The sequence below is a fragment of the Gillisia sp. JM1 genome, from assembly GCF_000424645.1.
GTDB lineage: Bacteria > Bacteroidota > Bacteroidia > Flavobacteriales > Flavobacteriaceae > Gillisia.
In genome coordinates this window covers 1,582,123-1,639,793 of the sequence record NZ_KE384218.1, presented here as the reverse complement: position 1 = coordinate 1,639,793, position 57,671 = coordinate 1,582,123, and the positions used below count along the sequence as shown (strand labels likewise).

Genomic DNA, 57,671 nt, shown 5'->3' with positions numbered 1-57,671 from the left:
CAGTCCATCTGATCGAGCTGGCGATAAACCGGAAAATCATTGGCTCCAAACATATTATATAATTGAAAGTCAGAACACTAAATTAATTTAGAAAAATGATAACTGTAGACGAACTAACTATCCATTTATAAATGACGGTAAATTCAACTAAAAATTATATACCTATCTATTGGGGAAAATAGATGTTATTATGGGGGAGAAAGGAAATAAACTTAAAGTATGGAGCTTTGTAAAAACTTAATAATTATAAATTTAAGATTTTATCAGAAATGAATTGCAAATTCTAAACATTATTTTAATATCATCTTAATTGATGAAATTTGCTAGACAGAACTGACCACTACTCAATTATCGAGATAGACATTTTTCATTAAATTTCAAAAATTTATTACACTGTCTAATGCCTCATCGGCATCTCTATGTATAAAATTGGCCTGGTAATTTAAAGTAGTTTTTAAATCACTGTGACGATAAAGTTTCTGTAACATTAGAGGATGTATCCTATCTCCTGCAATATTTCCAAAACTATGTCGAGCAATATGATTGGATAAATTTTTATCTATGCCACTTTGCTGAGCAATCTTCTTAAGATATTTATTCAAAAGCTTAGTAGCATTTTTGGTTTTAATATAGATTTTTTCTGAATCCTTAGAATCAATATCTTTTAAAAAAGGAAATAAATATCCATTATTAATTTTTTGGTCTTCTCTATAGTAATTAATTATGCACTCAGCCTTATCGGGAATTTTAAGACTTAATGCTTTTTCATTTTTATTCATTACATAACTCAAGTTTCGCACCAGAGTAGTTTTATGCAACAGCTTGATATTTAAATTCATGAGTATTTGTTATTAATCCAAAATCTTCAATATTTGATATTATTTGGCAGGTAATATATTCAATATCAATTGATTCTACTAGTTTTTCCAAAACGGTCAGTATTAAGTCGACAACTGCTAATATCCTGATATTTAACTTGTTTTCGATATAATCTTGTTTCAAATCTCTGAACAATCCGCCTATGGTTTCATAAGCCTCCATCCTGTATCGGATGCTTGTGAGTAAATACTGGGTCATTGTAATTGTTATTTGCGCAATTTGAACATCAAAATTGGTGGACTGGCATTTCCCTAGCCCAAAGAGCTGTTTGGCTTCTTTAAAGAAGACTTCAATTGACCATCGAATACTATATACTTCAATTGCTTTTACGAATTTTAATGCTGTATCAGTCGTTATCAACGTGTGCCATTTGCCGTTTTTTCCACGTCTTGAAATAAACACGGCAACCTTAAGTCCATCAATTTCAGTTATGTAGTGGTGGTAGTGGTAATTAAATCTACGGCACCGCTTTGGTTTTGTTTTCTGTTTTTTGAGCTGTGACAATGTTCTAACCTTTGATTTAACTTCAATTTTACTATTGTATTTATACATCCCAATAATATGGGCCGTCTCACAAATACTTCGCAACTTTTTAAGCAACCCTACACTTGTAAACCAGGTATCCATTAAAATGTAGTCTACTGGGATTTTACGCTTTACAACCCTTGAGAACATTTGCACTACTAGGTCTGTCTTCTTTTTATTGAGTTCCTTATACCTCTTTGCCGCAACTGTCTTGCTACATCTTGGTGTCTTCTTTTGGGCCTTGCGCTGCTTTGCCGTTAGGCCATATTTTAATTTGGATGTCTTGCTCTCACGGTGCAAACTAAAATCGATGGGGATAAAAACACTTCCGTTCCAATACCCTGCCACAAATAGTTTGAAGCCCAAGTAGTAGGTTTTTGATACATGGTTGTAGATCTTTGAGACCCCCTCAATGGTCTTTCCTGTTTTTGGAAGATCCGTGTCATCAAAGATCAAGCATCTTGTAGCGGCTGCCGAAGGTGTGAAAAGTTCATCTTTCAATAAATACTGCTTTACGAACTGAGCCAAAAAAGCTCTCCAGTTGATTTTTTGATTAGCTAGAATCCGATAGTACGAATCTTTTCCACATTTACTCAATTCCGTGCCCTTATTGGCTGTAAGTCCATAAATGGAATTGACTCCAAGAAGTGGTAAAATTAAAAGCGTAGAGATCAAGCTCTCGAATGAAAAACCTGCCTTCTTGCACCAACTGAACCGGCTTTTTATTTTATCAAAACCTAAAATATTCAGATGTGACTGTAAATATTCTGAACTCACCCAAACCTTAGTAAACTTTCCTTTTAATTCTTGGGTTTTTGCAATATCTTCGTGTTGTAGCATGTTTTGTACTTTATGTGTGGTAACCTAAAGATACAGTAAAACCAAGGGTTTCCCTTGGTTTTCATGCTATTTATTATCGCTCAAAGCCTGTAAACAATGGGTGCGAAACTTGAGTTACATAATAGAGCCGATTATTTTTGAAATCTGTCCATCTTAATTTAACAACATCAGATATACGAATTCCGGCAAAATAAAAGGAAAATAACCAAATATTACGAGTATGCCAGATAAAAGAAAATTTCTCAAAATTTAAATTTTCAATTTTCTCAACTTCATCTATAGTCAATCCTATTTTATTACCAGAACCAATTCGGATTTTTTCTTTTTCTCCGGCGAAAGGATAATATTTTTGAGCAATTATTCCTTCCTTAATGGCGATGTTGAACATTGTCCTAATGAAAATAAGCTGATTGGTAACAGTTCTTTTGCTTTGACCAAGATAAGAAACACAAAAGATTTTATATTTATTCAGAAATGCCTGATCTATGTCATAAAACTTCAAATTTTTATTTTTTCTGAAATCATTTACCCCATCATTCCAAGAGTATCCCGGTTTTTTCGAATTACTTATCCGTTTCTTGCGGCGGTCCATGATTCCCTTAACGACTGTAGTTTTATTTGAAGAAGATTTAACTTTCAAAAACTCTTCTAAATTATAGAGACCAGATAGCTCTGATTTCGCTACCGAAAATATGCCAGTGTCATATTTATTTTGAACTCTCTCAGCAGCTACTGCAAAAAAAGATCTGGATCCTCCTGGACCTCTTAATTTTTGTTTAACTTGTATTGGGGTAATGCTTACTTTAGAATCATAATAAATATCATTTGCTTCAGTTAATTTTTTCATCAAAAAATTATTCAGCTTTCTAAAATTTGGATGGCTCGCTTTAACTTTTCCTGCTACTTTATCCCAATCTTTTTCAAGTACATATTGGCTCAACCAATGATAATTAGTCTTGTAATTTTCACTAATTCTCAATGCAAGTGGAATTGTACCATCCTTTTTAATCATATTCTTCCTTAATACAATTTTGATGCTCGCCATAATTTAAATTTACTCAGAATTTTTTCAATTTTATTAGTACAGAATAAGTACATAATAGGAACTTTCCATTCAAGTAAAATTGAATACAAATATAATATAAAGATCTGTAAATGATATAGGTTATATGCTTTTAGTTCGATTTACATAATCTAACCTTCAAGTTCATAACCCAGAGGTCACGAGTTCAAATCTCGTTCTCGCTACTTAAACCGATCAGAAATCATATTCTGATCGGTTTTTTTATTCTCATAATTTTCTTTTCTGTTTTTAAGTTATATCTTAATACTTAATTTCTTGATATTTCAGGTTTTAATCTATTTTTTGATGCAGCATATTGTTATTCTTACCGGTGCCGGAATTAGTGCAGAAAGTGGGCTTAAGACCTTTCGTGACTCTGATGGACTTTGGGAAGGACATGATATCATGGAAGTTGCTTCTCCCGAAGGCTGGGATAGAAATACCGAGAAAGTACTAGATTTTTACAATCAGCGCAGAAAACAATTACTAAAAGTGGCTCCAAATAAGGCTCACAAAGCCTTAGTGAAACTGGAAGCCAAATATAAGGTGAGCATTGTCACTCAAAACATAGACGATCTGCACGAGCGAGCAGGAAGCTCCAGAGTTATTCATCTTCATGGCGAATTATTAAAAGTGCGGAGCACTTTTGATCATGATTTGGTAATGGATTGGAAAAATGATGTGAAAATTGGTGATTTTTGTGAACACAACTTTCAATTACGTCCACATGTGGTTTGGTTTGGAGAACCAGTACCCATGTTTCCTATGGCAGCAGATCTCGTCCAAAATGCAGATATATTAATAATCGTAGGCACCTCTATGCAAGTATATCCGGCAGCAGCTTTGTTGGATTTTGTTGAAGAAAATGTACCTATATATTTTGTAGACCCCAAACCGGCAATACGCCCTCGGGATTCTACGATTATAATTAATGAGCAGGCAACTATTGGTGTTCCTAAATTGGTGCTGGACCTATTACAAAATAGCTAAACCCCACTATCAATAAAATTCTCCTTAGCAGTATAAATACACTTAAAAATATCTTTAGATCTGGCTTTCTAAAATTGTTAAAGGCTTACCTTTGAGCCTTAATTTATAAAAGCTGTATTGAATGACACCTCTTAGTGCAATTTCTCCAATTGATGGAAGATATCATCAAAAAACAAAAAATTTATCGGCGTATTTTAGTGAGGAAGCTCTAATAAAATATAGGGTTCGAGTTGAAATTGAATATTTTATCTCCTTATGCGAGTTGCCTCTTCCTCAGTTAAAAAATATAGACACTTCTGTTTTTCCAAAGTTGCGCGACATCTATAACAATTTCACATCTTTGGATGCTTCAGCTATCAAAGAAATTGAAAAGACAACTAATCATGATGTAAAGGCAGTAGAATATTTTATAAAAGAAAAATTTGAGGATCTTTCTTTAAGTCAATTTAAAGAGTTTATCCATTTTGGACTTACCTCTCAAGATATAAACAATACTGCGGTTCCTTTAAGTTTAAAGGAAGCAGTTTCTAACGAATATATTCCAGCACTTACCGAAATAATTGAAAAATTAGAAAGCCTAAGTGAAGACTGGGCAAATATTCCATTATTAGCAAGGACGCATGGGCAACCCGCTTCCCCTACTCGCTTAGGGAAGGAAATGAAAGTTTTTACTACCAGATTGAATGAACAATTAAAGTATTTGAAAAACATTCCAAATGCTGCTAAATTTGGAGGTGCAACAGGAAACTTTAATGCTCACAAGGTAGCTTATGGAACAATAGATTGGAAAAAATTTGGATCTAGTTTTGTTCAAGACACTTTAGGTTTGCATCATTCTTTTCCAACTACTCAAATTGAACATTATGACCATATGGCAGCATTGTTTGATGCCCTAAAACGGATTAACACGATCCTAATAGATCTTGACAGGGATTTCTGGACCTATGTATCTATGGATTATTTTAAGCAGAGTATAAAAAAAGGAGAAGTAGGTTCTTCTGCAATGCCACATAAAGTGAATCCTATAGATTTTGAAAACAGTGAAGGAAACCTGGGAATAGCAAATGCTATTTTCGAACATTTATCTTCTAAATTACCTGTTAGTAGATTACAACGTGATCTAACAGATAGTACTGTTTTAAGGAATATTGGTGTGCCTATTGGGCATACTCTTATTGCATTTCAGTCTACGCTGAAAGGTTTAAACAAGCTTCTTTTAAATGAAGAAAAAATAAAGATAGATCTTGAAAATAACTGGGCTGTGGTAGCAGAAGCAATTCAGACGATTTTAAGAAGAGAAGGATATCCAAACCCTTATGAAGCACTTAAAGGTTTAACAAGAACCAATGCAGCTATAACCAAACAAAGTATGGGAGACTTTATTGAAACTCTTGAAGTATCTCAGGAGATCAAAAATGAATTAAAAGTAATTACTCCACAAAACTATACGGGTATTTAATACCTGTATTATACGCAACAAAAAAGCCCTTGAAAAGAAATTTTCAAGGGCTTTTTTGTTGTTGTGCAATGCACTGTTTGATTTACAACTGGTCACTAGAAAGCATCTTGGAAATACCTTCCAGACCACTCATATCTATATCTCCTTTTTGAAGAGATCTCACCAATTGTAAAATATCTGATGGATTCATATTATCTCCTAAGATTCTAGCGATTCCCATCCCCTTCGATTCATCTTCACCATAAACTATAATTTCATCTACAGCCTCCTCACTACCAGTATAATACAAAGTCATTTTAGAGTTTCCACCACCATATTTCATTAAAAGCTGATATTTTTCATCCTTTAGTATATTAGATATCTTAGCTTTTTCAGCCTCTATTTTTGTTTGATTTTCCTCCTTCTTAGGTATCGCTAAAATATTGATCTTCTTAACGGTTTCCAATGTCTTTTTCTGGTCCTCAGTCAATTTTTCTGTATTAGCAAATAGACTAGTTGGAACATCTACAGCTACAAACTCCTTGTCACCTTGATTATCCACATAATATTCTTGTAAACTTTGATTATTATCACAAGACATCAGAAGAATAACTGTGCATAAAAGAGTTATTTGTTTAAAAATCTTCATGATTTATATTTTAGATTTTTTATTTACTTTTTTTAACTCTTCAGCACCTGGAACTTTTAAGTCAGTTGCCAATTTAGAAAGTTGTGTAAGATCTATATCCCCTGTTATACTTAAGATCATAGAAATTGGCTTTCCGTCTTTTTCTCCATCCATGAACATAAAAAGTTCACTTACAAAATTATCGTTTCTACCAGGTTTAGAATAAAATTTAATATTCTTCCCATCTTCATTTACTCTCATTAACTGCTCTAATGATCCTTTACTTAAATAAGAAGCTACATCAGATTGCATTTGCGAGCGTACTCCCGGTGCCGAGCTAGTGAACATTCTTATTTCCTTTAGATTCTCAATAAGCTTAATATATTGTTGTGCTTCTGGATCTGTGGAGCTTAAGTCTACTTTAGCCAATAACTTGAACATTTTACTGGTCATGATCATGGCATCTACTTCTTTCATATTTTCATATTTCTCAAAACTCTGAGAATATCCTAGAAGTGAAACTAAACTTAAAGCAATAACTAAAATTGATTTTTTCATGGTATTTGATTTATTATTGTTCTTTGATAAATTTGTTTTTGGTTTTATTGAATTCATTTAAATATTTTAGATCTTCTCTTCCATCACTAAAAACATCTGCTACCATCTTTAGTGTTTCTTTGGTTTTTAAATAAGCTTGTTCAGGGTCTTCTATAGTTCCTAAATTTTGATCTTCTAATTTCTTATTAGTTAAATCGTTAAAAAATAAAAAACTCATTATTATTAAAATACTTGCAGCAACTCCTGCATAGGCCCATTTTCTTTTAGGAGTAGATTTTAATTGGGAATCTTTTGGATACTTGATCTTTCTTGATTCAGTATTAAAATTGAAAATACTTTTATAAGCGATAAATTCTTCAGGAACTTCATTAGTGCTGAAATACTTCTTTAAATCCCTTTCTTCTTGAAGAGACGTCTCTCCCTCTTCATATTTCTGCAATAAATTTCGCAAATTATTTAATTCCATATCCATGCATTTTAAGTAGTTCTTCTTTTATTTTTTTTCTAGCTCTAGAAAGCGTAACCCTAATTGCCGGTTCATTCATCTTAGTGATTTCAGCTATTTCGCTATAATCATACTCTTCAATATCCCGCAACTGAAAAATCACTTTTTGCTGTTCCGGTAGCATTTCTAAGATTCTTTCTATGTGCTTAATCTCATCATTTAACTCTGCCTGAGAATGCACCGATAATTCATTACTATCATAGTTACTGTGAATTATGCTTAAATTATTATTAGACCTAGCTTTTAATTGATCCAAACAGTAGTTTTTAGTAACCGATATCATAAAGGCTTCTATATTGGCATAGTCCTTGACCTTATCCTTTCGATTCCAGATCTTTAAGATCACTTCCTGAGTTGCATCTTCTGCTGCTTCTTTCGATACAAGCAAACGAAGTGCCAAACGGAACATTTTATCTTTGACGGGATCTATTAACCTTAAAAAGGTATGATGTTTCATTAAGTTGGTTGGTTTATTTATAACCCTCTTATACTTTAGACGATTTGAATCAAACTTTGTAACAACAATTTTGTATTTATTGCAAATTTGTCTTTATTTTTAGAATCTTAATTAAAACTACTATGAAAATTTTTAAAACCGTACTACTTACCCTGCTTTTTGGCACAGTTTTTACCTCCTGTTCTAGCGACCAAGATGACGAAAAACCAGCTGTAGCCATTGGGCCAACACCTGAGACTGTCGATCTAACGGTAGAAAATTTTGTTTACCGTGGTATGAATGAAATATACTTATATAAAGCTGATGTTCCTGTTTTAGCAGATGACTTTTTTGCAAACGAAGTAGAAAAAAATGATTTTTTAGATAATTTTGCTTCGCCTGAAGATTTGTTTTATGATGGTTTAACGGCTTCTCAAGACAGGTTTAGCTTTATTGTTGATGACTATGTTGAACTTGAAAACACTTTTAGTGGAATTAGCAAAACTACTGGTTTATCTTATGGGTTAGTAAGGTATTGCCAGGGATGTAGTGAGGTATTTGCATTTGTTAGATATATATTACCAAATACTCCAGCAGCAGACTCTGGTCTTAAACGAGGAGATATTATAACTAGAGTTAATGGGCAACAAATTAATGACACTAATTTTGGAAGTTTATTTGCTCCAGACTCATTCACTGTAGGTCTTGGTACCTTAGAAGGAGATACCATTACAGATACCGATGAAACATTTGATCTTACTAAAATAGAATACAATACGAATCCCGTATTTATTGCCAAGACATTGGATATAGAAGGGCAGAAAGTTGGTTATTTAATGTATAATAGTTTTACTGCAGATTATGATCCACAATTAAACGATGCCTTTGGAAAATTTAAGGCAGATGGAGTAACAGATCTTATCTTAGATTTAAGATATAATGGCGGTGGATCTGTACGTACAGCAACAGATCTAGCTTCTATGATAACCGGTGGTTTTGCTGGTGAATTATTTATGAGAGAACAATGGAATGCGGAGTATCAAGCATTTTTTGAAAGCGATGCACCAGAAAGGTTATTAAATAACTTCAATACTACTTTAAAAACTGGAGAAAATATAAACAGCCTTAATTTGAGTCAAGTGTATGTGATAACTACAAATCGCTCTGCCTCTGCAAGTGAGTTGGTAATAAATGGATTAAATCCTTATATTAATGTAGTACAGGTAGGAGAAACTACTACTGGAAAATTCCAAGCTTCTGTTACACTTTACGATTCACCCAATTTTGGGAGAAATAATGCAAATCCTACCCATACGTATGCTATTCAACCATTAGTTTTGAAATCTGTAAATTCTGCAGGAGTTTCAGATTATGTAAATGGATTAGATCCAGATGTAGAAATCTCGGAGAACTTTAGAGAACTTGGTGTACTTGGTGATGTGAGTGAGCCATTATTAAATGCCGCTGTAAATACTATTTTAGGTAATAGAATAAGTATTGATAACAACTTTAAAAAGTATGAGTTTGTTGGTGAAAGCACTATGAAAGATCTTGACTACCAAAAAATGTACATAGATAATGTACCTGCTTTGATGGAAAAATAATTTCAACACATATCTCAATACAAAAGGGTTTCAACTAAGTTGAAACCCTTTTTGTTTTATTTTAAGCTAGCAATCAAGAACTCCAGGGTTGGACCACGAGGTATAGATTTCAGAAAATAGTTTTATGATCTCAATACAAGCTTCGAGAAATTAAACCCTCAATGAGCTCAATGAGGATTTAAAAATTTAATGCCAATCCAAATCTTGCATTTCTACCACGTGTGTTAAATCTATATATTTCTTCATAATCTTCGTTGGTTAGATTACTTATACCTCCAAAGATCTTTATATTTTCATTTACTCTGTGGCTTATATAAAAATCTAGCACATTATAACTTTTTAATGTCACCTCTTTACTTTCAAAAGTTTCATTATCGAAAAATGAATCGGTTCTATCATCATTAAATTGATAGGTCAAGGATGCAAAAGAATTAGTTGAAATATTATAATTAAGAGAAGCATTTAACTTGTGCTTTGGAATTCTCAAAGCAAATCTTTCTTCAGCTTCAGTAAAGGTGTAATTGGTTTTAAACCTCAGTTTATCAGAAAATGCATAATCCAGCTCTAACTCTACTCCACTTGCATTGAACTTTTCATCTATATTTCTATATTCAGAAATAAAGTTAACAGGATCTACCGTTACAAAATCTATATAATTGGTTGTTTCTCTATTAAAATAAACCGCACTAAACCTAAGCGCCTCTGAACTGAATTCTAATCCTGCTTCAACTGTAGCACTTTCTTCTGGATCTAAACCTATATTCCCAAAAGTACTGTCATACAATTGAAATAATGAAGGAGTGATATACGCGGTGCTATAAGAAGCCAAGGCCTTTAAATTGCCATTTTTTAGTTTAAGGTTATAAGATGGATTAATATTATATACCAAATTTGAACCATATTCACTATGAATATTTAGCCTAGCTCCGGTGTTTATATTAATTCCATTTCCAGATATATAAACCATATTTACATAAGGATCTATAATATCAAAATCTGCAACATCCTCACTTACCGTTTGCGCAAATTCGGTTTCTCCAAAAGGGATGCTATAACTATTAAAACTGCTGAAGACTCCGTTTAAACCAATAATAGTATGGAATTTATTATTGAATATATATTTATTATGAGCATCAAAAGCATAGACTTTGCTGTCATATTTACTTGGAAAATCAGAAATGATCTCACGTTTTAGTTCAGAATAACTATCGCTAAATATGAAGCTTCCATTTTTATAAGTGGCAACCCAGTGACTCCCCGTTCTAAACTGCTGACTATCCAAAATGTTATCTGCATCTGCATACATAAAGGCATCATCAAAAGAAGACTCAAAATCGTCGTAATTTCCGTAGAAGTAGAATTTTAACTTTTTACTTATCTTATATCCAACTCTTGCATACACATTGTATTTAGAAAATGGATTATCTTCAAAGTTTTCCTCCTCATTTTCTGAAGCTACCGCAGACATGTTTTCTGAATGTCTATTGCTAAAATTAACCTGATAATCGAATTTCGAAAGCTTTCCACTTAGCCCAACAGAATTATCAAATTGAGCAATGTTATAGTTTGCATTATTTTGAGTTTGATTAGTTCCCAATACAGATTGCAGTTGCAAACCTATCTTTTTATCAACTGGAGATTTTGTAGTGATATTAATAACCGCTGTAGCAGCACCAGAACCGTAAAGTGTGCTAGATGCACCTTTAATAATTTCTATGGAAGCTACCTGATCTAGAGGCAAAAGACGTAAATCGAAATCGTTCGATATTGCCGAAGGATCACTTAATTGTACACCATCTACTAATATAACCACCTGACGGTTTCTCCCTCCCCGAACATAATATCCTAAATTCTGTCCATCATTACTTCGGGCTCCATTAATCTCAATACCACTTACCCTGTTTATTACTTCAGGCAAACTTTGTCCGCTGCTTCTTTCCAGTTCTTTAGTGGTTATTTTCGTAATAACCTTCCCGCTGTTCTCGCGTTTCAATTCAAATTTAGAATCGATCAGGACTACTTCATCTAAAGTGTCCACTGCTGTTTCTTTTTGTTGTCCATAGAACAATCCGGTGCACAACAAGGCACCACAAATCCATAATTTTTTTAGCATAATTAAATTTTTGCCAGGAAAAAAGATGTAGAATGACCTACACCAAACTTTTATCCCGAAAGTTTGACATTAGCGAATGTTGGCAGGTCTCCTGGCTTGTGTCCTATTGTTTACCTTCCCATGCATTCGCACAGTGGTTTTAAGAAGTAGTAACAATAGACATCCCAATTATCCCGATACTATCGGGAAGGGACTAAACTTACAGTTGCGGGAACAGCTTTGGATTTTTTGTTTTCTGAATAATTACTTCGGAAAACAAGTCACCAAATTCCCTTTTAATTGATGCAAAATCGAATTATCGAAATGGCATCAAACCAAAAATTCAGCGCGAAATTAAACATTTTTTCATCTTCGGCTTTATAAAATTTAAATAATATTACTTTTGAGCCTTAAACCGCTAAACTTTGAAAAAACTATATTTTCTTTTATTTCTTGTACTTCTCTCTTCTTGTAAAAACGAAGAATCTAAGATTGGCAAATCAAATCCAACGGGAAAAACCATTTTTGTTGAATATGCCAAGGGTTTTGAAATAGAGCAATTTGATGGTTATAAATTGCTTACTGTAAAAGATCCTTGGCCAAAAGCAGATAAAAACTTTACCTATTTGTTAGCTGAAAAAGAATCAAGCATCCCATCTGAGGTTAGATATGATCTCAAAGTAACTATTCCTGTTCAAAAAATTGTTGTCACCTCTACCACCCACATTCCTTCTATAGAAATTCTAAATGAAGAACAAAGCTTGGTAGGTTTTCCTGGACTTGATTATATCTCTTCAGAAAAAACTAGAGCTCGCATCTCTAAAGGTCTTGTTGCCGAATTGGGCCAAAATGAATCTATGAATACTGAAATACTTATTTCGTTAGACCCAGACTTAGTTATAGGTTTTGCTATTGACGGAAACAATAAAACGTTTAGTACCATCCAGAAAAGCGGAATTCCTGTGATCTATAATGGAGATTGGACAGAAGAATCCCCATTAGGCAAAGCAGAATGGATCAAATTTTTTGGAGCATTTTATAACAAAGATGAACAGGCTGCAGCAGAATTTATTGAAATTAGAAACTCCTATCTTGAGTCAAAAGAATTGGCAAAAAACGCAAAATCTAGTCCTACAGTTTTAAGTGGTTCTATGTATAAAGATCAATGGTATGTCCCTTATGGAAACTCTTGGCAAGCCAAATTTATTGAAGATGCCAACGCCAATTATATTTACAAAGACACCAAAGGTTCTGGTAGTATTGCATTATCTTTTGAAAGTGTTTTAGATAAAAGTAAAGATGCAGAGTATTGGGTAGCTCCGGGGCAATTTCAATCTTTTCAGCAATTATTGGAAACTTCTTCCCATTATGAACAATTTAAGGCCGTACAAGACAAAAAGGTCTTTACCTACAGTAATTCTTTAGGCACAACTGGAGGAGTAATTTATTATGAGCTAGCTCCCACAAGGCCAGATCTGGTTCTAAAAGATCTAATTTCCATATTTCATCCAGAGTTATTACCAGATTATAAGCCAACTTTTTTTAAAGCCCTGCAATAAATGCCGTATACAGCAAGATACAAAGGACTTTTATTATTGCTTTTTGTTTTAGTGGTATTAATGGCGCTTGTAAATGTTAGCCTTGGATCTGTAGAGATTCCTTTAAAAGATATTTTCAGCATCTTATTCACAAAGGGAACAAGCCAAGAAAGTTGGCAATATATAATTTTAGAGTACAGGCTACCAAAAGTATTTACAGCAATCTTTACAGGCTCTGGACTTGCGGTAAGTGGATTATTAATGCAAACACTTTTTAGAAATCCACTGGCGGGACCTTATGTTTTAGGATTAAGTAGTGGCGCCAGTTTGGGAGTGGCAATAGTAATTATGGGAGCATCGGTTTTTGGAGTAGGAACCGCAGCTTTATTACTTTCAAAATGGAGCTTAGTGATCGCTTCAAGTTTAGGAAGTTTACTAGTACTTATAGCCGTTTTATTGGCTTCAGCAAAACTAAGGGACACTATGGCAATTCTTATTATAGGCCTGATGTTCGCCAGTCTAACCGCTGCGGTGGTAAGTGTTTTAGCCTATTTTAGTCCGGCAGCACAATTACAGCAATACATCTTCTGGTCTTTTGGAAGCCTTGGGAATTTATCCTGGCAGGAAGTTTCAATTTTGGCGATTTTCTGGTTCCTAGGAATAGTTTTGGCAGTATTTTGTGTCAAGAATTTAAATACGTTACTGTTGGGTGAAAACTACGCAAGAAGTCTAGGAGTTAAAATAAGTACCAATAGGTTTATAATAATTATTGCTACCAGTTTACTAGCAGGTAGTATCACAGCTTTCGCAGGACCAATTGCTTTTGTAGGTCTTGCAGTGCCTCATTTAATACGGCAAGTAATTCCAACAAATGATCATAAAATTTTGCTGCCTGCTGTAATTTTTGGGGGAGCAATACTTATGTTAGTTTGCGACATTGCCGCTCAATTACCCGGAACTGAATATACCTTACCAATAAATGCAATTACTTCAATAATTGGAGCTCCTGTTGTAATTTGGTTATTGATTAGAAAACGAAAATTTATATTTTAATATCAAAACATCTACTTCAAATAAAGTGATTACCGCCAATGATCTAAGCATTGGTTACCGAAATAAATCGGGTGATACCTGTATTGCTAGTTCTATTAACCTTGAAATAGAAGAAGGCGAATTGGTAGGGCTAATAGGCGTAAATGGTGTTGGGAAATCTACGCTATTAAGAAGTCTAAGCGGTGTGCAACCCTATCTAAATGGAGAAGTCTCTATTTTAAATAAGAACCTACAAAAACTTTCGTCCGAAGAGTTAGCAAAAACCATTAGTGTGGTGCTTACAGAACAACCGATATCCAAAAATTTAAGTGTTTCTGAATTGATTGCTTTAGGAAGACAGCCTTATACTAATTGGATAGGCTCTCTTTCTAAAGAAGACAGAAAAAAAATTCAAACCTCAATAGAACTGGTAAATATTGAAGCACTTAAAGATAAAAGATGTTTCGAGTTAAGCGATGGTCAACTTCAAAAAGTGCTTATCGCAAGAGCTTTAGCACAGGATACCCCTTTTATTATTCTGGATGAGCCTACCACTCATTTAGATATGTATCATCAAGCTTACGTGCTTAAACTTTTGAAGAAGCTAACGCAAGAGACAAACAAAAGTATTTTATTTGCAACTCATGAAATTAACTTAGCCCTTCAGCTCTGTGACAAAATAATAATCATGGAAAATGACAAAGTAATTGCTGGTTCTCCAAAGGAGCTTATCGAAAAAAATGCATTTTCAAACATTTTTCCTAGCGATCTTATTTACTTTGATAATGAATCGGTTTCCTTCAAAATAAGAACTTAGTAGATAAAGCGCTACTATCCAGAAGTTTGTTTTTTAAATCCTTTTTTTCCTTTGCTTCGTTTCTTTTGGATGAGCAAAAGAAATGAAGTGCAGAATAAAAAACAATTGGTTTAAGATTTTTGAAACAAAAACGATGGCCTTATTTTATTGATATTAAGCCCTTATTAATGCTTCTTATAAACTACTTTTTTAAAGTCATAGAAAAACTTTCTGATGTTACAGCAGATAAATTTAGAATTCAATATTATTCTCTTCAAAAGAAATTCAATTAAGTATATTTGAAGAAAGCGAATCTCTCTATGACTGATACTATTCTCACACCTCTCCTTTTCAGCATAGCTCTTGTCATGGGTATAGTGGTTGGGTATCTTCTTACCAAGCTTAAAATGAAAGCTAGTGTTGAAATAATTACTGCTGAAAATATTCAATTAAAACATCATTTAGAAGAAGTTAAAAATCAACATACCAGTATTTTAGAGGATATTAAAAAATCTAATTCTGAAGGCAAAGAACTTTTTGGAAAACAATTGAACAAAATTGAATCTGAGCGGGAATTTATAAGAAAAGAAAAGGATTTCTTGAGTACAGAACTAGCCATTAGAAACTCGGAATTTGAAAGCTTAGCACAAAAAAATTCTGAACAAAAAAAGGAAGTGGAACAATTACAGGAGAGATTCAGCAAAGAATTTGAAAATCTCGCAAACAAGATCTTCGATCAAAAATCGGAGAAATTCACTTTGATGAATAAAGAGAATATTCAGAATATATTAGATCCACTTGGAGAGAAAATTAAAAGCTTCGAGCAAAAAGTAGATAAAAATAACACAGATTTCATCCAAAGACATGCTCAACTAGGCGAACAACTAGTACATTTAAACAAACAAAATCTTAAGATAAGCGAAGAAGCCATCAATCTTACCAAAGCATTAAAAGGTGATAATAAAATGCAGGGAAATTGGGGAGAAATGGTACTAGAAAGGGTTTTGGAAAGAAGCGGGCTTCAGAAGGACAGTGAATATTTTGTTCAACAAAATTTTCAAAATGAAAACGGGAAAAGGGCGATGCCCGATGTAGTGATCCATCTGCCAGGAGATAAAAAAATGATAATCGACTCCAAGGTTTCTCTGAATGCTTATGAGCGCTATATGAATGAGGACGATGAATCTCAGAAATCATCGCATCTTAAGAACCATGTGATATCAGTTAAAAAACGGGTTGATGAGTTAGGTGCAAAGAATTACCATGCACTGTATCAAATGGAAAGTCCAGATTTTGTCTTGCTTTTTATTCCAATAGAAGCGGCCTTTGCAGTGGCTTCTAATAGCTATCCTCATCTATATAATGATGCTTTTGATAAAAATATAATTATTGTAACTCCTACTACCCTATTGGCCGTTCTCAAAACTATAGATAGTATGTGGCAAAATGAGAAGCAAAAACAAAATGCCATAGATATTGCCACTCAGGCCGGTGCTTTATACGATTCATTTGCTAATTTAACTGAAGACCTTTTAAAGGTTGGTAAGCAAATAGGAACCGTACAGAATACCTATGACAGCGCGATGAAAAAGCTGACTGGAAAAGGTAATCTTATTAGAAAAGTAGAACGTTTAAAAAAGCTAGGCGCGAAAGCCAGTAAACAATTGGACACTAAATTGTTAGCTCAATCTCAGGAAGATTTAGATGAAAATATAAAAACAAAGAGCACCACTGTAACTCAATAATTATATGAAACTATTAATAAAGCTATTTTTCCTTTCTTTCTTTTTTACTGGCTCGTTATTTTCGCAAACTACTTACTTCCCAAAAGAAAGTTCGTGGGAGGTTAAAGAACCTAAGGATTTTAAAATAGATGCAGCAAAGTTAAATGAAGCTATAAAATTTGCTAATGAAAATGAATATTCTGGTTCCAAAGACCTAAGAATTGCAATTCTAGATGGCTTTAGAAAAGAACCTTTCCACGAGATCACTGGCCCAACAAAGAAACGTGGTGGTCCTACAGGTATTATTTTAAAAGACGGATATATTATAGCTAAATGGGGAGATCCAGAAAGAGTTGATATGACTTTTAGCGTAACTAAAAGTTTTCTGTCTACCACCGCCCTACTCGCTTTGAAAAAAGGATTAATTGATAATTTTGATGATCCAGTTAACAAATATGTCTGGGATGGGACTTTTGAAGGGAAACACAATGCTGAAATTACATGGGAACACTTATTACAACAAAATTCAGATTGGAGTGGCGAACTCTGGGGTGGCTTAGATTGGGCTGATAGACCTCCATCTGAAGGTGATTTAGACAATTGGAAAAATAGAAAATTAAATATTCCGGGAACTGTATTCGAATATAATGATGTTCGTGTAAATTTATTGGCATATTCCCTTTTACAAGTTTGGCGCAAACCGCTTCCACAGGTTTTAAAAGAAAAAATAATGGATCCTATTGGCGCTTCTTCAACTTGGCGTTGGTTTGGATCTGATAATGCTTGGGTAGATCTTGACGGGTTAAAAATGCAATCCGTTACCGGAGGTGGACATTCTGGTGGTGGAATGTTTATTAATACCCTAGATTTGGCTAAATTTGGATTGCTTTTCGAGAATAATGGAAAGTGGAACAACACTCAATTACTTTCCACTGAAACTATAAAAGAAGCAGTTCAGCCTTCTATTCCTAATTCGAACTATGGATATATGTGGTGGCTAAATAAACCGGGAGATAGAAATTGGAAAGGTCTTTCAGAAGAGATCTTTTATGCTGCTGGTTTTGGAGGAAATTTTATAGTGATAGATCAAGCCAAGAATTTAGTAATAGTTACAAGATGGCTAGAGCCGTCTCAAATAGAAACATTTATGAACAAAGTATATAACGCCTTATAATATGAAAAGATTTTTATTTTATTTCCTTGGAGCACTCTTTGTATTTTATATTCTTTATTTCGTATTCGTAAGTCTAGTGCCTTATAGTGAAGGAACCAGAGCCGGCGAGCTAATAAAATTCAGCCATAAAGGAGTGATCGTAAAAACGTGGGAAGGTGAGATTAGCCAAGGAATTAGTGGAGCACAGATCTTTCAATTTTCAGTTTTAGATAGTAAGGATGAAGTTATAAAGCAGCTTCAAAAGAATGAAGGGAATTACGTAAAACTAACTTACGTGGAACGTTATACTACATTCTTCTTCTGGGGTGATACTTCCTATTTTATTACCGAAGTTGTAGAATCACAATCCCCACATTTTAGAGATCGATAATGGAAAGAAAACACAAAAGAATATCTGAATCTCAAGTAGAGATTTCCGAATTAATGCTTCCCTCCCATTCTAATTTCAACGGAAAGATCCATGGGGGTCACCTCCTATCCTTATTAGACCAGATTGCCTTTGCATGTGGTTCTAAACACTCCAGAGCCTATTGTGTAACTGCGAGTGTAGATACGGTAGATTTCTTAAAACCTATAGAAATTGGCGAATTGGTTACGCTAAAAGCGTCTGTGAATTATGTGGGCACAAGTTCTATGGTAATTGGGATAAGAGTAGAGTCTGAAAACATCCTATCTGGAAAAGTAAATCATTGTAATTCCTCCTATTTTACTATGGTAGCTAAAGATAAAGCAGGAAAATCATTACCAGTTCCTGGGCTTATCTTAGAGAATGATCATGATATTAGAAGGTTTGTAAAATGTATTAAGCGAAATAAAATGAAATTTAAGCGCCAAAAGGAATTTCATGAAACAGATTTCTCTTCTAAGGAATACATTCATTTATTAGATGACTATAATGTTAAAATTGAGCTATAATTGAAATTTAACGGGTTTATTCTAAGTTTATTTTTAGCAATTTTATTGGCGTTTTTCTTTCCAAAAGCACTCTCCAATCTTCCAATTGATATAATTACCGATGTTGGAATTGCTTTTATTTTTTTTTTCTATGGTTTAAAACTGGCGCCAGAAGAATTGAAGTTGGGCTTTCTAAATTATAAGGCACATATCCTTATTCAAATTTCAACATTTTTACTTTTTCCATTACTTACTTTTTTATTTATTCCGCTTTTTGAAGGTGGAACACAATCGGAATTATGGCTCTCTGTTTTCTTTTTAGGAGTATTGCCTTCTACCGTTTCATCTTCCGTGGTAATGGTGGCCATAGCCAAAGGAAATCTTCCAACAGCTATATTCAATGCGAGTATTTCTGGACTCATTGGAATTTTGATAACTCCATTATGGTTAAGTTTTTTTATGGCAAAATCTGGGGGATTCGATTTTTTAGTGATCCTTTATAAACTATGCTTACAAATTTTATTACCTTTAGTACTCGGATTACTATTACAAGGCTATTTTGGGAAATTTGCTCGTAGGCATAACAGCAAATTAGGCTACTTCGATAAAGCAGTTATTGTGCTTATAGTTTACAGCAGTTTCAGCAATTCTTTTAATTCAGGTTTGTTCGAAAGTATAAAGATGTATGATCTTTTAAAGATCACGGGTATTGTAGTTTTGTTGTTTTTCGCAATGTATTTCTTGATTGGCTTATTCTGCAAATGGCTTGGCTTCAATTTAAAAGATACGATAACCACAAAATTTTGTGGAACAAAAAAATCACTCGTTCATGGCTCTGTAATGGTAAAGATCATTTTTGGGACAAGTGCAAGTGTGGGAGTATTTTTGCTTCCTATCATGCTATATCATATCCTACAGCTTCTTGTAGTTACCATATTTGCTGAAAAATATAGAAAAAGAGTAGACCTAGTTTCAGAATAAAAACAAACTAAATTTACAGATTGATAGCAATTTCTGAGGCATTAATCGTAAACAAGATCCAACCAATTAATAATAACAAACCTCCTAGTGGAGTAATTGGTCCTAAGAATTTCCATTTATTATTGTTGGCAGAACTTAAGCATAGTCCGTAAATACTGAAGGAAAATAAAATAACTCCGAGTATAAAACACCAACCCATAATTTGCTGAGAAGTTTTTATAAAAGGAAAGATTACTCCTGAAATTATTATAATTAAAGCGTGATACATTTGATATCTCACACCGGTCTCAAAACTTTTTTGAAGCTCTTCAGAAAATTTATTTTTCAAGGCATGAGCCCCAAAGGCACCAAACAATACAGACAAGCCGCCTAAAATTCCACCAAATATTAACAATATATCTTTCATATGCTAAAATTACGTGAAATTCCCTATGTATAAAAGCAATAATTTTTAATAAAGTGCTAGAAGCCTTATCTTGTAAAAAAAAAGTTATTTTATGAAAAAGTCATTATTTATTATTGCTATCACTGCATTACTATTTACAAGCTGTAGCCCAAAACTCGTAGGAACCTGGAATGTAGACAGGTATGAAGTTGACAATCAAAAAGGACAAAACATAACCACTCAAAACGCAGGTGAAATTATAATTAATAAAAATGGAACAGGTGAAAAGAACATAAATTATAGTATGTTTCAAAATGAATTTAGTGATTTACAGAAATTTCGCTGGAACATGCAGGGAGAAGATCTTATTACCATCACTAGCACCAACTCTATTGAAAAATCAGATTTTGACAAAACATGGATAATGGTTACCAATTCTAAGAAAAAACAGGTTTGGAAATCTACAGATGGAAGAAACTCTGTTCAAATACTGGAATTGAGCAAAAAAGATTAAACAAAAACTACAAAACAAAAAAAATGCTGCCCTTTGGCAGCATTTTTTTCATATTCTTTTTTTTACTTGCTTAAGTACATTTTTCTTCTCGCATATAAATCGTAAAAGATATCATCCTTTAAATCATCTATAAAAAGAATACTTTCTCCTGTACTCTTCATTTCCGGACCAAGTTCCTTGTTTACATTATGGAACTTATCAAACGAAAATACCGGTTGTTTAATTGCATACCCAGTTAACTGAGGATTAAAATCAAAATCTGTCACCTTCTTCTCCCCTAGCATCACCTTAGTTGCATAATTCACATAAGGTTCTCCATATGCCTTCGCAATAAAAGGAACGGTACGAGAAGCTCTAGGATTGGCTTCTATGATATACACCACATCATCCTTAATAGCAAATTGGATATTGATCAATCCAACCGTTTTTAAAGCCAATGCAATTTTATTAGTATGATCTTTTATCTGTTGCATTACCAGATCTCCTAAATTAAATGGAGGCAGTAAGGCATTGGAATCTCCGGAGTGAACCCCACAAGGCTCTATATGCTCCATGATCCCAATTATATATACATTCTCGCCATCGCAAATAGCATCTGCTTCGGCCTCTATGGCTCCATCTAAATAATGATCTAAAAGCAACTTGTTATTAGGCATCTTTCCAAGAAGATCTACAACATGCTCCTCTAGCTCCTTTTTATTGATCACGATCTTCATTCCTTGTCCACCTAAAACGTAAGATGGTCTCACCAAAATTGGAAAATCAAGTTCGTCTGCTATTGCCAAAGCTTCGTCTGCAGTTTCAGCAACTCCAAATTCCGGAAATGGAATATAATTTTCTTTCAATAACTCGGAAAAACTACCTCTGTCTTCTGCAAGATCCAAAGATTGATAACTTGTCCCAATAACCTTGATCCCGTATCTATCTAATTTTTCAGCAAGTTTAAGTGCAGTTTGCCCTCCAAGTTGAACAATTACGCCTTCTGGTTTTTCATGTCTAATAATATCGTAGATATGCTCCCAGAAAACGGGTTCGAAATATAATTTATCTGCAACATCAAAATCTGTAGAAACAGTTTCTGGGTTACAATTGATCATTATGGTCTCATATCCACATTCTGAAGCTGCAAGTACCCCGTGCACACAACTATAATCGAATTCTATTCCTTGACCAATTCTGTTAGGCCCAGATCCTAGAACTACAATTTTCTTTTTATCGCTAACCTTACTCTCATTATCTACATATCTCGTTCCATCTGCCCTTTCAATTTCTGCTTCAAAAGTTGAGTAATAATAAGGAGTTTCTGCTTTAAATTCGGCAGCGCAAGTATCTACCAATTTAAAAATTCTATTAATATTTAGTTCATCTCTTTTCTTATAAACCTGACTTTCTAAACATTTCAACATATGTGCGATCTGTCTATCTGCAAAACCTTTTTGTTTAGCTTCTAACAACAAATCTTTAGGCAAGGTATCTATGTTGAATTTAGAAATCTCTACGTCCAAGGCATATAACTCCTCGTATTGTTTAAGGAACCACATGTCTATTTTAGTGATTTCATGAATTCTGCTTAACGGAATTCCAATCTGGATAGCATCATAAATAACAAATACTCTATCCCAGCTTGCATGCGTTAACTTATCTATTATCTGTTCGTAGTTGGTATAACTTTTCCCATCTGCACCAAGTCCGTTCCTCTTTATTTCTAAAGATTGAGTTGCTTTATGCAAGGCTTCCTGGAAGGATCTTCCAATTCCCATCACTTCTCCAACAGATTTCATTTGAAGACCCAACGTACGATCGCTACCCTCAAATTTATCGAAATTCCATCGTGGAATTTTTACGATAACATAATCTAGAGTAGGTTCGAATAATGCCGATGTAGATTTAGTAATCTGGTTCTGTAATTCATCTAATGTAAATCCGATGGCTAATTTAGTAGCGATCTTTGCAATGGGATAACCAGTTGCCTTCGATGCTAAAGCTGAAGATCTTGAAACTCTTGGATTTATTTCAATCGCAATAATGTCTTCATTTTCATCTGGACTAACCGCAAACTGCACGTTACAACCTCCGGAAAACTCACCAATGTTTCGCATCATTTTGATAGCAAGGTCTCTCATTTTCTGATAAGTGACATCGCTCAAGGTCATTGCAGGTGCTACAGTAATAGAATCTCCTGTATGGATTCCCATAGGGTCCATATTTTCTATAGAACAAATAATAACCACATTATCATTCTTATCTCTTAAAAGCTCTAATTCATATTCTTTCCAACCCACTAAGGCCTTATCTATTAAAACCTCATGAATAGGCGAAGCTTCAAGTCCTCGAGTAAGCAATTCACCAAAATCTTCGGCCTTGTGAACAAAAGCCGCACCACTACCTCCAAGGGTGAACGAAGCTCTAATAACCAATGGAAATCCAAATTCCTGCGCTACTTCCTTTCCTTGTAAATAAGAAGTAACCGTTTTAGCAGGAGCAACCGGAACTCCGATTTTACCCATTAACTGCTTGAACTTCTCTCTATCTTCTGTAATATTAATCGCATCTATATCTACCCCAATAAGTTTTACACCAAAATCCTTCCAAATTCCTTTTTCATCTGCTTCAATACAAAGGTTCAAGGCTGTTTGACCACCCATTGTAGGGAGAACGGCATCTATGTTTGGATGTTTCTTAAGGATCTCTACTATAGATTTAGTAGTAAGTGGTAATAAATATACATGATCGGCCATTGAAGGATCGGTCATGATAGTTGCAGGATTGGAATTGATTAGCACTGTTTCAATCCCCTCTTCACTAAGTGATTTAAGAGATTGAGCACCTGCATAATCAAACTCACAAGCTTGACCAATCACAATTGGGCCGGAACCGATTAATAAAACACATTTAAGTTGGCTGTTTTTAGGCATTTTAAAGAGGAATTTAATAGTTATATAATGACAAGGAAACGATTAGATATAAAAAAAGGCGTTACTTATAAAAGTAACACCTTATTATTTCAATACTAATTTTCATTAGTGTTTGTGTCTAGTTTCTGAAGAAACAGATAATTTTTTTCTACCCTTTGCACGTCTTCTAGCTAACACCTTTCTTCCGTTCACACTCGCCATGCGCTCTCTGAATCCGTGTTTGTTTTTTCTTTTTCTCTTGGATGGTTGAAATGTTCTTTTCATTTTAATTATCTTTAATCTTCTGTGGAATTCTTGGGTTAACTAGTTTAGACCTATCTCTAAAACTGCGGGCAAATATACAAAGACTTATATATCTTCCAAAAACAAATTTAAAATAATTTGTAATTGTTTTTATTAACTTTGCGCTCTTAAAAAAAAGTAGCTTTATGTTCAATAAAAATTTCAAATTAGTAATAGCCGGATTAATTGTAATCGCATCTGTGTGGCAATTCATAGAAGGTCACATAGGAAATGGTATTATGCTAATTCTTCTCTCTTTGATCTTCATATTTTTATATTTTAAAAATGAAATGATCCTTATGGCATTTTTAAGACTTAGAAAACAAGATTTTCCGGGAGCTAAAAAATGGTTGGACAAGATAAAAGAACCCGAAACTGCACTTACACAAAAACAACAAGGATACTATTGGTACCTAAATGGTTTAATGCTTTCTCAAACCAATATTACTAAGGCTGAAAAATACTTCAAAAAAGCTATTAAATTAGGTTTAGCAATGGATCAAGATCTTGCAATGGCAAAATTAAATCTTGCCGGAATTGCAATGACAAAAAGAAGAAAAAGGGAAGCACAAATGCTTCTTACCGAAGCTAAAAAACTGGATAAACATGGAATGCTGAAAGAGCAAATTACCATGATGAAACAGCAAATGAAAAAAATATAACACTATTAGTGTTAATAACTTAGGGTATAACTTTTTAAACGCGCACTTTAACTATTTTAAAGGGGTTTGAACGATTAATTTTCGCTGCCATTAACATCTAACATATCTTTGATATTGTAAGTATGTAAATGCAACGAATGATTAAACTATTACTAGGCTTTATTTTAATTTTATTGGTTTCACCAATTTTCGCTCAACAGAAAGAAAATAAAATTTTCTTTTCTGAAGCACTTGCCTTGCATCTTCCAAAATACAAATCTAACGCAGAAAAGGCTTATAGCCGACGAGATTATAAAGAAGCGACCATGCTTTTTGATTCTTTGGTAGAATATGGTTTAAACGGGAGCTATATGAACAACTTCCAGTTTAGTCAACTTAATAGCAAAGAGGTTTCTTTATACGATTTTAAAAAACCAACCTACTTAATAAAATACGCTTCGTGGTGTGTAACTACCGAAGGAGAAATTCCTGCAATCAATGAACTTGCTAATAAATATAGTGAAGAAATAGATTTTGTGATCCTCTTTTGGGATGATCAAAAAACCACAAAGAAAATGGCAAAATCATATAACGAGAATATTAAGGTGTTATATGTAAATGAATTAAACAATAGAGGAGCATATGTTGTTAGTCAATTAAAGCATTCTCTAGGCCTTCCAACAACATTTCTATTAAACAAGGACAAAATGATCCTTGACATTAGAAGAGGCGTTACACATTCTTTAAATAAGAGTTTTGAAGAATCTTTCGATCTAAATTATAATTTGATTTATGATGGTATTGCTAATCACTTATTAAGTGATAAAAAATACAATACAAATCAAGAAACTGTTGCAATCAATTAACGTATAGGTTATTCGCAGTTTACAAAAAAGGTGGCCAATTAATTGGCCACCTTTTTTTTTTGTTTTTTAATTCCGAAATGTTATTTATAATATCCTTTTTCAGGAATATCCAAATAGTAGGTTTTCCCCGATTTATTATTTAAATAGGAATCTCTTAACCAAGGGTTGTGGATCTTCAATATTTTATAATTAATATTCAAATTCTTAGCAAAAGCAGCAAAATCTGTCACAGCAGTATCCACTTTTACCTGATACGTTGGAATATCTTTATATAATTGATCTTCATCATAATTGAATCCGTATTTTTTTGGATTGCTCATAATCTCCTTAAGAGCAAGGATCCTGAATACATATCGTCCTGTTTCTTCTCCTAACAACAAATCATAATATTTACTCACATCTTGTCTCTCCAACTGTCTTAACACTCCCGTATTTCCAGCATTATATGCCGCAGCAGCCATAGTCCATGTGCCAAAGCGTTCCTTAGACTTCTTTAAATACTCACAAGCCACTCTTGTAGATTTCTCAATATGATAACGCTCATCTACATTGTCATTGATCTCAAGTTTAAAATCTTTTCCTGTTCCTTCTAAAATTTGCCAAAAACCAACAGCTTGAGCAGGAGAAACAGCTTGAGTAAGCCCACTTTCTATAACGGCTAAATATTTGAAATCATTGGGTACACCATATTCTGCAAGAATTGGCTCAATAACAGGAAAATATTTATTTGCTCGTTTTATCAGTAATAAGGCATTAGATTGCCAATACGTATTAACCAACAATTCCCTATCCATCCTTTCATAAATATCAGGATTATCTATTGGTACAGGCTCCCCTGCAAAATTTAAATTTTCAGGCATTGGCAATGCATTAATCGCATAATGCTCTGATACCACCTTAGTTTTTGGGTCTGGGGTAATTTCAGCTTCCGGAACTTCTTGAACTGCTTGTATACTAATAGCACAAATAATAATGAATCCAACGCTCATCAATAATATTTTCAAAATCTTCATATATAATAATTTTAATTTTCAGTCTTCTTTTTTACCTGTCAAAATTATGGAGGGAAGGTGTTTATTGAACCACCTAAATCTATTCACAACCATGATATGAGTTCCTCCTTTCACGGTTATACACCCATTTATATACCTATAAGGAAAGACAAGATCTAGATCCCCATGAATATGTACAATTCCTGGAATTGGCTTTTCACAATCCCAATTAATCATATTCTCAATTGCCCAATCTACATAACTCACATCGATTATAGATAAGTACTTTTTATAAAGTTTTGCTCTTTTCTTTAAAAAATCCCCGAATGCCAACTTTTCAAATTGATCTATATGATTCAATAAACTGGTAGGTAAAAATTTCACTAAGCCTTTATTAGATGCATACCTCATTCTTCTAGGCAGTTCTCTCCTACACTTAACGCTGGAAATAATAATTAGTCTTTTTAACTCTAAATATTTACTCATCTCTTGTACAACAATCCCTCCAAAAGAGACCCCAATCAAAACAATATTATCATGTTTAATAAAAGAGCTCATTCTTAAGGCATATTCTTTTAAAGTTTCATAAGGTTCTGGTATCAGCCATTCCAACAAATGAATCTGGAATTGATCTTCAGGTAATTTTATATGCTCAAAAACCGAAGGGTTAGCCGCTAAGCCTGGCATAAAATACACATGCACAATTTCATTGTTAATCAGCATTTTAACAGGTATGTGATATTAATAAGGGAAGTATTATCATGAATTTACTGTTCAAATTACTGCTATTTTCCTGGCTTTTACAAATAAGAACTATTAAATTATAATGGAGAATACAAATAATCTATCCCATTCCAAAGGAAAAATAAGATCAAGAACCTCGGGGCAAGCCCACAAGGTATGAATTGGAAAATACTTTTGAAAATTCGAGGCAAGCCCGCCTGAATGTTTCGGGCAGGCCTTGGGGAATTAAACCATCAATGAGGGATTAAAGTTATTTTTCATCTTATCATTCTTATTATTTTACTAATTACTGAAATCAATAAAAATTAAAACAATTTTCTTTTCAAATATTCAATATCTCCTATGAATTTAAAAATAAGCCCAATTCTAATGCTCAACGCCTGAAAATTCTATTATATAGCTAAAGAACAGTGTTAAAAACGGTTGAAATGCACACATAATTGAAATGATAGTTAAACAAGCCTTAAAAATACCTCGTATTGAAGTATCTTTGAATAAAAATCTTACGATGATGATTGATGTAGAAATAAAAATTACAGACAATGAGTTTTTAAGACAATTTGAATCTGTGATCAACGAAGAGTTAGTAATTGTAGAATATTCTCAGCAAGAACGAAAAGTGTTCTTAACAAAACTTAAAATGCCCGAAGTACTTAAAGATGGAGGATATTTAGAACCATTTTTAGAAGCATTATTAGGTTATATTCAGGAAGGAACACATAAAGTGGTACCTACAAATCCTGAAATTGCTAAATATATGCGCAAGAATAGAAGAAAATATAAAGATCTTTTGCCAGTTGGAATGAATATTTAATTCGCGATTTCTAGCTCATTATAAGTAAATCTTACAATTCCATCCTCATCAATTTTATCTAAATTAATTTGATGAAGGGTATTTATTAACTCCGGATTCCACGGAGTTTTTACTTTTACATAATTTTCTGTAAATCCGTGAATATAGCCCTGTTTATTTTCACCTTCGAATAATACAGTGTGAGTAGTTCCCAACTGACTTTCATAAAATGCTCTTCGCTTTTTAGCTGAAAGTCCCCTTAGCATTTTACTCCTCTTTTTTCTGATACTTAATGGAACAACATCTTCCATTTCTGCCGCCAGTGTATTTTCTCTTTCAGAATAAGCGAAAACATGCAGATAAGAAATATCCAATTCATTTAAGAAATTATAAGTTTCTAAAAAGTGCTCATTTGTTTCTCCAGGAAACCCAACGATCACATCTACTCCTATACAAGCATTTGGCATCACCCTTTTAATCTGACTTACCTTTTCTACATACAATTCTCGTAAGTATCTGCGGCGCATTGCCTTCAAAATTTCGTTACTTCCACTCTGCAAAGGAATATGAAAATGCGGAACAAAACTATTACTTTGGGCCACAAAGTCTATAGTTTCATTTTCAAGTAAATTAGGCTCTATAGATGATATCCTCAACCTATTGATGCCTTCTACTTCATCTAATGCTTTAACTAAGTCTAAAAAGGTATGTTCATGCTTCTTGTCTCCAAACTCACCTTTCCCATAGTCTCCAATATTTACTCCGGTAAGTACAATTTCTTGAATTCCTTTAGCAGCGATTTCTGACGCATTATTTAAAACATTCTGTAAATTATCACTTCTGGAAATTCCTCTTGCTAATGGAATTGTACAATAAGTACATTTATAATCGCATCCATCTTGCACTTTTAAAAAGGCTCTGGTTCTATCTCCAAAAGAATAAGCACTTTCGTAAAAATCGGCATCTGCAATCTCACAAGAATGAATTTCAGCAAATTCTTGTTTTGTTAGATCATTTAGATAATCTGTAATTTTGAATTTTTCGGTTGCTCCAAGAACTAGATCTACTCCATTAACATCTGCAAGCTCTTCTGGTTTTAATTGCGCATAGCACCCAATAGCAATTACAAAAGCATCTTCGTTGACTTTCTGAGCTTGTTTAACGATAGACTTAAATCTTTTGTCGGCATTCTCTGTTACAGAACAGGTATTTATTACATAAATATCTGCTTTTTCAGAAAATTCTACCTTTTGAAAGCCTTCATTTTTAAAAGAACGAGCAATAGTGCTTGTTTCAGAAAAATTGAGTTTACAGCCCAACGTATAAAAAGCTACTTTTTGAAGATTTGCCATTGATTAAATCTTTAATCCCTCATTGAGGTTTATATCCACGAGATTTATCTCGATTTTGAAATTAGACCTAGAACTCTAGGTGTCGATATTACATCCCAAGGTGTTCAACTAATTACCATTAAATTTTGGGATGCAAATATACCAACAAATCTTGGGTTCATAAAATGTATACGGAATGAGAATTAGGCATTTACTCTCTTCTCCACTTTTTAGAATCTTCAAACACCTGCTCTAAAATCTCCTTATCATCCTCAGTAAACTCGATGCCTCGTCGTTTCATAACAATTTCTGCTACCTCAAAAGCTTTAGATGTTTTATAAGTGGTCATGCCTGCGCTTCCGCCCCAACTAAAACTTGGGATAAAATTCCGAGGAAATCCGCTACCAAAAATATTTGAGCTCACCCCTACAACTGTTCCGGTATTAAACATGGTATTAATTCCGCATTTACTATGATCCCCCATCATTAATCCGCAGAATTGAAGACCTGTTCTAGCAAACCCTTCTGTTTCATAATCCCAAAGTCTTACTTCAGTATAATTATTTTTAAGATTAGAGTTATTGGTATCGGCACCAAGATTACACCATTCTCCAATTACTGAATTTCCTAGAAATCCATCATGACCTTTATTGGAAAAACCAAAGATCACCACATTATTAACTTCCCCTCCAACCTTGGTGTGAGGACCAATTGTTGTTGGACCATATACTTTAGCGCCTAATTTTAAAGTTGCATGCTCACAAAGTGCCAGAGGCCCTCGAACCAAACTTCCTTCCATTATTTCTGAATTTGCTCCTATATAAATAGGGCCCTCAGAAGCATTCAAAGTTGCAAATTCTACCTTTGCTCCTTCTTCTATGAAAATATTTTCCGGCTTTACCACATTATTAGAAGCAGGGATAGGCTGAGAATCCCTGTCTTGTTTAAGCAGCTCAAAATCTGCAGCAATAGCAGCTCCATTTTTCGCGAAAATGTCCCAAGTGTGTGCTATCTGAAAAGGATCACCAGCAAGTTCCAAAGCGGTATAGGTAGAAAAATCTACTTCTTGATCTTCTAAAGTATAAAATGCGACGATATCCTCTTCATAAAAGATAGCCTCATTTTCTTCTAGATTTTCAATTTGAATTAATAATTCTGGAGTGGGTAGAAAAGAAGCATTTATCATAATATTTCGCTCCATTTCTACCATTGGCCATTTGTTAGACAAGTAGTCCTCGGTTACTGTAGAAGTGGTTGTACTTAACAAATTCTCCCATTTTTCCCGGATAGTAAGAATTCCAATTCTAATATCTGCAACCGGTCTAGTAAAGGTAAATGGTAAGAGTTGGTCTCTAGAAGAACCATCAAAAAGTATATAATTCATGTCCTATAATTTGAATGCTAAAATACTAATGAAATTCCATTATTTAAATTGCTTACTTGAGTATATTTTCTCCTTAAGATTTAAAGAAAATTATTCCATAAAAAAAGCCTTCATTTCTGAAGGCTTTAAAGGATCACTAAAACAAGAATTATTTCTTGAATTTAGCGTATTTGTTCTTGAATTTATCAATTCTACCTGCTGTATCTAATAATTTAGATTTACCAGTATAAAATGGATGTGATGTTCTTGAGATTTCCATTTTAACTAATGGATACTCAGTTCCTTCAACTTCAATAGTTTCTTTAGTGTTCGCGGTAGATTTAGTAAGAAAGACTTCTTCGTTAGACATGTCTTTAAATGCTACTAATCTATAATTTTCCGGATGGATTCCCTGCTTCATCTATTTATTCTTTAAAATGGTGTTCGTTTTTCGAGTGGCAAATTTAATCATTTTTAATAAATATCAAACTATATCCTCATTATTTTTTCAATGATATCAACAAAACATTAAATATCTATGTTTGTAACGAATTGCTATATTTGTTAACTAACCACAAAACTAATCTTTCAAAATCAATTTAATGGAAAATCAACAAGCTACTGCTAAAAAATTTGTGCTTAATTATGGGGTCATGCTTGGAATCATATCTGTGATTTATGGAGTTATCTTGTATGCAACTAACGTATATCTTGATCCAAGTATTACATACGGAATCATTTCTTACTTGATCGTTATAGTGTTGGTTACTCTAGCAATTAAAGCATTTAAAACTGAAAATGGTGGTTATCTTACTTTATCTGAAGCCCTAAAGGTTGGAATTGGAGCAGCTGTTATAGGAGGTATTATTGCCGCTGTTTGGACTTTTGTTCTTACTAGTTATATTGAACCGGACCTCGTAAATGATGTGATGGAAACAGCACGTGAAAATATGATCGAGTCGCAACCAGAAATGTCTGAAGCTCAAATAGATGCAGCTATAGGAATGACTTCTAAACTTAGCTCTCCCCCAATAGCATTTGCTTTATCACTAGTTGGAAACTTGTTTTTCGGATTAATCATATCTTTGATCGTTGGGCTTATCATGAAGAATAAAAATCCTATGGAAGGATAGTCTAAATAAAATTGAATGCAACTATCTATAGTTATTCCTCTATTAAATGAGGAAGAATCTTTAACAGAATTATATAATTGGATTGTATCGGTGATGCAATCCAATTCTTATTCTTATGAAATAATTTTTATTGATGATGGCAGCACAGACGGGTCTTGGAAAACCATTTCCAATTTGGCTGTACAAGATGTCAATGTGAAAGGAATAAAATTCAACAGAAATTACGGAAAATCTCAGGCATTACATGCGGGGTTTCTAGAAGCTTTAGGCGACGTAATAATTACTATGGATGCAGACCTTCAGGATAATCCTGAAGAGATCCCGGAACTTTATGATCTTATACAAAAAGAACATTTCGATCTGGTTTCAGGCTGGAAAAAGAAGCGATACGATTCTGTTCTTAGTAAGAATTTGCCTTCCAAACTTTTTAATGCGGCTGCAAGAAAAACTTCAGGAGTTAAACTACACGACTTTAATTGCGGTTTAAAAGCTTATAGAAAAGAAGTTATAAAGAATATAGATGTGTATGGAGAAATGCACAGATACATCCCTGTTTTGGCTAAAAACGCGGGATTCAGTAACATTACAGAAAAAGAAGTTAAACATCAAGCCAGAAAATACGGGAAGACCAAGTTTGGAATGGATCGGTTTATTAACGGATTTCTAGACCTTATAAGCATATGGTTCTTATCTAAATTCGGCAAAAGACCTATGCATTTATTTGGTGCCTTAGGAGTTCTTATGTTCTTTCTTGGGTTTTCGGCCGCTGCATGGATTGGTATATCTAAGCTTTATAAGTTGTACCACCAATTACCAAATATATTGGTTACACAAAATCCCTGGTTTTTTATCTCTCTAATTTTGATGGTGATAGGAACTCAGTTCTTCCTTGCCGGATTTTTAGGAGAACTTATTTTAAGAAGTAGACGTGATACCGAAAGATACTTAATAAGTAAAACTACCGGAATCCAATAAACTCTTTCCGCATTATTCGTTATTTTTGATTAAAATTTTGATCTCATGACTCAAATTAAAACCGATATCCTATCTAAAGCCAAACTTTGGCTAACTGATACTTTTGATACAGACACACAAACTCAGGTAACTAATCTTATAGAAAATAATCCAAAAGAACTGGAAGAAAGCTTTTATAAAAATGCTGCTTTTGGAACTGGAGGAATGCGTGGGGTTATGGGTGCGGGTCCAAACAGGATCAATAAATATACTTTAGGCAAAAACACACAAGGTCTCTCCAATTACCTTAAAAGGGAGTTTGAAGGAGAAGAAATTCGGGCTGTAATTGCATACGATTGTAGAAAAAACAGTAAGGAATTTGCACAAATAGTTGCAAATATTTTTTCAGCAAATGGAATAAAAGTCTTTCTGTTTTCTGAACTAAGACCAACTCCAGAATTATCCTTTGCAGTAAAACACTTGGATTGTCACTGCGGAATTGTACTTACTGCAAGTCACAATCCTCCTGAATACAATGGTTATAAAGTATACTGGCTAGACGGTGGGCAATTAGTGCCGCCACAAGACAATAAGATTATAGAAGAAATTGAGTCTTTAGATTACTCTGAAATAAAATTTGAAGCAAATCCATCATTAATTGAATTTATAGATAAAGAAGTAGATGAAGCATTTCAAGCCGCTTCAGTAAAAAACGGAAGTTTTGGTACTTCTACTTCAGCAAAAGAAAATTTAAAAATAGTTTTTACCTCTTTACATGGAGCTTCCTGTACGGCAACTCCTCAAGTTTTGAAGAAAGCTGGTTATGAGAATGTTTATTTAGTTGAAGAACAGGCAGCTCCGAACTCGAATTTTCCTACAGTAAAATCTCCAAACCCAGAAGAACCTGAAGCCTTAGAAATGGCTATGAAACTAGCAGAAAAGGAAAATGCAGATATTGTAATAGGAACAGATCCTGATGGAGATCGTTTGGGAATCGCTGTAAGAGATCTAAATAATGAACTTTTGTTGCTTAATGGGAACCAAGCCATGGTGGTAATGACATGGTTCTTATTAGAACAATGGAAAAAGAGAAATGCGTTAAACAAAAATTCTTTTGTGGCCTCTACAATAGTTTCTACTCCAATGCTTAAAAATATTACTCAAGCTTATGGTGCACAGTATCATGAAGTTTTAACTGGATTTAAGTGGATTGCTAAAATGATAAAAGATCATCCAGAGATGGATTTTGTTGGTGGTGGTGAAGAGAGTTTTGGATTTATGGTTGGTGAGTTTGTTCGTGACAAGGACGCTACTACCGCTACCTTACTCGCTTGCGAAATTGCAGCCCAAATGAAAGAAAATGGAAGTTCCTTTTATAAGCAATTAATAGAGCTTTATAAGGAGTTTGGCTTTTATAAAGAAGAATTGATCTCTCTTGTAAAAAAAGGAATTGAAGGAGAATTACAGATCAAACAAATGATGGTAGATCTTAGAGAGAATCCTTTAAAAGAGATCAATGGCGAAAAGGTGGTGCTTATAGAAGATTATCAGGCTTCAATCTCCAAAAACATGCAAGATCATTCGGAAACCCTAATAGATCTTCCAAAATCTAATGTTTTAATCTATTATACTGAAGAAGGTTCTAAAATAGCTGCTAGGCCTAGTGGTACTGAGCCAAAGATAAAGTTTTATATCAGCGTCAACGAAGAATTAAAATCTTCCGAAGATTTTGAAAAAGCACAAAAATTACTACAACAAAAAATTGCCGGAATTAGAGCAGATCTTCAGGTAGATTAAAATTAACGAATGACCTATTTTAGAAAAATCCTTGAATATGCGAGGCCATATAAGCGGTTCGCAGTTTTAAATATTGTTTGTAATATTTTTTATGCGCTTTTTAGCACGCTTTCTTTTATCGCACTAATTCCTGTTATTGATATTCTTTTTGATAAAAGCAAAAGAGTTGCTATAAAACCAAATTATGAAGGGTTTTCTAGTGCCAAAGACTATTTAGTAGACTACTTTAATTATCAGGTCACCCAACGAGTGATCGAGGATGAAGTTTCTGCATTGATTTTTATATGCGGAATTGTTGTTTTGCTTTTCTTTCTAAAAAATCTGTTTGGATACCTAGCGGCATTTTTCATTACATTTCTAAGAAATGGAGTACTCCGTGATGTTAGAAATGCTTTGTATAATAAAATCCTTCATTTGCCAATTTCTTATTTCTCAGAAAAGAAAAAAGGAGATACAATTTCCAGAATTACTGCCGATGTTAATGAAGTACAAACATCTTTCCTTTCCATTCTGGAACTAATAGTTAGAGAACCTCTAACTATTATCTTTACTATTATTGCTATGTTAATGATAAGCGCTAAGCTTACCATTTTCGTGTTTATTTTTCTACCTATCTCTGGATTTATAATTTCATTGATTGGGAAAAAATTAAAAAGTCAGTCTTTAAGAGCGCAGGAGGAAAATGGGAATTTCTTATCTATTGTAGAGGAAACTTTATCTAGTTTAAAAATTGTAAAGGGTTTTAATGCTGAAGATAAGTTTCAAAACAAATTTCAGGAATCTACCAATAAGCTAAATGATATTTTGAATAGTCTTGTTAATAGACAGAACTTAGCATCTCCAACCAGTGAATTTCTTGGGATCTTTGTAATTGTAATTATTCTATGGTTTGGTGGGAATATGGTTTTAATTGAAGAAAGCTTAAATCCAGCAGCTTTTATTGCATTTCTAGGTTTAGCATACAATATATTAACACCCGCAAAGCAAATTTCTAAAGCTACTTATTCGGTAAAAAAAGGAAATGCAGCTGCAGAAAGAATTATTGATGTTTTGGAAACCCCTTCAACTATTGTAGATTCTAAGAATGCAGTTATTGCAACCGACTTCAGATCTACGGTCCAAATCGAAAATATAGATTTTAAGTATGAAGATGAATTGGTCTTAAAGAATTTCAGCTTAAATGTTCCAAAAGGAAGTACTGTTGCTTTAGTGGGACAATCTGGTAGTGGAAAATCTACTATTGCGAATCTTGTTACACGCTTTTACGATGTGAACTCTGGAAGTATAAAAGTAGATGGAGTAGATATTCGTGAGATCACAAAGAGATCGCTACGAGATCTTATGGGGTTGGTGACTCAAGATTCTATTTTATTCAATGATTCTATAAGAGATAATGTGGCATTAGGAAAAACCAATGCTACAGAAGAGGAGATTATTGAAGCTTTAAAAATAGCAAACGCTTGGGAATTTGTAAAAGACTTACCTAAAGCCTTGGATACTAATATTGGAGATAGCGGAAATAAATTGAGTGGTGGCCAAAAGCAACGCCTTTCTATAGCCAGAGCCGTTCTTAAGAATCCACCTATCATGATCTTGGATGAAGCAACTTCAGCATTAGATACTGAGAGTGAAAAATTGGTTCAGAAAGCATTAGAAAATATGATGAAGAATCGAACTTCTATAGTAATAGCGCACAGGCTATCAACTATTCAGAATGCAGATCTAATTGTAGTAATGCAAAAAGGAGAGATCGTAGAGCAAGGTAAACATAGTGAATTACTCCTTAAAGATGGAACTTATAGGAGGCTAGTAGAAATGCAATCTTTCGAATAATTTTGGTCAGATGATCTAGAGGAAACTCTTGTTGTATATAGGAAAACACTTTGTTAATAAATACAAGATTATATATTAAATCTGCTTTTTTGGAATAAAAAAAAGGATGAAGTAGGTTCATCCTTTTTTTTAATAAGTCTCCACTTTGGGGAAATGAAAACTTAGGTTTAATTCAATTTATAATCTTTGGGGCAAAAAAAAGATTAAATAATATTAACACTTCAAAGATATAAGAATAATTAGCTTATCCAAATAAATTATGTATTTAATCTAAAATAAATGTATTTAATCGTCTATAAAACTTATTTTTCCTACAATATTCCTACAAAAATGTTTTTATAGAGGTTATTAAGTCTACATTTCTTAATACATTAATGTTAACTAATTTTAATATTTGAAACTAGAGGAAGGAATATTACTAAAAAGGCTCCAAGACCCCAAAACTCTTAAAAATGCTTTTGGGGAGTTATTTACGCTATATAATGAACGATTGTATTGGCATATAAGAAATATGGTAAAAGATCATGACGATACAGATGACATTCTTCAGAACACTTTTATTAAGATCTTTAAGAATATCCATAGTTTTAAAGGGGACAGTAAACTCTATTCGTGGATGTACCGTATTGCAACTAATGAATCTCTCACGTTTTTAAATAATAAGTCTAAACGGATTCATTTAAATTCAGAAGAACTTCAGAAGAATTTAATTGAAAATTTAGAAAGTGATATTTATTTTGAAGGAGATGAAATTCAGCTTAAACTTCAAAAAGCTATTGCAATTCTACCCGAAAAGCAACAATTAGTATTTAATATGAAATATTTTCAGGAATTAAAATATCGGGAAATGTCTGATATTTTGGGCACAAGTGAAGGTGCACTCAAGTCATCCTATCATATTGCCGTTAAAAAGATTGAAGAATATTTAAAATTGGATTAAACCTTGCTATGTATTAAGAGTCTAATAATTAGATGAAAATGGATTTAGAAAAATATAAAAACAAATCTGGTTTTAAGATCCCAAATAATTATATGGAGAATTTTGAAGCTAATTTATTTGAAAAACTGGAAATCTCTTCTAAAAATGACAAAGAGAGTAAATCTGGATTTCAAGTACCACAGGATTATTTTAGTACTTTAGAGAGCCGAATACTTTTTAAAGTAGCTTCGGATAGTTCAAAAGGGAAGATTATAAATTTATTTTCAAGGAAGAGATTATACTATGCCTCTGCAGTAGCCGCAATATTTATTGTGATGCTTAGTACATTTTTATTTAATTCTCCAGATAGCAATTCCATAAATACAATAGAATATGCAGCTTTGGAGGAATATATAAATGAAGAAGATTTAGATTATTACGATATTTCCAATCTTATTTATGAAGATGGATATATAATAGAAAGTTTGAATGCCTCCAATTTTAATGATGAAGCCATTTTCGATTATTTAAGCGAAAATGTTGAAGACTCAGGATTAATAATAGAATAATAAATGAAAAAAATTACACTAATAATTATACTTTTTATAAGCTTTTTTGGAGTTCAGGCCCAAGAAGGTAAAGACAAAGAAGAACACAGAGAACAAATAAAAGCTATGAAAGTAGCGTTTATAACTCAGGAGATGCAAATGGATGCAGCTCTGGCTCAAAAATTCTGGCCTATTTATAATAGGTATGAATGCAAAAAAAAGGATTTGCATAGAAGAGAGCATGATGAAATTAAAAATATTGAAACACTCTCTGAGCAAGAGGCCGAGAAATTGATCAAAGAATATCAGGAAATTGAGAACGAAGAATATCAAATAAAAAAAGCCTTGTTTTCAGATCTCAAAAAGATCATCTCAGCAAAAGAAATCATTAAACTTCAAAAGTTAGAGTCAGATTTTAATAAAAAACTTTGGAAGGAATATAGAGACCGCAAAGATGCAGAACGCAAACGAAATTAGATAGAATATAAAAATAAGTTTTGGTTGGTTAGTTAGAATTTCCGGGTCTCGCGATCCGGATTTTCGATTTTAGACTTATTTTCTAAACTTCAGTTTTGCAATTCTATTCTTTCCTGCTGCATAAGCCGTAGAATCATTAACAAAGCGAATTGTATAAAATCCATCTGAAGACAAATTATTCCAACTTTTTCCGGTATCCTTAGAATAGGATATCCCTGTAGAACCAACAGCAACCAATTCCTCTCCATTTTTACCCGGCACATATCTCACACTACTTTTATAATCAGGCTCCTGACCTATTGCAACTAATTTCCAGGTCTTTCCACCATCTTCAGTAACTGCTTTGTTAGCTAGATTTTCATCTGGTTTAGTATAATCCCCTCCTATAATGAAACCTTTATTCTCATCGTAAAAGTCTAAGCTGTATCCTCCTTGCGTAGCAGTGCCTTGAATAATTGGAGTTTCAAATACCTCCCATGTTTCTCCTTTATCTGGAGAGAAAAATATACGAGATCTCATTCCTCCAGATAAGATCCAGGTTTTATTACCTTGAATAGCAATATTGGAGTTACTGGCCGCAAATGCCGCTTCTCCTTCTGCAGAAGCTGGCAAATTCTCACATGAAATTTTACTCCAAGTTTTCCCTCCATCTCTGGTTAAAATTATAGAGAGACAATTATCTACGGGATCTCCCATAGCAATGCCTTCAGAATCATTCCAAAAAGCCATAGAATCATAAAACACTTTTTCATTCTCCTCTTTATATACTAATTCCATGCTTCCTGAATCTCCTGTTTTATACAATAAAGCAGGATTTCCAACACTTAACATAAAGAAATCTGAATTTGTACTAGACACCGCACGAAACTCTGGAGCAAGTGTATCATATCTCTGAATATTAGTTTTCCAGATTTTTTTCTGAGAATCGTACATCCCATACATACCATTGTTTGCAGCAAAAGCAATGTTATTTCCCATTAACTCAATAGCTCTGACACTAATGGAGTCTTCTAAAATTGTTTCAACCTCTACGGAAGTAAAAAAAGAAGGGGTAGATTTCTTCTCTTTAGAATTGCAACTAATAATTAATAACAGGCTGATAAGGTAGAATAGTTTCATCAATAAGAATTTGATTCAAATATAAAATAATCGACGTCAAAATTGAGTACCTTTGCCACCTTAAAATTAAACTATGCGTTTACACCGAAATTTAGTATTTGCAACCATCGATGCCTTATCAGACATCTTCAATGAAGGAAACTATGCCGATAAAGTTATTGAGAAAACACTAAAGCGCGACAAGCGTTGGGGTTCCCGTGATAGAAGTTTTATTGCAGAAACCGTTTACGAAATTGTACGTTGGAAACGATTATATACTGAAATTGCTGAAGTAAAAGCTCCATATTCCAGAGAGAATTTATTCAGAGTATTTGCTGTTTGGGCTACTTTGCGAGGGGTTACGCTACCAGATTGGAAACAAATTGAGCCTACTCCAAGCAGAAAGATCAAAGGAAAGTTTGATGAGCTTTCTAGAATTAGAAAGTATAGAGAATCTGTTCCAGATTGGATGGATGAATTGGGTGTGAAAGAATTAGGCGAAAAGGTATGGGAAAAAGAGATTCACGCATTAAATGAACAAGCTCCAGTTGTACTTAGAGTAAACACTTTAAATACTACAAGAGATAATTTAAGAAGTGTATTAAATGACGAAGGAATTAAAGCAGAGCCTGTTAAAGGATATCCTTATGCTTTACAACTGGAAGAACGATCGAATGTTTTTAGGACTGAAGCTTTTAAAAAGGGATTTTTCGAAGTTCAAGATGCGAATTCTCAATTAGTAGCAGAATTTTTAGATGTTAAACCAGGAATGAGAGTTGTTGATACCTGCGCAGGTGCAGGAGGGAAAACTCTTCATATTGCTGCTTTAATGGAAAATAAAGGGCAAATAATAGCGACTGATATTTATGAGAATAAATTAAAGGAACTAAAAAGAAGAGCAAAAAGAGCTCATGCGCACAATATCGATCCTAGATCTATAGAATCTACTAAGGTTATCAAAAAGCTTTATGGAACTGCAGACCGTGTACTTATTGATGCTCCTTGTAGCGGATTAGGTGTTCTAAGTAGAAACCCAGATGCTAAATGGAAACTTCAGCCAGAGTTTATTGAGAAAATCAAAAATACTCAAACCGAAATCTTAAATACTTATTCTAGAATTGTAAAGGATGGCGGGAAATTGGTATATGCAACCTGCTCTATTTTACCTTCAGAAAACCAAGGACAAGTAGAAAAGTTTCTTGCTAGTGAACATGGGAAAGATTTCAAATTGGTAAAAGACAAGAAATTATTATCATCAGAATCTGGATATGATGGTTTTTACATGGCACTTCTTCAGAAAAACTAAGGCCTAAGTAATGGGAATTAGGGTGTTATTTTTAATATTTTCCTTTCTAATCCTTTCAGGATGCAAATCTGAAAATAGAAATTCAGAAATTGCACTTGAGAATGTAGAAGAACTGAATATTCCTACTGAGCTTATTTCCTATTATAAAAATATAGATTTTAGTCTTCAAGGAAATGATCTAAAAGAAGAATTGGCAATTACTACTATTGCCAAGCACAGCCGATTTTTAGAATATTACGAAAGACATCAGTTTTTGTATTTGGCAGATGAAGATCCCTCGAATTCTAAAAATGTTTTATTGATCTACTCAGGAGAAAGTCGAGATAAAAGGGAATTTTATTCCAGCAGCAATAAACATCAACCTCAAACCTTCAATACAGAGCATATTTATCCTCGTTCCTATATAGATAATAATGCAGAAGCAGATCTTCATCATTTGAGAACTGCAGATATAAAAATTAATGCTCAAAGAAGGAACTATCACTTTACTTCTGGAAGCGGAAAATACAAATTGGTGTCTAATAATTCTTGGTATCCCGGAGAGGAATGGGTAGGAGATGTTTCCCGAATGATCTTTTATTTAAATTTAAGATATAACGAAGACTTTAAATCTGTTGGGAATATCGATCTTTTCTTGAAATGGAATGCACAAGATCCAATCTCTCCAATTGAAATTCAGCGAAACGAAATTATTTTCAAAGCTCAGGGAAACCGAAACCCATTTATCGACAATCCATATTTAGCATCATTAATTTGGGGTGGTCCCACGGCTGAAAATAGGTGGTGATCATGCTCAATAAATAAGGGTATATACTTTAACCTCTAATAGGTAAGCTTATCAACAATCTGTTGGTAATAATTTTATTTTAGGCTAACAATTCTATCTAAAAAAGTTATTTTTGCGCTTAAACAACAACACACAAAATAGCTTAGAATGATCCTATTCTTCGGAACCCAAACCTCAAAGGTTTATGCTGTGCAAACGCACTCTTCCCTTTCTGCCCAAAACATTTCAAAATTAGACTGGCTTTTTGGCGACGCTCAACTCCTAAACAAATCTGCACTGGCAGATTTTTTTGTTGGTCCCCGCGCCGCTATGGTGTCTCCTTGGAGTACCAATGCAGTAGAAATCACCCAAACTATGGGGATTCCCGGAATAATTAGAATTGAAGAGTTTTTAAAAGTAGACGCTCATTTTCATGATTTCGATCCTATGCTTTCTCAAAAATTTGAAGGTTTAGATCAGGAGATATTTACAGTAAACACAAAACCACAAGCGGTTTTGGAAATTAAAGATGTCCATGCTTTTAATAAACAGGAAGGCTTAGCTCTTAACGAGGAAGAAGTAAAATATTTAGTAGAATTATCTGCTAAACTTGAAAGGCCATTAACAGATTCTGAAGTGTTCGGATTCTCACAGGTAAATTCAGAACATTGCCGTCATAAGATCTTTAATGGAACATTTGTGATAGATGGAAAAGAGAAACCTTTTTCTCTTTTCAAAATGATCAGAAAGACTTCAGAAGTGAATCCTAATGATATCGTTTCGGCATATAAAGATAATGTAGCCTTTGTAAAAGGACCAAGAGTGGAGCAATTTGCACCAAAAACTCCAGATAAACCAGATTTTTATCAAAATACAGATTTTGATTCTGTTATATCCATAAAAGCTGAAACGCATAATTTCCCAACAACTGTGGAGCCTTTTAATGGTGCTGCTACAGGAAGCGGTGGAGAAATAAGAGATAGATTGGCTGGTGGTAAAGGATCTCTTCCTTTAGCCGGAACTGCAGTTTATATGACCTCTTACTCTCGTTTGGATGAAACCAAAGAATGGGAAAAAGCCACTGAAGAACGTAAATGGTTGTATCAAACTCCAATGGATATTCTTATAAAAGCTTCCAACGGAGCTTCAGATTTTGGGAATAAGTTCGGGCAGCCCTTAATTACAGGATCCGTCCTAACTTTTGAGCATTCAGAGCATAATCGCTTTTTAGGATATGATAAAGTGATCATGCTTGCTGGTGGGATTGGTTACGGGAAAGCAGATCAGGCAATTAAAGATGTGCCTAAAAAAGGTGATAAAATTGTTGTGCTTGGTGGTGATAATTACCGAATTGGAATGGGTGGTGCCGCTGTTTCTTCCGCAGATACCGGAGAATTTAGCAGTGGGATAGAACTAAATGCTGTACAACGTGCCAATCCAGAAATGCAAAAACGTGCTGCCAATGCCATAAGAGGTATGGTAGAAAGTGAAACAAACCCTATAGTTTCTATCCATGATCATGGTGCAGGTGGACACCTGAACTGTTTGAGTGAACTGGTTGAAGAAACCGGTGGAAATATAGATCTGGATAAATTACCGGTTGGAGACCCTACTCTTTCAGCTAAAGAAATTATTGGGAATGAGTCTCAGGAAAGAATGGGCTTGATTATTCCTGAAAAAGATATGGATGTCTTAAAACGTGTTTCTGAACGGGAAAGAGCTCCAATGTATGATGTAGGTGAAGTTACTGAAGATCATAATTTTATCTTTAAAAGTAAGACCACCGGAGAGAAACCGATGGATCTTAAAATGGAAGATATGTTTGGAAGTTCTCCAAAGACGATCATGACAGATAAAACTGTGCATAGAAAGTATAAGGAACTAAGTTATTCTCAAGATAAAATTCATAATTATTTAGAGCAGGTGCTTCAACTAGAAGCTGTTGCATGTAAAGATTGGTTAACAAACAAAGTAGATAGATGTGTAACTGGTAGGGTTGCAAAACAGCAAACTGCAGGAGCATTGCAATTACCACTTAATAACTGTGGGGTAATGGCACTAGATTATAATGGAAAAGAAGGTGTTGCAACCTCTTTAGGGCACTCCCCTATTTCTGCTTTGATAGATCCTGTGGCAGGTTCCAGAAATTCTATTGCAGAAGCGCTAACCAATATTATTTGGGCACCAATGGAACAGGGATTAAAATCTGTTTCCTTATCTGCAAACTGGATGTGGCCTTGTAATAATGAAGGAGAAGATGCCAGACTTTATGAAGCTGTTCAAGGGGTTTCAGATTTTGCCATAGAATTAGGCATAAATGTGCCAACAGGTAAGGATTCCTTATCTATGAAGCAAAAATATAATGACGACGGTAGTGAGGTGATCTCTCCGGGAACTGTTATTATTTCTGCTGCGGGACATTGTAAGGATATAACCAAAGTTGTAGAACCTGTTCTGCAGCCAGAAGGCGATATCTATTACATCAATATTTCCCAAGATACATTTAAATTGGGCGGAAGTTCTTTTGCTCAAACTCATAATAAAATTGGAACAGAAGTTCCTACTATAAAAAGTTCAGAGAATTTTGTAAATACCTTTAATACGCTTCAAAATTTAATTTCTGAAGGTAAAATTCTCGCAGGGCATGATGTTGCTTCGGGTGGTTTGATTACTACTTTATTAGAAATGTGTTTTTCTGAAATTAACAGAGGTGCTAAATTAGATCTCTCGTCACTTAATGAAGAAGATTCGGTTAAGTTACTTTTTAATGAGAACTGCGGAATTGTTTTTCAAGCAAAGGATGCTTCAGTTGAAGCAGTTTTAAATGAAAATAATATTGAATTTCATAAAATCGGAAACCCTACTGAAGGAAATATAGTTTCAGTAGTTAATGGAAGCGATTCTTTTGATTTTGATATTCCTACATATAGAGACGTTTGGTATAAAACTTCTTTTATGCTAGATAGAAAACAAAGTGGAATAGATCATGCAACGCGACGTTTCAATAATTATAAGAATCAGCCATTAGAATTTAAGTTTCCAGAGAATTTCACTGGAAAACTTCCTGTTATTCCTGAAGGAAAACCAAGAATAAAGGCTGCCATAATTCGCGAAAAAGGATCTAATAGTGAACGGGAAATGGCTCGTGCGATGTATTTGGCAGGTTTTGATGTAAAAGATGTACACATGACCGATCTAATTTCGGGACGGGAGAATTTGGAAGAAATTCAATTTATTGCCGCCGTTGGTGGCTTCTCAAATTCAGATGTATTAGGAAGCGCTAAAGGTTGGGCCGGAGCATTTTTATATAATGAAAAAGCAAAAGCTGCCTTAGATAATTTTTTCAAAAGAGAGGACACCTTATCGCTAGGAGTGTGTAATGGGTGCCAATTGTTTATAGAATTAGGACTTATAAATCCTGATCATGAGCAGAAACCAAAAATGCTTCATAACAGATCTCATAAATTCGAATGTAATTTTACTTCCGTAGAAATTCAAGAGAACAATTCAGTCATGCTTTCTAGTCTGGCTGGAAGTAAATTAGGGATTTGGTCTGCTCACGGGGAAGGAAAATTCAGTTTCCCTTATGAAGAGAGTAAATACAGTATTGTTGGTAAATATGGATATGAGGAATATCCAGCAAATCCAAATGGTTCACATTTTAATACTGCAATGCTCACCGACATTACGGGAAGGCATTTAGTAATGATGCCTCACTTGGAGAGATCTACTTTTTCTTGGAATTGGGCTTACTATCCAAAAGATAGAAAAGATGAGGTAACTCCTTGGTTAGAAGGATTTGTGAATGCCAGAGAGTGGCTTGTAGAAAAAAAATAAAAGTAAAGCCGAAGAATAAAATCTTCGGCTTTTTTTAATCCCTCAAAGAGAGTTCAATTTCCAAGGCATCCTTAAATAATTAAAAGTATTTTTCACTTTATACCTTGTGGATAATTCAAGATTTTTGATTTAACAATCTGCTCATCAGATTTATTTACCTGGAAATTTTTCGAAAATGTCATTTACCATTTGTCCGATAGCGCCCGGGGATGTTTGATCATATATGGCATCTGTTGCTACTCCTTTCCAGACGGTGTTTTTTGTTTTACGATCTATAAGATTAATAACAAGAGTTCCTTCTTTATAAGAATAGGTATCGGTATCGTAACCAATTACATTGTTATAACCTCCGTAACCATAATAATAATTTGAACCGTAATAAGGGCTTATAGATGTTACGCCTCTGGTATATGGATAAGTAGCATACACAGGATCTGTGGTGGTTCCAACTTCTCTATCTGTAGCTGTACTTAACAATATAAGCAAATCAGGGTTGCTCCTCTCAAGTTCAAATCCATTTTGAGTTAAGTTTGTTTTTACAGCTTCCACTATTCCTGTGTTGATGTTCTCATCATTATACATATCTCCTTCAACCTCAGCATTTGTATTGGGCAAATAGGCAAAAGTATTATAATTGCTCAAATTTGTTCCTTCCGGATTCGTTGTCGTTACCCTCGGCCCGCAACTGAAAATGAGTATTAGAATTGAAAAAAGTAAAATTGTTTTGATGGTTTTCATAGTTTTAATTTTTATTTTTAATTCTACCTAAAATAAAAAAAATACTAACTAAAAGATTAATATTTAACACTTTATGATTCTTTTAACTTTGGTTTCGGAATTTTAATAAAAGTTGGGAATTAAAACCTGAGAGCAATTATTTACTTAAAATTACTTACTAATCTTATTTATCAGGAAAACCGATAATTTGCTAATTAGATACAGTATATACTATGTAGAATACAAAATAATAGGAGTCACTCTTAAAATTTTAAGAATTATTAAATAATAATAATTTCTTTTTATTCAAAATAGATTTGATATAGACGTGCATTTTAGTATTTTGCAATGAAAATATTATCCAACCACATGATCGAAATTAAACGACTATTTGATTTTCCTTACTTTCAATTAGAAAATCATCCCTTAGAGAAAGCATTAGTTACTAAATATAACGGTAAATGGGAATCCCTAAGTACTCAACAATACATAGATAAAGCCAATGCTGTAAGTAGAGGTTTATTACGCCTAGGCGTAAAACCCAACGATAAAATAGCTATTATCTCCTCTAGCAATAGAACAGAGTGGCATATTATGGATATTGGGATCCTACAAATAGGAGCTCAAAACGTGCCTATTTATCCAACAATTTCTCAGGAAGATTATGAATATGTTTTAAACCATAGTGGTGCAACCTACTGTTTTGTATCAGATAAAGAAGTGCTTGATAAGGTAAATGCAATTAAACATAATACTCAGCTAAAGGAAGTTTATTGTTTTGACAAAATAGATACCTGTAAAAACTGGACAGAAATTGTTGTGCAGGGTAAAGATGAAAGCAATCAACAAGAAGTAGATACTCTTAAAGATGCGGTTTCAGAAGATGATCTTGCAACTTTAATTTATACTTCCGGGACCACAGGAAGACCTAAAGGAGTTATGCTTTCTCACAAGAATATAGTAAGTGATGTTTTAAATAGTGCACATCGTGTGCCTTTTGAAACTGGAAAATATGTAGGATTAAGTTTCTTGCCTATTTGCCATATTTTCGAGAGAATGATCTCTTACCTCTATCAGTACTATAGTGTTTCTATATATTTTGCTGAATCTATAGAAAAAATAAGTGACAATCTTAAGGAAGTACAACCACATGTAATAACTGCTGTACCAAGACTACTTGAAAAAGTATACGATAAAATTATTGCAAAAGGAACTGCATTAGGTGGAGTTAAACAAAAATTATTTTATTGGGCAGTAGAATTAGGTTTACAATACGAACCTTACGGTGCGAATGGCTGGTGGTATGAAACACGACTAAGCCTTGCTAGAAAATTGATATTTTCTAAATGGAAAGAAGGTCTTGGAGGAAATATAGAATTAATAGTCTCTGGTAGTGCGGCTTTACAACCTAGGCTAACTAGGGTATTCGCTGCTGCTGGAATCCCGGTAATGGAAGGCTATGGATTAACAGAAACTTCTCCTGTTGTAGCAGTGAATGATGAACGTAATGGCGGATTCAAAATTGGTACTGTAGGTAGAGTGATAGATAATGTAGAGGTAAAGATCGCTGAGGATGGGGAAATCTTAACAAAAGGGCCCAATTTAATGATGGGATACTTTAAGGATAAAGAAAAAACAGATGAGGCCATAAATTCTGAGGGTTGGTTCCATACTGGAGATATAGGTAAAATTGATTCAGAAGGTTTTTTGAAAATTACCGATAGAAAAAAGGAAATGTTCAAAACTTCCGGTGGTAAATATGTAGCTCCACAGTTAATTGAGAATACCATGAAGCAATCTCGCTTTATAGAACAGATCATGGTTATTGGTGAAGGCGAAAAAATGCCTGCAGCATTAATTCAACCAAACTTTGAGTTCGTGGAGGAATGGGCAAACCGTAAAAATCTTGACATTGGGAAATCTAACGAAGAGATTGTTAAAAACCAAGATGTCAAAGCACGAATTCAGGAAGAAGTAGATTTCTATAATGAAAAATTTGGTAGTTGGGAGAAGATCAAGAAGTTCGAACTTACTCCTGAGGTATGGAGTATAGAAAATGATCAACTTACCCCTACAATGAAATTAAAAAGAAGAAATATTAAAGAAAGATATATGGATTTATACAATTCTATCTACGAAAGGTAGATTAGCACCTATATCATTAAGTTATTGTTAAACTCTCCTATTTAGGGGAGTTTTTTTATGTATTTAGAGTAAATTTAAGCTGTTTATTAAATAGATGAAAAAAAATAGCTATTTATTATGCATGCATAATAAATTTTATTAACTTTGGATTCATTCTAATATAAACATGAAGGAAAAAACCATTGATTACGTTTTGCGGGCAACTTGGATGGCCGTTTCAAAAATGTATAATGAAGAAGCCGGAAAAGCTGGAAGCACAATGGCTACAGGTTTTGCCCTCTTAAGTATAGATCCAGAAAAAGGAACCCCCTCTACCTCACTAGGCCCAAAAATGGGTATGGAAGCAACTAGTTTATCCCGAATTTTAAAATCGATGGAAGAAAAAGGACTAATAATCCGTAAAAAAAATCCAAACGATGGTAGAAGCGTCTTGCTCCACCTTACCACTTTCGGAAAAGAAATGAGAGAATTCTCTAAAGGGGTAGTTTTAAAGTTTGATGAAGCTGTAAAGGAAAATGTGAGTGAAGAAGATCTTAAAACCTTTATAAAAGTAGCCAATTCTATATCAGATCTAATTTCTAATAAGAAAATCTATAAAAAAGAGATAAGTTTAAAATAATTATAACAAAAGATAAATTACAGGAATTACCTGAAATTTATTTTAATTAAAATTTTAATATGAAAAGAAGAATTAATAAAGTTGCAATCGTAGGTTCCGGAATCATGGGAAGCGGGATTGCATGTCATTTCGCAAATATTGGCGTAGAAGTATTGCTATTAGACATCGTTCCTCGTGAACTTACAGATAAAGAAAAAAGCAAAGGCTTAACTTTAGAGGATAAAGTAGTTAGAAACAGACTTGTGAACGATTCTTTACAGGCCTCATTAAAATCTAAGCCTTCTCCTATATATAGTCAATCCTTTGCTAGTAGAATTAACACTGGAAATCTGGAGGATGATATTGCTAAAGTTTCAGAAGTAGACTGGATCATAGAAGTTGTTGTAGAAAGACTGGATATTAAAAAGAAGGTTTTTGAACAATTAGACAATCATCGTAAAAAAGGAACTTTAATTTCTTCCAATACCTCAGGTATTCCAATAAAATTAATGAGTGAAGGACGAAGCGAAGATTTCCAGAAACATTTCTGTGGAACTCACTTCTTTAATCCGGTGCGATATTTAAGATTATTTGAAATTATTCCTGGTCCGGAAACTTCGGAAGAAGTATTAGATTTCATGAATGAATATGGAGAGAAATTTCTAGGAAAAAAATCTGTTGTAGCTAAAGATACTGCAGCTTTTATTGGGAACCGAATAGGGATCTTCAGTATTATGAGTCTTTTCCACATGGTTGAGGAATCAGGTATGACGATTGAAGAAGTGGATAAACTAACAGGCCCCGTTATCGGAAGACCTAAATCTGCAACTTTTAGAACGGTAGATGTTGTTGGTTTAGACACCTTGGTTCATGTTGCAAATGGGCTGCATGAAGGTGTTCCAAATGATGAAAAACACGATCTTTTTGCCTTACCAAACTATATTGACTCTATGATGGAGAAAAAATGGTTGGGAAGCAAAAGTGGCCAAGGATTTTACAAAAAAATTAAGGGGGATGATGGTTCTAGCGAGATCCTTTCATTAGACCTTGAGACTCTTGAATATAGAGCCGCTAAAAAAGCATCTTTCGCAACTCTGGAACAAACTAAATCTATAGACAATGTTGAAGACAGATTCAAAGTATTAGTTGGTGGAAAAGATAAAGCCGGAGAATTTTACCGTAAGAATTTCTCTGCTCTTTTCGCGTATGTTTCTAACAGAATTCCAGAAATAACAGATGAGCTTTATAAAGTAGATGATGCCATGAAAGCTGGTTTTGGTTGGCAACATGGCCCTTTCCAAATATGGGATGCTGTAGGTGTAGAAAAAGGAATTGAGATGATGAAGGCAGAAGGTGAAGAACCAGCTGCGTGGGTAAAAGAAATGTTAGAATCTGGTAGTAAGAGTTTCTATACTGTTAAAGAAGGAAACACTTATTATTATGATATCCCGAAGAAAGAACAAGTAAAAGTACCTGGACAGGATGCATTTATCATCCTCGATAATATAAGAGAGTCCAAAGAAATATTTAAAAACAGCGGAGTTGTAGTTGAAGATCTTGGTGACGGAATTTTGAATGTAGAATTCAGAAGTAAAATGAATTCTATTGGTGGTGATGTCCTAGATGGCTTAAACAAAGCATTAGATATTGCTGAAAAGGACTATCAAGGATTGGTAGTTGCTAATAATGGAGCTAATTTCTCTGTTGGAGCAAACATCGGAATGATATTTATGATGGCTGTAGAGCAGGAATATGATGAGCTTAACATGGCTATTAAATATTTCCAAGACACTATGATGAGAATGCGCTATTCAGGAATTCCAACCGTTGCGGCTCCTCATGCTATGTCCTTGGGTGGTGGATGTGAATTATCATTACATGCAGATAAAGTAGTTGCAGCAGCAGAAACTTATATTGGATTGGTAGAATTTGGTGTAGGTGTTATTCCAGGTGGTGGTGGTTCCAAAGAGATGACTCTTAGAGCTTCAGACACATACCATAAAGATGATGTAGAATTGAACAGATTAAGAGAAAACTTTTTAACCATTGCAATGGCTAAAGTTTCAACTTCTGCTTACGAAGCTTTCGATACAAATATTCTTCAGAAAGGAAAAGATATAGTGGTAGTGAATCCAGACAGACAGTTAGTTATTGCGAAGAAGCATGCGTTAATAATGGCTGAGACAGGTTATACACAACCAATTGAGAGAACAGATATTAAAGTTTTAGGGAAACAAGCACTGGGAACTTTCTATGTGGGAACTGACCAAATGTATGCTGGAAAGTATATAAGTGAACATGATAAGAAAATCGCTAATAAATTGGCCTATGTAATGGCTGGTGGAGATCTATCTGATGCTAATTATGTAAGCGAACAATATTTATTAGATCTAGAACGTGAAGCATTCCTTTCTCTTACGGGAGAGCGCAAAACTTTAGAGCGTTTAGAACACATGATTAAAAAAGGGAAGCCACTTAGAAACTAGATGTGAGTAGTGAGTAGTGAGTAATGAGATATTTTAGAGTAAATGCATAAAATTGAAGACTTGAAAATCTGGAAAAAATCAATGGAATTGACTAAATCAGTTTATAAAATTTGTACTGAATTACCTTCCGATGAACGATTCGGACTTATATCTCAGATAAAGAGATGTGCGGTTTCAATCCCTTCAAATATTGCTGAAGGTGCTGGAAGAAATTCAAAAAAAGAATTCGCTCACTTTCTATCTATTGCCAATGGTTCTTCCTATGAATTACAAACTCAGCTAATGCTTTCAATGGAACTTAAATTAATTTCAGAAGAAAAAATAAAACCAATACTTGAAAATATTATTGAGATACAAAAAATGAATTACGGATTTCAAAAATCTTTATAAAATCTCAATTCTAAGTACTAAAATCTAAATACTAATAAAATGAAAACAGCATATATAGTAAAAGCATACAGAACAGCAGTAGGAAAAGCACCTCGTGGGGTATTCAGATTTAAAAGACCAGATGAGCTAGCTGCTGAAACCATCCAGTACATGATGGAAAAACTTCCAAATTTTGATGTCGATAGAATAGACGACGTTATTGTTGGAAATGCAATGCCAGAAGCAGAACAAGGTTTAAACGTTGGTAGATTGATCTCTTTAATGGGATTGGATACTGTAAAGGTTCCCGGAGTAACTGTAAATAGATATTGTGCTTCTGGATTAGAAACTATCGCAATAGCATCTGCAAAGATCCAAGCAGGAATGGCAGATTGTATTATTGCGGGTGGAGCAGAAAGTATGAGTTATATCCCAATGGGTGGTTATAAGCCAGTTCCAGATTATAAGCTTGCAGCACAGGGCCATGAAGATTATTATTGGGGAATGGGTCTTACTGCAGAAGCAGTTGCAAATGATTATAAAGTAAGCAGAGAAGATCAAGATGAATTTGCATTCAACTCTCACCAAAAATCTTTGAAGGCTTTAAAGGAAGATAGGTTTCAGGATCAAATAGTTCCAATTAAAGTTGATGAAACTTATGTGGATGAGAATGGAAAAAAACAAACCAGATCCTATACAGTAAATAAAGATGAAGGACCAAGAGAAGGAACCTCTAAGGAAATTCTTGCCAAATTAAGACCTGTTTTTGCTGAGGGTGGAAGCGTAACAGCTGGGAACTCATCTCAAATGAGTGACGGTGCAGCATTTGCATTGATCATGAGTGAAGAAATGGTAAAAGAATTAAATCTGGAACCTATTGCAAGACTAGTAAGTTATACCGCTGTTGGGATTGAGCCAAGAATTATGGGCGTTGCTCCTATTACTGCTATTCCTAAAGCATTAAAACAAGCCGGACTTCAACAAAAAGATCTTGAACTAATTGAATTGAACGAAGCTTTTGCTTCTCAATCTTTAGCAGTAGTTAGAACTTTAGGATTAGATCCAGATAGAGTTAATGTAAATGGTGGAGCTATTTCTATGGGACACCCATTAGGCTGTACCGGTGCAAAACTATCTGTTCAATTATTCGATGAAATGCGCAAACGTGATCTTAAGAATAAATATGGAATGGTAACTATGTGTGTTGGCACAGGACAAGGAGCTGCCGGAGTTTACGAATTTCTATCATAAATTTTAATATTAGATAAAAGGTTAGAAACAAGAATCAGGAAACAAGACCATGCAAAGGCACAATTTCAAAAAATTGAGGATTTGGCAGGATAGTATGAGTCTAGTTAAAGAAACATATTCTTTAACTAAAGGTTTTCCGGATTATGAAAAATTCAGTTTAGTCACGCAGTTAATAAGGTGTGCTGTTTCTATGCCCTCTAATATAGCAGAAGGAACTAGTAAAAGTACCTCAAAGCATTTTATAACATTTTTAGAAATTAGTTTAGGCTCTGCATTCGAATGGGAAACACAATTAATAATCGCATATAATGAAAAATATTTCAGAAGATAAATTTTTGGAATTAGAAAATAAAGTTCAACAAATACAAAAAATGATATCAGGATTTATAGATGGACTTAAAAAATAGTCGTCTTGTTTCTAACATCTTGATTCTTAAAACTAAAAAAATGAGTACAGAGACAACAAATAAGGAATTACTTCGTGGAGGTCAGTTTTTGGTAAAAGAAACGTTGAGTGAAGATGTTTTTACACCAGAAGACTTTACCGAGGAGCAGAGAATGATGAAAGATTCGGTTAAAGAATTTGTAGATCGTGAGATCTGGCCGAAAAAGGAAGAATTTGAGAAAAAGAACTATGCTTTAACTGAAGAGATAATGCGTAAGGCTGGAGAACTGGGTTTCCTAGGCGTATCTGTTCCAGATGAATATGATGGAATGGGAATGGGATTTGTTTCTACCATGCTTGTTTGCGACTACATTAGTGGTGCGACAGGATCTGTAGCAACTGCCTTTGGTGCCCATACAGGAATTGGAACTATGCCAATAACTTTATATGGTACAGAAGAGCAAAAGAAAAAATATGTACCAAAATTAGCTACCGGTGAATGGTTTGGAGCTTACTGCCTTACAGAACCAGGAGCAGGAAGTGATGCTAACTCAGGTAAAACAAAAGCTGTTCTTTCTGAAGATGGAAAATCTTACAGTATTAGTGGACAGAAAATGTGGATCTCCAATGCGGGTTTTGCAAATGTATTTATAGTTTTTGCTAGAATTGAAGATGACAAGAATATTACTGGTTTCATCGTTGAAAATGATACTTCAAACGGTATCACTTTTGGTGAAGAAGAAAAAAAATTAGGGATACACTCCTCTTCCACTCGTCAGGTTTTCTTTAATGAAACCAAAGTACCTGTAGAAAACTTGCTAGCAGAACGTGGTGATGGTTTCAAAATTGCCATGAATGCATTGAATATTGGTAGAATTAAGCTGGCAGCTGCGTGTTTAGATGCACAACGTAGAGTGACAGATCAAGCGGTAAAATATGCCAATGACAGAGTTCAGTTCAATACTCCTATTGCAGAATTTGGAGCTATTAAATCCAAACTGGCAGAAATGGCTACATCAGCATACGCTGGGGAATCTGCTTCATACAGAGCTGCTAAAAATATTGAAGATAGAATTAATAAAAGATTAGAAGAAGGGAACTCGCATTCTGAAGCTGAATTAAAAGGTGTAGAAGAATACGCAATTGAATGTTCTATTTTAAAAGTTGCATGTTCAGAGGATATTCAGAATTGTAGTGATGAAGGGATCCAGATCTTTGGTGGTATGGGATTCTCGGCAGATACTCCAATGGAATCTGCATGGAGAGATGCACGTATTTCTAGGATTTATGAAGGAACCAACGAAATAAACAGAATGTTAGCGGTTGGAATGCTTGTTAAGAAAGCGATGAAAGGTCATGTAGATCTTTTAGGACCTGCAACGAAAGTTGGGGAAGAACTTACTGGAATTCCATCTTTTGATAAACCAGACTACTCAGTATTATTTGCTGAAGAAAAAGACTTATTAAAGAGATTGAAAAAAGTATTTTTAATGGTTGCCGGTAGTGCTATTCAAAAATTTGGGCCTAAATTGGAAGAGCATCAACAATTGCTTTTAGCTTCTTCAGATATCTTAATTGAGATCTATATGGCAGAATCTGCCCTTCTTAGAACCGAGAAAAATGTAAATAGATTCGGAGAAGACGAGCAAAAAGAACAAATTGCAATGTCTAAGTTATATTTATATCATGCTGTAGATACTATAAACCAAAAAGCCAAAGAAGGAATTGTCTCTTTTGCTGAAGGTGATGAACAACGCATGATGTTAATGGGATTAAAGCGTTTCACTAAATACGATAATCATCCTAATGTTGTTGAGCTTAGAAATACAATCGCAGAAAAATTAACCTCAGAGAATAACTACTGTTTTTAATAAATCTCATATTTAGTACTTAATACTAGAAATGTAAAAGCCAATTCTTAAATAGAATTGGCTTTTTTGTTTGCAGCTAGTTATGGCAAATGAATTAGGGAAATTTAGAAAGTCAAGCTAGCGCTTTCTTCGGGTAATTCTCCTTTACTAAAATTTGTAGCTGCTTCTATTAATGCCAAATGAGAATAGGCTTGCGGAAAATTCCCTAATAAGCGCTTCGTCTCAAAATCAATATCTTCACTAAACAATCCTAAGTGATTACTATAAGTTAAAAGCTGATCGAATAATTTTTTAGATTTTTCCTTTTCTCCTATTTTATACAAGCTATTAATAAACCAAAAGGTACATATTGTAAATGAGGAAGTAGGCAAGCCAAAATCATCTTTATTCTTATAACGGTAGAGCAAACCATCCCGGGAAAGTTCTTTTTCGGTAGCTTTTACGGTACTAATATACCTAGGATCTTTTGCATCTATAAATCCATAGTTCTCCATTAAAAGTGTGGACGCATCTAAATCTTTTGAACCATAGGATTGGGTATATGCCTGCACCTCTTCATTCCATCCATTTTTATGGATATCATCATAAATTTCAGTCCTTAAAGAAACCCATTTAGATTCATTTATTCCCTTTCTGAGGATCTCTCCTATTTTTACAGCTCTATCTATGGCAACCCAACATAAGAGTTTAGAGAAAACAAAATGCCTTTCTTCTGTCCGCAGTTCCCATATTCCTTTATCAGGTTCTTTCCAGTGCGATTCTACAATTTTTACAATTCCTCTAGTTACTGTCCACAATTCTTCACTGTTTTCCAGATTTGTCTCAAAACGAACAAATTGCTGGTAGATCACCTCCATCAATATTCCATATATATCGTTCTGCTTTTGAATATAGGCTGCGTTTCCTGTGCGCACAGGCTTGGAACCTTGATACCCATCTAAGTGATCTAATATGTGCTCAGTTAAATTCTTCTCTCCATTGATACCATACATGATCTGAATCTTTTCATCCTTATGTGGTATCAGATTAAGAATGAACTGGAGGAAATCTTTAGCCGATTTGTCATGCCCTAATCCTGCCATTACTTTGATAACCATGGAGGCATCTCTAATCCAACAAAATCTATAATCCCAATTGCGCTCTTCACCTATAGTCTCTGGAAGTGATGTAGTGGCAGCCGCAAGTACAGCACCCGACTTCTTGAAGGTTAAAGCCTTAAGTACCAAAGCACTTCGCAATATTTCTTCGTTATAGTATTTATATTTCGTGGTGTATTCACTCCAGTTCATCCAATAGGTCTTGGTACGTTGGTATTTAAGATAGGACCTATCCAAGGACTGTTCAACCAATTTTTCATGATACCCCATTAAGAAATACCCATTTCCTGTTAATTCAATTTCCTTTTGCTCTAAAATAGCATCAAGATCAAAACTTGAATAGAGAAATAGAGTTTCAAATTTCCCTTCGGTCGTATAGCTCTTTATATAATTGCCTTTATTTTCATTAAAGGTTTCCTCTCTAGCAAAATCCAAACGAGGATTATATAATACTTTAAAAGCTGGCTTCCCTTTTATAAGTCGAAGAAACCGAATTACATCTGGAGCAGAATAGTATGAGCTATCCTCTCGCTGATAGCGGGGCATAAAATCTATTAGCTGAAATGCATCGGTACCATTATCAAACCCGGTACTTAATATATTGGTACCCCAAAGATATTCTTGAGAGATTTCATAATCTTCGGTAACTTCTATCTCAAAGCTTCCGCCTTTATTTTCATCTAATAATTTTGCAAAAACAGCTGCTGAGTCAAAATTTGGCAAGCAACACCATTCCAATGAGCCTGTTTTTGAGACAAGTGCAGCACTTTTACAATTTCCTATAATTCCGTAGTCTAAATTCTTCATATAATCATAAAGTTTGTTGAAAATGATGGTAGATCAAATGTATTTTCGGAAATTAAGTAAAATACTAAAACTTTATCGTAGAATTCAGAATAAATTATGAGTAAAACAATCATTATATCCAATAGATTGCCACTTCAAATTTCTATAAAAAAAGGAAAATTGGAGGTTACTCCTAGCGTAGGAGGCTTAGCTACAGGTTTAAAATCCTTTCACAGAGATGGAGATAGTGTCTGGATAGGCTGGAGTGGTTTAACTATTGAAGAGCTTCCTGAAAATTTAATGAATGAAGTTTCTCAGAAAGCAAAAGATCAGGCCTGTATTGCGTTAAATTTTACTGAAAAGGAAATTGAAGGCTTTTATTATGGGTTTAGCAATAGAAGTATTTGGCCTCTCTTCCACTACTTTATGGAATTCACAGAATGGGAAACTTGGCATTGGGAAACCTACAAAAGTGTAAATCAAAAATATGCGGATGCCATTCTGGAAAAGTACAAGGAAGGTGATAAGATCTGGATTCATGATTATCAACTTCTTTTAGTACCAAATATGGTTCGGGAACAATCTCCTAATGCTACCATTGGTTTCTTTAACCATATCCCATTTCCTTCCTATGAAGTCTTTAGAACTATGCCATGGAGAGAGGAAATTCTTAAAGGTTTACTGGGTGCAGATCTTATTGGCTTTCACACCTACGACTATGAAAGACATTTTTTAAGTTCTGTAAGTCGTATTCTCAGGTATCAAGTCAATTTTG

General features: G+C 34.0%; 52 protein-coding genes, 1 pseudogene and 1 riboswitch (2 of these 54 only partly in view). Of the genes and pseudogenes, 33 read left to right on the top strand and 20 right to left on the bottom strand.

Features of this window, described 5'->3' with window-relative positions; genetic code table 11:
* The 4 genes and pseudogenes from H033_RS0110500 to H033_RS19995 form a co-directional block, all read right to left on the bottom strand.
* Nucleotides 1-53, bottom strand: the 5' portion of a protein-coding gene (locus H033_RS0110500) for a peptidase domain-containing ABC transporter (RefSeq protein WP_026838290.1). The gene continues 2,122 nt to the left of window position 1, outside the view; 53 of the gene's 2,175 nt are visible here — the first part of the coding sequence; it begins with the start codon at nt 51-53; its stop codon lies beyond the left edge, outside the window.
* Nucleotides 54-377: 324 nt separating this feature from the next.
* Nucleotides 378-791, bottom strand: a pseudogene (locus tag H033_RS0110495) (tyrosine-type recombinase/integrase); the annotation flags it as partial.
* Nucleotides 792-810: 19 nt separating this feature from the next.
* On the bottom strand, nt 811-2,244 hold the full coding sequence (locus H033_RS0110490) for a transposase (RefSeq protein WP_026838288.1): 1,434 nt from the start codon (nt 2,242-2,244) through the stop codon (nt 811-813).
* Nucleotides 2,245-2,317: 73 nt separating this feature from the next.
* Nucleotides 2,318-3,289: a phage integrase SAM-like domain-containing protein gene (locus tag H033_RS19995; protein WP_081661832.1), complete on the bottom strand. Its 972-nt coding sequence runs from the start codon at nt 3,287-3,289 to the stop codon at nt 2,318-2,320.
* 324 nt (nt 3,290-3,613) lie between these two features.
* Here H033_RS19995 and H033_RS0110480 point away from each other — a divergent pair, with 324 nt between their 5' ends.
* Nucleotides 3,614-4,297, top strand: coding sequence for an SIR2 family NAD-dependent protein deacylase (locus H033_RS0110480; protein ID WP_026838287.1), 684 nt, complete (start codon nt 3,614-3,616; stop codon nt 4,295-4,297).
* Nucleotides 4,298-4,418: 121 nt separating this feature from the next.
* Entirely contained in the window at nt 4,419-5,756 is a 1,338-nt protein-coding gene (gene purB / locus H033_RS0110475; RefSeq protein WP_026838286.1) for an adenylosuccinate lyase, read from the top strand.
* A gap of 82 nt (nt 5,757-5,838) precedes the next feature.
* Here purB and H033_RS0110470 read toward each other — a convergent pair whose 3' ends face one another.
* The 4 genes from H033_RS0110470 to H033_RS0110455 are packed head-to-tail and all read right to left on the bottom strand — an operon-like array spanning nt 5,839 to nt 7,883.
* Complete coding sequence (locus tag H033_RS0110470; protein ID WP_026838285.1) at nt 5,839-6,384, bottom strand: DUF4252 domain-containing protein; 546 nt, start codon at nt 6,382-6,384, stop codon at nt 5,839-5,841.
* Between the two features lie 3 nt (nt 6,385-6,387).
* Complete coding sequence (locus H033_RS0110465) at nt 6,388-6,921, bottom strand: DUF4252 domain-containing protein (RefSeq protein ID WP_026838284.1); 534 nt, start codon at nt 6,919-6,921, stop codon at nt 6,388-6,390.
* A 13-nt stretch (nt 6,922-6,934) separates the two neighbouring features.
* Complete coding sequence (locus H033_RS0110460) at nt 6,935-7,387, bottom strand: hypothetical protein (RefSeq protein WP_155827778.1); 453 nt, start codon at nt 7,385-7,387, stop codon at nt 6,935-6,937.
* Nucleotides 7,374-7,883: an RNA polymerase sigma factor gene (locus tag H033_RS0110455; protein WP_026838282.1), complete on the bottom strand. Its 510-nt coding sequence runs from the start codon at nt 7,881-7,883 to the stop codon at nt 7,374-7,376. Before H033_RS0110455 ends, H033_RS0110460 begins: the two co-directional genes overlap by 14 nt.
* Nucleotides 7,884-8,005: 122 nt before the next feature.
* Between H033_RS0110455 and H033_RS0110450 the strand changes: the two genes are divergently transcribed.
* Nucleotides 8,006-9,466, top strand: a complete 1,461-nt coding sequence (locus tag H033_RS0110450; RefSeq protein WP_034886187.1) for a S41 family peptidase — start codon at nt 8,006-8,008, stop codon at nt 9,464-9,466.
* A 178-nt stretch (nt 9,467-9,644) separates the two neighbouring features.
* Here the strand turns inward: H033_RS0110450 and H033_RS0110445 are convergent, their stop codons facing one another.
* Nucleotides 9,645-11,579 carry a TonB-dependent receptor plug domain-containing protein gene (locus tag H033_RS0110445; RefSeq protein ID WP_026838280.1) on the bottom strand — a complete coding sequence of 645 codons (1,935 nt, stop codon included), beginning with the start codon at nt 11,577-11,579 and terminating at the stop codon, nt 9,645-9,647.
* A 63-nt stretch (nt 11,580-11,642) separates the two neighbouring features.
* Nucleotides 11,643-11,913: riboswitch (cobalamin riboswitch) on the bottom strand.
* 70 nt (nt 11,914-11,983) lie between these two features.
* Here H033_RS0110445 and H033_RS0110440 point away from each other — a divergent pair.
* From H033_RS0110440 to H033_RS0110405, 8 genes are all read left to right on the top strand, one after another.
* Nucleotides 11,984-13,117 (top strand): ABC transporter substrate-binding protein, encoded by a 1,134-nt coding sequence (locus H033_RS0110440; protein WP_026838279.1) that lies wholly within the window; start codon nt 11,984-11,986, stop codon nt 13,115-13,117.
* Nucleotides 13,118-14,149, top strand: a complete 1,032-nt coding sequence (locus H033_RS0110435) for an iron ABC transporter permease (protein WP_026838278.1) — start codon at nt 13,118-13,120, stop codon at nt 14,147-14,149. It abuts the gene before it with no gap.
* 25 nt (nt 14,150-14,174) lie between these two features.
* Complete coding sequence (locus H033_RS0110430) at nt 14,175-14,945, top strand: ABC transporter ATP-binding protein (protein ID WP_081661831.1); 771 nt, start codon at nt 14,175-14,177, stop codon at nt 14,943-14,945.
* Nucleotides 14,946-15,244: 299 nt separating this feature from the next.
* A complete protein-coding gene (gene rmuC / locus H033_RS0110425; RefSeq protein WP_026838276.1) occupies nt 15,245-16,669 on the top strand; it encodes a DNA recombination protein RmuC in 1,425 nt (474 codons plus the stop codon).
* Between the two features lie 4 nt (nt 16,670-16,673).
* Nucleotides 16,674-17,822, top strand: coding sequence for a serine hydrolase domain-containing protein (locus H033_RS0110420; protein WP_026838275.1), 1,149 nt, complete (start codon nt 16,674-16,676; stop codon nt 17,820-17,822).
* Nucleotide 17,823: 1 nt separating this feature from the next.
* A complete protein-coding gene (locus tag H033_RS0110415; RefSeq protein ID WP_026838274.1) occupies nt 17,824-18,192 on the top strand; it encodes a hypothetical protein in 369 nt (122 codons plus the stop codon).
* The gene (locus H033_RS0110410) at nt 18,192-18,737 is read left to right on the top strand and encodes an acyl-CoA thioesterase (protein ID WP_026838273.1); all 546 of its coding nucleotides are present in this window, start codon (nt 18,192-18,194) and stop codon (nt 18,735-18,737) included. The genes H033_RS0110415 and H033_RS0110410 overlap by 1 nt, the downstream gene beginning before the upstream one ends.
* Nucleotides 18,738-19,697, top strand: a complete 960-nt coding sequence (locus tag H033_RS0110405) for a bile acid:sodium symporter (RefSeq protein ID WP_026838272.1) — start codon at nt 18,738-18,740, stop codon at nt 19,695-19,697.
* 13 nt (nt 19,698-19,710) lie between these two features.
* Here the strand turns inward: H033_RS0110405 and H033_RS0110400 are convergent, their stop codons facing one another.
* A complete protein-coding gene (locus H033_RS0110400; protein WP_026838271.1) occupies nt 19,711-20,103 on the bottom strand; it encodes a DUF423 domain-containing protein in 393 nt (130 codons plus the stop codon).
* 91 nt (nt 20,104-20,194) lie between these two features.
* Here H033_RS0110400 and H033_RS0110395 point away from each other — a divergent pair, with 91 nt between their 5' ends.
* On the top strand, nt 20,195-20,596 hold the full coding sequence (locus tag H033_RS0110395) for a hypothetical protein (RefSeq protein WP_026838270.1): 402 nt from the start codon (nt 20,195-20,197) through the stop codon (nt 20,594-20,596).
* A 62-nt stretch (nt 20,597-20,658) separates the two neighbouring features.
* On the opposite strand, the gene carB is transcribed toward H033_RS0110395, so the two are convergent.
* Together carB and rpmH are read right to left on the bottom strand one after the other, a co-directional pair.
* Nucleotides 20,659-23,511 carry a carbamoyl-phosphate synthase large subunit gene (carB, locus tag H033_RS0110390; RefSeq protein ID WP_026838269.1) on the bottom strand — a complete coding sequence of 951 codons (2,853 nt, stop codon included), beginning with the start codon at nt 23,509-23,511 and terminating at the stop codon, nt 20,659-20,661.
* Between the two features lie 105 nt (nt 23,512-23,616).
* Nucleotides 23,617-23,775 (bottom strand): 50S ribosomal protein L34, encoded by a 159-nt coding sequence (gene rpmH, locus H033_RS21315; protein ID WP_006990417.1) that lies wholly within the window; start codon nt 23,773-23,775, stop codon nt 23,617-23,619.
* 164 nt (nt 23,776-23,939) lie between these two features.
* On the opposite strand from rpmH, the gene H033_RS0110385 reads away from it, so the two are divergent.
* Nucleotides 23,940-24,455, top strand: coding sequence for a membrane protein (locus H033_RS0110385; protein ID WP_026838268.1), 516 nt, complete (start codon nt 23,940-23,942; stop codon nt 24,453-24,455).
* 137 nt (nt 24,456-24,592) lie between these two features.
* Entirely contained in the window at nt 24,593-25,300 is a 708-nt protein-coding gene (locus tag H033_RS0110380) for a TlpA family protein disulfide reductase (protein ID WP_231367594.1), read from the top strand.
* A gap of 80 nt (nt 25,301-25,380) precedes the next feature.
* Here the strand turns inward: H033_RS0110380 and H033_RS0110375 are convergent, their stop codons facing one another.
* Nucleotides 25,381-26,313 carry a lytic transglycosylase domain-containing protein gene (locus H033_RS0110375; protein ID WP_026838266.1) on the bottom strand — a complete coding sequence of 311 codons (933 nt, stop codon included), beginning with the start codon at nt 26,311-26,313 and terminating at the stop codon, nt 25,381-25,383.
* 18 nt (nt 26,314-26,331) lie between these two features.
* A complete protein-coding gene (locus tag H033_RS0110370) occupies nt 26,332-27,015 on the bottom strand; it encodes an alpha/beta fold hydrolase (protein ID WP_034886186.1) in 684 nt (227 codons plus the stop codon).
* Between the two features lie 529 nt (nt 27,016-27,544).
* Between H033_RS0110370 and H033_RS0110365 the strand changes: the two genes are divergently transcribed.
* Entirely contained in the window at nt 27,545-27,850 is a 306-nt protein-coding gene (locus H033_RS0110365; protein ID WP_026838264.1) for an N-acetyltransferase, read from the top strand.
* On the opposite strand, the gene mtaB is transcribed toward H033_RS0110365, so the two are convergent.
* The 3 genes from mtaB to H033_RS0110350 all read right to left on the bottom strand — a co-directional run bounded on the left by mtaB (nt 27,847) and on the right by H033_RS0110350 (nt 30,944).
* Nucleotides 27,847-29,181, bottom strand: a complete 1,335-nt coding sequence (gene mtaB, locus H033_RS0110360) for a tRNA (N(6)-L-threonylcarbamoyladenosine(37)-C(2))-methylthiotransferase MtaB (protein WP_026838263.1) — start codon at nt 29,179-29,181, stop codon at nt 27,847-27,849. The genes H033_RS0110365 and mtaB overlap by 4 nt on opposite strands.
* 190 nt (nt 29,182-29,371) lie before the next feature.
* Nucleotides 29,372-30,544 carry a GlmU family protein gene (locus H033_RS0110355; protein ID WP_026838262.1) on the bottom strand — a complete coding sequence of 391 codons (1,173 nt, stop codon included), beginning with the start codon at nt 30,542-30,544 and terminating at the stop codon, nt 29,372-29,374.
* 148 nt (nt 30,545-30,692) lie between these two features.
* A complete protein-coding gene (locus H033_RS0110350; protein ID WP_026838261.1) occupies nt 30,693-30,944 on the bottom strand; it encodes a type B 50S ribosomal protein L31 in 252 nt (83 codons plus the stop codon).
* A gap of 181 nt (nt 30,945-31,125) precedes the next feature.
* On the opposite strand from H033_RS0110350, the gene H033_RS0110345 reads away from it, so the two are divergent.
* From H033_RS0110345 to H033_RS0110315, 7 genes are all read left to right on the top strand, one after another.
* On the top strand, nt 31,126-31,656 hold the full coding sequence (locus H033_RS0110345) for a DUF4199 domain-containing protein (RefSeq protein WP_026838260.1): 531 nt from the start codon (nt 31,126-31,128) through the stop codon (nt 31,654-31,656).
* A gap of 15 nt (nt 31,657-31,671) precedes the next feature.
* Nucleotides 31,672-32,631: a glycosyltransferase family 2 protein gene (locus H033_RS0110340; RefSeq protein ID WP_026838259.1), complete on the top strand. Its 960-nt coding sequence runs from the start codon at nt 31,672-31,674 to the stop codon at nt 32,629-32,631.
* A gap of 45 nt (nt 32,632-32,676) precedes the next feature.
* Nucleotides 32,677-34,407, top strand: coding sequence for a phospho-sugar mutase (locus H033_RS0110335; protein ID WP_026838258.1), 1,731 nt, complete (start codon nt 32,677-32,679; stop codon nt 34,405-34,407).
* Between the two features lie 9 nt (nt 34,408-34,416).
* The gene (locus tag H033_RS0110330; RefSeq protein ID WP_026838257.1) at nt 34,417-36,240 is read left to right on the top strand and encodes an ABC transporter ATP-binding protein; all 1,824 of its coding nucleotides are present in this window, start codon (nt 34,417-34,419) and stop codon (nt 36,238-36,240) included.
* 394 nt (nt 36,241-36,634) lie between these two features.
* Nucleotides 36,635-37,180 (top strand): RNA polymerase sigma factor, encoded by a 546-nt coding sequence (locus H033_RS0110325; RefSeq protein WP_026838256.1) that lies wholly within the window; start codon nt 36,635-36,637, stop codon nt 37,178-37,180.
* A 38-nt stretch (nt 37,181-37,218) separates the two neighbouring features.
* A complete protein-coding gene (locus tag H033_RS0110320; RefSeq protein ID WP_155827776.1) occupies nt 37,219-37,728 on the top strand; it encodes a hypothetical protein in 510 nt (169 codons plus the stop codon).
* Nucleotides 37,729-37,731: 3 nt separating this feature from the next.
* Nucleotides 37,732-38,184 carry a hypothetical protein gene (locus H033_RS0110315; RefSeq protein WP_026838254.1) on the top strand — a complete coding sequence of 151 codons (453 nt, stop codon included), beginning with the start codon at nt 37,732-37,734 and terminating at the stop codon, nt 38,182-38,184.
* Between the two features lie 75 nt (nt 38,185-38,259).
* On the opposite strand, the gene H033_RS0110310 is transcribed toward H033_RS0110315, so the two are convergent.
* Nucleotides 38,260-39,303: a WD40/YVTN/BNR-like repeat-containing protein gene (locus H033_RS0110310; RefSeq protein ID WP_026838253.1), complete on the bottom strand. Its 1,044-nt coding sequence runs from the start codon at nt 39,301-39,303 to the stop codon at nt 38,260-38,262.
* Between the two features lie 73 nt (nt 39,304-39,376).
* Here H033_RS0110310 and H033_RS0110305 point away from each other — a divergent pair, with 73 nt between their 5' ends.
* From H033_RS0110305 to purL, 3 genes are all read left to right on the top strand, one after another.
* Complete coding sequence (locus H033_RS0110305) at nt 39,377-40,588, top strand: RsmB/NOP family class I SAM-dependent RNA methyltransferase (protein ID WP_026838252.1); 1,212 nt, start codon at nt 39,377-39,379, stop codon at nt 40,586-40,588.
* Between the two features lie 10 nt (nt 40,589-40,598).
* Nucleotides 40,599-41,375, top strand: coding sequence for an endonuclease I family protein (locus tag H033_RS0110300; protein WP_034886185.1), 777 nt, complete (start codon nt 40,599-40,601; stop codon nt 41,373-41,375).
* 147 nt (nt 41,376-41,522) lie between these two features.
* Nucleotides 41,523-45,191 (top strand): phosphoribosylformylglycinamidine synthase, encoded by a 3,669-nt coding sequence (gene purL / locus H033_RS0110295; RefSeq protein WP_026838250.1) that lies wholly within the window; start codon nt 41,523-41,525, stop codon nt 45,189-45,191.
* Between the two features lie 150 nt (nt 45,192-45,341).
* Here the strand turns inward: purL and H033_RS20985 are convergent, their stop codons facing one another.
* Nucleotides 45,342-45,929, bottom strand: a complete 588-nt coding sequence (locus H033_RS20985; protein WP_026838249.1) for a DUF4136 domain-containing protein — start codon at nt 45,927-45,929, stop codon at nt 45,342-45,344.
* Nucleotides 45,930-46,277: 348 nt separating this feature from the next.
* On the opposite strand from H033_RS20985, the gene H033_RS0110285 reads away from it, so the two are divergent.
* The 7 genes from H033_RS0110285 to H033_RS0110255 all read left to right on the top strand — a co-directional run bounded on the left by H033_RS0110285 (nt 46,278) and on the right by H033_RS0110255 (nt 55,013).
* Nucleotides 46,278-48,053 carry an AMP-dependent synthetase/ligase gene (locus H033_RS0110285; protein WP_026838248.1) on the top strand — a complete coding sequence of 592 codons (1,776 nt, stop codon included), beginning with the start codon at nt 46,278-46,280 and terminating at the stop codon, nt 48,051-48,053.
* 166 nt (nt 48,054-48,219) lie between these two features.
* Nucleotides 48,220-48,672 carry a MarR family winged helix-turn-helix transcriptional regulator gene (locus H033_RS0110280; protein ID WP_026838247.1) on the top strand — a complete coding sequence of 151 codons (453 nt, stop codon included), beginning with the start codon at nt 48,220-48,222 and terminating at the stop codon, nt 48,670-48,672.
* 59 nt (nt 48,673-48,731) lie between these two features.
* Nucleotides 48,732-51,137 (top strand): 3-hydroxyacyl-CoA dehydrogenase/enoyl-CoA hydratase family protein, encoded by a 2,406-nt coding sequence (locus H033_RS0110275; RefSeq protein ID WP_026838246.1) that lies wholly within the window; start codon nt 48,732-48,734, stop codon nt 51,135-51,137.
* A gap of 42 nt (nt 51,138-51,179) precedes the next feature.
* Nucleotides 51,180-51,527 (top strand): four helix bundle protein, encoded by a 348-nt coding sequence (locus H033_RS0110270; RefSeq protein WP_026838245.1) that lies wholly within the window; start codon nt 51,180-51,182, stop codon nt 51,525-51,527.
* Nucleotides 51,528-51,566: 39 nt separating this feature from the next.
* On the top strand, nt 51,567-52,757 hold the full coding sequence (locus H033_RS0110265) for an acetyl-CoA C-acyltransferase (RefSeq protein WP_026838244.1): 1,191 nt from the start codon (nt 51,567-51,569) through the stop codon (nt 52,755-52,757).
* 49 nt (nt 52,758-52,806) lie between these two features.
* Nucleotides 52,807-53,088, top strand: coding sequence for a four helix bundle protein (locus tag H033_RS19985; protein WP_316928637.1), 282 nt, complete (start codon nt 52,807-52,809; stop codon nt 53,086-53,088).
* A gap of 116 nt (nt 53,089-53,204) precedes the next feature.
* Complete coding sequence (locus tag H033_RS0110255) at nt 53,205-55,013, top strand: acyl-CoA dehydrogenase family protein (RefSeq protein ID WP_026838243.1); 1,809 nt, start codon at nt 53,205-53,207, stop codon at nt 55,011-55,013.
* Nucleotides 55,014-55,117: 104 nt separating this feature from the next.
* On the opposite strand, the gene H033_RS0110250 is transcribed toward H033_RS0110255, so the two are convergent.
* Complete coding sequence (locus H033_RS0110250; protein ID WP_026838242.1) at nt 55,118-56,917, bottom strand: glycoside hydrolase family 15 protein; 1,800 nt, start codon at nt 56,915-56,917, stop codon at nt 55,118-55,120.
* Between the two features lie 96 nt (nt 56,918-57,013).
* Between H033_RS0110250 and H033_RS0110245 the strand changes: the two genes are divergently transcribed.
* On the top strand, nt 57,014-57,671 hold the start of the coding sequence (locus tag H033_RS0110245; protein ID WP_026838241.1) for a bifunctional alpha,alpha-trehalose-phosphate synthase (UDP-forming)/trehalose-phosphatase. Its footprint extends 1,556 nt past the window's final position; only the first 658 of its 2,214 coding nucleotides appear in the window; the start codon lies at nt 57,014-57,016; its stop codon lies off the right edge, out of view.

Coding starts and splice junctions, on each gene's coding strand:
- H033_RS0110465 (WP_026838284.1), bottom strand. CDS start 6,921: ATGAAAAAATCAATTTTAGTTATTGCTTTAAGTTTAGTTTCACTTCTA.
- carB (WP_026838269.1), bottom strand. CDS start 23,511: ATGCCTAAAAACAGCCAACTTAAATGTGTTTTATTAATCGGTTCCGGC.
- H033_RS0110460 (WP_155827778.1), bottom strand. CDS start 7,387: ATGGAATTAAATAATTTGCGAAATTTATTGCAGAAATATGAAGAGGGA.
- H033_RS0110395 (WP_026838270.1), top strand. CDS start 20,195: ATGAAAAAGTCATTATTTATTATTGCTATCACTGCATTACTATTTACA.
- H033_RS0110420 (WP_026838275.1), top strand. CDS start 16,674: ATGAAACTATTAATAAAGCTATTTTTCCTTTCTTTCTTTTTTACTGGC.
- H033_RS0110335 (WP_026838258.1), top strand. CDS start 32,677: ATGACTCAAATTAAAACCGATATCCTATCTAAAGCCAAACTTTGGCTA.
- H033_RS0110285 (WP_026838248.1), top strand. CDS start 46,278: ATGATCGAAATTAAACGACTATTTGATTTTCCTTACTTTCAATTAGAA.
- H033_RS0110280 (WP_026838247.1), top strand. CDS start 48,220: ATGAAGGAAAAAACCATTGATTACGTTTTGCGGGCAACTTGGATGGCC.
- H033_RS0110380 (WP_231367594.1), top strand. CDS start 24,593: ATGATTAAACTATTACTAGGCTTTATTTTAATTTTATTGGTTTCACCA.
- H033_RS0110435 (WP_026838278.1), top strand. CDS start 13,118: ATGCCGTATACAGCAAGATACAAAGGACTTTTATTATTGCTTTTTGTT.
- H033_RS19995 (WP_081661832.1), bottom strand. CDS start 3,289: ATGGCGAGCATCAAAATTGTATTAAGGAAGAATATGATTAAAAAGGAT.
- H033_RS0110355 (WP_026838262.1), bottom strand. CDS start 30,544: ATGAATTATATACTTTTTGATGGTTCTTCTAGAGACCAACTCTTACCA.
- H033_RS0110265 (WP_026838244.1), top strand. CDS start 51,567: ATGAAAACAGCATATATAGTAAAAGCATACAGAACAGCAGTAGGAAAA.
- H033_RS0110400 (WP_026838271.1), bottom strand. CDS start 20,103: ATGAAAGATATATTGTTAATATTTGGTGGAATTTTAGGCGGCTTGTCT.
- purL (WP_026838250.1), top strand. CDS start 41,523: ATGATCCTATTCTTCGGAACCCAAACCTCAAAGGTTTATGCTGTGCAA.
- H033_RS0110345 (WP_026838260.1), top strand. CDS start 31,126: ATGGAAAATCAACAAGCTACTGCTAAAAAATTTGTGCTTAATTATGGG.
- rpmH (WP_006990417.1), bottom strand. CDS start 23,775: ATGAAAAGAACATTTCAACCATCCAAGAGAAAAAGAAAAAACAAACAC.
- H033_RS0110270 (WP_026838245.1), top strand. CDS start 51,180: ATGCATAAAATTGAAGACTTGAAAATCTGGAAAAAATCAATGGAATTG.
- H033_RS0110370 (WP_034886186.1), bottom strand. CDS start 27,015: ATGCTGATTAACAATGAAATTGTGCATGTGTATTTTATGCCAGGCTTA.
- H033_RS0110385 (WP_026838268.1), top strand. CDS start 23,940: ATGTTCAATAAAAATTTCAAATTAGTAATAGCCGGATTAATTGTAATC.
- H033_RS0110340 (WP_026838259.1), top strand. CDS start 31,672: ATGCAACTATCTATAGTTATTCCTCTATTAAATGAGGAAGAATCTTTA.
- H033_RS0110315 (WP_026838254.1), top strand. CDS start 37,732: ATGAAAAAAATTACACTAATAATTATACTTTTTATAAGCTTTTTTGGA.
- purB (WP_026838286.1), top strand. CDS start 4,419: ATGACACCTCTTAGTGCAATTTCTCCAATTGATGGAAGATATCATCAA.
- H033_RS0110275 (WP_026838246.1), top strand. CDS start 48,732: ATGAAAAGAAGAATTAATAAAGTTGCAATCGTAGGTTCCGGAATCATG.
- H033_RS0110450 (WP_034886187.1), top strand. CDS start 8,006: ATGAAAATTTTTAAAACCGTACTACTTACCCTGCTTTTTGGCACAGTT.
- H033_RS0110330 (WP_026838257.1), top strand. CDS start 34,417: ATGACCTATTTTAGAAAAATCCTTGAATATGCGAGGCCATATAAGCGG.
- rmuC (WP_026838276.1), top strand. CDS start 15,245: ATGACTGATACTATTCTCACACCTCTCCTTTTCAGCATAGCTCTTGTC.
- H033_RS0110305 (WP_026838252.1), top strand. CDS start 39,377: ATGCGTTTACACCGAAATTTAGTATTTGCAACCATCGATGCCTTATCA.
- H033_RS0110410 (WP_026838273.1), top strand. CDS start 18,192: ATGGAAAGAAAACACAAAAGAATATCTGAATCTCAAGTAGAGATTTCC.
- H033_RS19985 (WP_316928637.1), top strand. CDS start 52,807: ATGCAAAGGCACAATTTCAAAAAATTGAGGATTTGGCAGGATAGTATG.
- H033_RS0110470 (WP_026838285.1), bottom strand. CDS start 6,384: ATGAAGATTTTTAAACAAATAACTCTTTTATGCACAGTTATTCTTCTG.
- H033_RS0110320 (WP_155827776.1), top strand. CDS start 37,219: ATGGATTTAGAAAAATATAAAAACAAATCTGGTTTTAAGATCCCAAAT.
- H033_RS20985 (WP_026838249.1), bottom strand. CDS start 45,929: ATGAAAACCATCAAAACAATTTTACTTTTTTCAATTCTAATACTCATT.
- mtaB (WP_026838263.1), bottom strand. CDS start 29,181: ATGGCAAATCTTCAAAAAGTAGCTTTTTATACGTTGGGCTGTAAACTC.
- H033_RS0110255 (WP_026838243.1), top strand. CDS start 53,205: ATGAGTACAGAGACAACAAATAAGGAATTACTTCGTGGAGGTCAGTTT.
- H033_RS0110480 (WP_026838287.1), top strand. CDS start 3,614: ATGCAGCATATTGTTATTCTTACCGGTGCCGGAATTAGTGCAGAAAGT.
- H033_RS0110455 (WP_026838282.1), bottom strand. CDS start 7,883: ATGAAACATCATACCTTTTTAAGGTTAATAGATCCCGTCAAAGATAAA.
- H033_RS0110365 (WP_026838264.1), top strand. CDS start 27,545: ATGATGATTGATGTAGAAATAAAAATTACAGACAATGAGTTTTTAAGA.
- H033_RS0110250 (WP_026838242.1), bottom strand. CDS start 56,917: ATGAAGAATTTAGACTACGGAATTATAGGAAATTGTAAAAGTGCTGCA.
- H033_RS0110445 (WP_026838280.1), bottom strand. CDS start 11,579: ATGCTAAAAAAATTATGGATTTGTGGTGCCTTGTTGTGCACCGGATTG.
- H033_RS0110350 (WP_026838261.1), bottom strand. CDS start 30,944: ATGAAGCAGGGAATCCATCCGGAAAATTATAGATTAGTAGCATTTAAA.
- H033_RS0110375 (WP_026838266.1), bottom strand. CDS start 26,313: ATGAAGATTTTGAAAATATTATTGATGAGCGTTGGATTCATTATTATT.
- H033_RS0110300 (WP_034886185.1), top strand. CDS start 40,599: ATGGGAATTAGGGTGTTATTTTTAATATTTTCCTTTCTAATCCTTTCA.
- H033_RS0110490 (WP_026838288.1), bottom strand. CDS start 2,244: ATGCTACAACACGAAGATATTGCAAAAACCCAAGAATTAAAAGGAAAG.
- H033_RS0110415 (WP_026838274.1), top strand. CDS start 17,824: ATGAAAAGATTTTTATTTTATTTCCTTGGAGCACTCTTTGTATTTTAT.
- H033_RS0110310 (WP_026838253.1), bottom strand. CDS start 39,303: ATGAAACTATTCTACCTTATCAGCCTGTTATTAATTATTAGTTGCAAT.